Source organism: Pseudomonas sp. N40(2020), assembly GCF_014472415.1.
Lineage (GTDB): Bacteria > Pseudomonadota > Gammaproteobacteria > Pseudomonadales > Pseudomonadaceae > Aquipseudomonas.
Genome location: NZ_JACSZV010000001.1, coordinates 225,364 through 282,395, shown reverse-complemented (window position 1 = coordinate 282,395; position 57,032 = coordinate 225,364). Strand labels below are relative to the sequence as shown.

General features: G+C 59.0%; 54 protein-coding genes and 1 pseudogene (2 of these 55 only partly in view). 24 read left to right on the top strand and 31 right to left on the bottom strand.

All coding sequences use genetic code 11. The features are described 5' to 3' along the window. Both IAI51_RS01420 and IAI51_RS01415 read right to left on the bottom strand, forming a co-directional pair. Positions 1–684: the 5' portion of an FUSC family protein gene (locus tag IAI51_RS01420; RefSeq protein ID WP_187676852.1), read on the bottom strand. It extends 1,509 nt beyond the left edge of the window; only the first 684 of its 2,193 coding nucleotides appear in the window; it begins with the start codon at positions 682–684; its stop codon lies off the left edge, out of view. A gap of 84 nt (positions 685–768) precedes the next feature. Then, the gene (locus tag IAI51_RS01415) at positions 769–2,268 is read right to left on the bottom strand and encodes an efflux transporter outer membrane subunit (RefSeq protein ID WP_187676851.1); all 1,500 of its coding nucleotides are present in this window, start codon (positions 2,266–2,268) and stop codon (positions 769–771) included. A 193-nt stretch (positions 2,269–2,461) separates the two neighbouring features. Here IAI51_RS01415 and IAI51_RS01410 point away from each other — a divergent pair, with 193 nt between their 5' ends. Beyond that, positions 2,462–3,430, top strand: a complete 969-nt coding sequence (locus tag IAI51_RS01410) for a LysR family transcriptional regulator (RefSeq protein ID WP_103305180.1) — start codon at positions 2,462–2,464, stop codon at positions 3,428–3,430. Positions 3,431–3,526: 96 nt separating this feature from the next. On the opposite strand, the gene IAI51_RS01405 is transcribed toward IAI51_RS01410, so the two are convergent. Continuing rightward, on the bottom strand, positions 3,527–3,820 hold the full coding sequence (locus IAI51_RS01405; RefSeq protein ID WP_187676850.1) for a hypothetical protein: 294 nt from the start codon (positions 3,818–3,820) through the stop codon (positions 3,527–3,529). A gap of 16 nt (positions 3,821–3,836) precedes the next feature. Here IAI51_RS01405 and IAI51_RS01400 point away from each other — a divergent pair, with 16 nt between their 5' ends. The 3 genes from IAI51_RS01400 (at position 3,837) to IAI51_RS01390 (ending at position 6,511) form a co-directional block, all read left to right on the top strand. Continuing rightward, positions 3,837–4,211 (top strand): DUF6124 family protein, encoded by a 375-nt coding sequence (locus tag IAI51_RS01400; RefSeq protein WP_187676849.1) that lies wholly within the window; start codon positions 3,837–3,839, stop codon positions 4,209–4,211. Between the two features lie 667 nt (positions 4,212–4,878). Next, positions 4,879–5,853: a 2-hydroxyacid dehydrogenase gene (locus IAI51_RS01395; RefSeq protein ID WP_187676848.1), complete on the top strand. Its 975-nt coding sequence runs from the start codon at positions 4,879–4,881 to the stop codon at positions 5,851–5,853. A gap of 148 nt (positions 5,854–6,001) precedes the next feature. Further along, entirely contained in the window at positions 6,002–6,511 is a 510-nt protein-coding gene (locus tag IAI51_RS01390; protein ID WP_187676847.1) for a DUF2165 family protein, read from the top strand. Positions 6,512–6,530: 19 nt separating this feature from the next. Here the strand turns inward: IAI51_RS01390 and IAI51_RS01385 are convergent, their stop codons facing one another. After that, positions 6,531–7,433 carry a DMT family transporter gene (locus IAI51_RS01385; RefSeq protein ID WP_187676846.1) on the bottom strand — a complete coding sequence of 301 codons (903 nt, stop codon included), beginning with the start codon at positions 7,431–7,433 and terminating at the stop codon, positions 6,531–6,533. Positions 7,434–7,572: 139 nt separating this feature from the next. On the opposite strand from IAI51_RS01385, the gene IAI51_RS01380 reads away from it, so the two are divergent. After that, positions 7,573–8,448, top strand: coding sequence for an AraC family transcriptional regulator (locus IAI51_RS01380; protein WP_187676845.1), 876 nt, complete (start codon positions 7,573–7,575; stop codon positions 8,446–8,448). A 117-nt stretch (positions 8,449–8,565) separates the two neighbouring features. Here IAI51_RS01380 and IAI51_RS01375 read toward each other — a convergent pair whose 3' ends face one another. From IAI51_RS01375 to IAI51_RS01350, 6 genes are all read right to left on the bottom strand, one after another. Further along, complete coding sequence (locus IAI51_RS01375; RefSeq protein WP_187676844.1) at positions 8,566–10,995, bottom strand: TonB-dependent siderophore receptor; 2,430 nt, start codon at positions 10,993–10,995, stop codon at positions 8,566–8,568. 201 nt (positions 10,996–11,196) lie between these two features. Beyond that, positions 11,197–12,186, bottom strand: coding sequence for a FecR family protein (locus IAI51_RS01370; RefSeq protein WP_187676843.1), 990 nt, complete (start codon positions 12,184–12,186; stop codon positions 11,197–11,199). Next, the gene (locus IAI51_RS01365) at positions 12,183–12,749 is read right to left on the bottom strand and encodes an RNA polymerase sigma factor (RefSeq protein WP_187676842.1); all 567 of its coding nucleotides are present in this window, start codon (positions 12,747–12,749) and stop codon (positions 12,183–12,185) included. The genes IAI51_RS01370 and IAI51_RS01365 overlap by 4 nt, the downstream gene beginning before the upstream one ends. A 1-nt stretch (position 12,750) precedes the next feature. Further along, positions 12,751–13,077 (bottom strand): DUF3325 domain-containing protein, encoded by a 327-nt coding sequence (locus IAI51_RS01360; protein WP_187676841.1) that lies wholly within the window; start codon positions 13,075–13,077, stop codon positions 12,751–12,753. Then, complete coding sequence (locus tag IAI51_RS01355; RefSeq protein WP_187676840.1) at positions 13,077–14,663, bottom strand: PepSY-associated TM helix domain-containing protein; 1,587 nt, start codon at positions 14,661–14,663, stop codon at positions 13,077–13,079. Before IAI51_RS01355 ends, IAI51_RS01360 begins: the two co-directional genes overlap by 1 nt. Next, entirely contained in the window at positions 14,660–14,965 is a 306-nt protein-coding gene (locus tag IAI51_RS01350) for a DUF3649 domain-containing protein (protein WP_187676839.1), read from the bottom strand. Before IAI51_RS01350 ends, IAI51_RS01355 begins: the two co-directional genes overlap by 4 nt. A 177-nt stretch (positions 14,966–15,142) precedes the next feature. Here IAI51_RS01350 and IAI51_RS01345 point away from each other — a divergent pair, with 177 nt between their 5' ends. The 3 genes from IAI51_RS01345 to fecA all read left to right on the top strand — a co-directional run bounded on the left by IAI51_RS01345 (position 15,143) and on the right by fecA (position 18,984). Beyond that, a complete protein-coding gene (locus IAI51_RS01345; RefSeq protein ID WP_187676838.1) occupies positions 15,143–15,631 on the top strand; it encodes a sigma-70 family RNA polymerase sigma factor in 489 nt (162 codons plus the stop codon). Further along, the gene (locus IAI51_RS01340) at positions 15,628–16,560 is read left to right on the top strand and encodes a FecR domain-containing protein (RefSeq protein WP_187676837.1); all 933 of its coding nucleotides are present in this window, start codon (positions 15,628–15,630) and stop codon (positions 16,558–16,560) included. Before IAI51_RS01345 ends, IAI51_RS01340 begins: the two co-directional genes overlap by 4 nt. A gap of 90 nt (positions 16,561–16,650) precedes the next feature. Then, positions 16,651–18,984, top strand: a complete 2,334-nt coding sequence (gene fecA / locus IAI51_RS01335) for a TonB-dependent Fe(3+) dicitrate receptor FecA (RefSeq protein ID WP_187676836.1) — start codon at positions 16,651–16,653, stop codon at positions 18,982–18,984. 70 nt (positions 18,985–19,054) lie between these two features. On the opposite strand, the gene IAI51_RS01330 is transcribed toward fecA, so the two are convergent. After that, the gene (locus IAI51_RS01330; protein WP_034154535.1) at positions 19,055–19,459 is read right to left on the bottom strand and encodes an HPF/RaiA family ribosome-associated protein; all 405 of its coding nucleotides are present in this window, start codon (positions 19,457–19,459) and stop codon (positions 19,055–19,057) included. Between the two features lie 200 nt (positions 19,460–19,659). Continuing rightward, the gene (locus IAI51_RS01325) at positions 19,660–20,607 is read right to left on the bottom strand and encodes a LysR substrate-binding domain-containing protein (protein WP_187676835.1); all 948 of its coding nucleotides are present in this window, start codon (positions 20,605–20,607) and stop codon (positions 19,660–19,662) included. Positions 20,608–20,742: 135 nt separating this feature from the next. Between IAI51_RS01325 and IAI51_RS01320 the strand changes: the two genes are divergently transcribed. Together IAI51_RS01320 and IAI51_RS01315 are read left to right on the top strand one after the other, a co-directional pair. Next, positions 20,743–22,119: an L-serine ammonia-lyase gene (locus IAI51_RS01320; protein WP_187676834.1), complete on the top strand. Its 1,377-nt coding sequence runs from the start codon at positions 20,743–20,745 to the stop codon at positions 22,117–22,119. Positions 22,120–22,363: 244 nt separating this feature from the next. Continuing rightward, positions 22,364–22,681, top strand: coding sequence for a DUF3509 domain-containing protein (locus tag IAI51_RS01315; protein ID WP_187676833.1), 318 nt, complete (start codon positions 22,364–22,366; stop codon positions 22,679–22,681). Here IAI51_RS01315 and IAI51_RS01310 read toward each other — a convergent pair. After that, entirely contained in the window at positions 22,678–23,178 is a 501-nt protein-coding gene (locus IAI51_RS01310; RefSeq protein WP_187676832.1) for a phosphate-starvation-inducible protein PsiE, read from the bottom strand. The genes IAI51_RS01315 and IAI51_RS01310 overlap by 4 nt on opposite strands. 337 nt (positions 23,179–23,515) lie before the next feature. On the opposite strand from IAI51_RS01310, the pseudogene IAI51_RS01305 reads away from it, so the two are divergent. After that, positions 23,516–23,770: pseudogene (locus tag IAI51_RS01305) on the top strand (YebG family protein); the annotation flags it as partial. A 145-nt stretch (positions 23,771–23,915) separates the two neighbouring features. On the opposite strand, the gene IAI51_RS01300 reads toward IAI51_RS01305, so the two are convergent. Beyond that, positions 23,916–24,935 carry a Leu/Phe/Val dehydrogenase gene (locus tag IAI51_RS01300; protein ID WP_187676831.1) on the bottom strand — a complete coding sequence of 340 codons (1,020 nt, stop codon included), beginning with the start codon at positions 24,933–24,935 and terminating at the stop codon, positions 23,916–23,918. A 185-nt stretch (positions 24,936–25,120) separates the two neighbouring features. Between IAI51_RS01300 and IAI51_RS01295 the strand changes: the two genes are divergently transcribed. Beyond that, the gene (locus IAI51_RS01295) at positions 25,121–25,924 is read left to right on the top strand and encodes a transglutaminase family protein (RefSeq protein WP_187676830.1); all 804 of its coding nucleotides are present in this window, start codon (positions 25,121–25,123) and stop codon (positions 25,922–25,924) included. A 40-nt stretch (positions 25,925–25,964) separates the two neighbouring features. On the opposite strand, the gene IAI51_RS01290 is transcribed toward IAI51_RS01295, so the two are convergent. The 4 genes from IAI51_RS01290 to hmgA form a co-directional block, all read right to left on the bottom strand. Next, on the bottom strand, positions 25,965–27,320 hold the full coding sequence (locus tag IAI51_RS01290; RefSeq protein WP_187676829.1) for an MFS transporter: 1,356 nt from the start codon (positions 27,318–27,320) through the stop codon (positions 25,965–25,967). Between the two features lie 151 nt (positions 27,321–27,471). After that, a complete protein-coding gene (maiA, locus tag IAI51_RS01285; RefSeq protein ID WP_187676828.1) occupies positions 27,472–28,107 on the bottom strand; it encodes a maleylacetoacetate isomerase in 636 nt (211 codons plus the stop codon). Between the two features lie 12 nt (positions 28,108–28,119). Continuing rightward, entirely contained in the window at positions 28,120–29,424 is a 1,305-nt protein-coding gene (gene fahA / locus IAI51_RS01280) for a fumarylacetoacetase (protein WP_187676827.1), read from the bottom strand. Between the two features lie 3 nt (positions 29,425–29,427). Next, positions 29,428–30,732, bottom strand: a complete 1,305-nt coding sequence (gene hmgA / locus IAI51_RS01275; protein WP_187676826.1) for a homogentisate 1,2-dioxygenase — start codon at positions 30,730–30,732, stop codon at positions 29,428–29,430. A gap of 165 nt (positions 30,733–30,897) precedes the next feature. Here hmgA and IAI51_RS01270 point away from each other — a divergent pair, with 165 nt between their 5' ends. Then, entirely contained in the window at positions 30,898–31,686 is a 789-nt protein-coding gene (locus IAI51_RS01270) for an IclR family transcriptional regulator (protein ID WP_187676825.1), read from the top strand. 28 nt (positions 31,687–31,714) lie between these two features. On the opposite strand, the gene IAI51_RS01265 is transcribed toward IAI51_RS01270, so the two are convergent. From IAI51_RS01265 to IAI51_RS01225, 9 genes are all read right to left on the bottom strand, one after another. Then, on the bottom strand, positions 31,715–35,209 hold the full coding sequence (locus IAI51_RS01265) for a dermonecrotic toxin domain-containing protein (protein ID WP_187676824.1): 3,495 nt from the start codon (positions 35,207–35,209) through the stop codon (positions 31,715–31,717). Positions 35,210–35,497: 288 nt separating this feature from the next. Then, positions 35,498–38,053, bottom strand: a complete 2,556-nt coding sequence (locus IAI51_RS01260) for a LuxR C-terminal-related transcriptional regulator (RefSeq protein WP_187676823.1) — start codon at positions 38,051–38,053, stop codon at positions 35,498–35,500. A gap of 139 nt (positions 38,054–38,192) precedes the next feature. Next, positions 38,193–39,560: a DUF1329 domain-containing protein gene (locus tag IAI51_RS01255; protein ID WP_187676822.1), complete on the bottom strand. Its 1,368-nt coding sequence runs from the start codon at positions 39,558–39,560 to the stop codon at positions 38,193–38,195. Positions 39,561–39,583: 23 nt separating this feature from the next. Continuing rightward, complete coding sequence (locus IAI51_RS01250) at positions 39,584–41,377, bottom strand: DUF1302 domain-containing protein (protein ID WP_187676821.1); 1,794 nt, start codon at positions 41,375–41,377, stop codon at positions 39,584–39,586. Positions 41,378–41,900: 523 nt separating this feature from the next. Further along, positions 41,901–42,812: an SDR family oxidoreductase gene (locus IAI51_RS01245; RefSeq protein ID WP_187676820.1), complete on the bottom strand. Its 912-nt coding sequence runs from the start codon at positions 42,810–42,812 to the stop codon at positions 41,901–41,903. Positions 42,813–42,971: 159 nt separating this feature from the next. Next, on the bottom strand, positions 42,972–43,874 hold the full coding sequence (locus tag IAI51_RS01240; protein ID WP_187676819.1) for an alpha/beta fold hydrolase: 903 nt from the start codon (positions 43,872–43,874) through the stop codon (positions 42,972–42,974). Then, positions 43,874–44,656, bottom strand: a complete 783-nt coding sequence (locus IAI51_RS01235; protein WP_187676818.1) for a class II aldolase/adducin family protein — start codon at positions 44,654–44,656, stop codon at positions 43,874–43,876. Before IAI51_RS01235 ends, IAI51_RS01240 begins: the two co-directional genes overlap by 1 nt. A 131-nt stretch (positions 44,657–44,787) precedes the next feature. Continuing rightward, on the bottom strand, positions 44,788–45,474 hold the full coding sequence (locus IAI51_RS01230) for an LrgB family protein (protein ID WP_187676817.1): 687 nt from the start codon (positions 45,472–45,474) through the stop codon (positions 44,788–44,790). Next, positions 45,464–45,850 (bottom strand): CidA/LrgA family protein, encoded by a 387-nt coding sequence (locus IAI51_RS01225; RefSeq protein ID WP_187676816.1) that lies wholly within the window; start codon positions 45,848–45,850, stop codon positions 45,464–45,466. The genes IAI51_RS01230 and IAI51_RS01225 overlap by 11 nt, the downstream gene beginning before the upstream one ends. 98 nt (positions 45,851–45,948) lie before the next feature. On the opposite strand from IAI51_RS01225, the gene IAI51_RS01220 reads away from it, so the two are divergent. Then, positions 45,949–46,836, top strand: coding sequence for a LysR family transcriptional regulator (locus tag IAI51_RS01220; protein WP_187676815.1), 888 nt, complete (start codon positions 45,949–45,951; stop codon positions 46,834–46,836). Here IAI51_RS01220 and IAI51_RS01215 read toward each other — a convergent pair. Beyond that, the gene (locus IAI51_RS01215; RefSeq protein ID WP_187676814.1) at positions 46,826–47,281 is read right to left on the bottom strand and encodes a flavodoxin; all 456 of its coding nucleotides are present in this window, start codon (positions 47,279–47,281) and stop codon (positions 46,826–46,828) included. The genes IAI51_RS01220 and IAI51_RS01215 overlap by 11 nt on opposite strands. Positions 47,282–47,434: 153 nt before the next feature. On the opposite strand from IAI51_RS01215, the gene IAI51_RS01210 reads away from it, so the two are divergent. Further along, positions 47,435–47,911 carry a PAS domain-containing protein gene (locus IAI51_RS01210; RefSeq protein WP_187676813.1) on the top strand — a complete coding sequence of 159 codons (477 nt, stop codon included), beginning with the start codon at positions 47,435–47,437 and terminating at the stop codon, positions 47,909–47,911. A gap of 54 nt (positions 47,912–47,965) precedes the next feature. Further along, positions 47,966–48,571 carry a hypothetical protein gene (locus IAI51_RS01205; RefSeq protein ID WP_187676812.1) on the top strand — a complete coding sequence of 202 codons (606 nt, stop codon included), beginning with the start codon at positions 47,966–47,968 and terminating at the stop codon, positions 48,569–48,571. A 3-nt stretch (positions 48,572–48,574) separates the two neighbouring features. Here IAI51_RS01205 and IAI51_RS01200 read toward each other — a convergent pair whose 3' ends face one another. Then, complete coding sequence (locus tag IAI51_RS01200) at positions 48,575–49,534, bottom strand: MerR family transcriptional regulator (RefSeq protein WP_187676811.1); 960 nt, start codon at positions 49,532–49,534, stop codon at positions 48,575–48,577. 188 nt (positions 49,535–49,722) lie between these two features. Here IAI51_RS01200 and IAI51_RS01195 point away from each other — a divergent pair, with 188 nt between their 5' ends. The 6 genes from IAI51_RS01195 to IAI51_RS01170 all read left to right on the top strand — a co-directional run bounded on the left by IAI51_RS01195 (position 49,723) and on the right by IAI51_RS01170 (position 52,730). Beyond that, positions 49,723–50,298: an antibiotic biosynthesis monooxygenase gene (locus IAI51_RS01195; protein ID WP_187676810.1), complete on the top strand. Its 576-nt coding sequence runs from the start codon at positions 49,723–49,725 to the stop codon at positions 50,296–50,298. A gap of 71 nt (positions 50,299–50,369) precedes the next feature. Further along, on the top strand, positions 50,370–51,080 hold the full coding sequence (folM, locus tag IAI51_RS01190; RefSeq protein ID WP_187676809.1) for a dihydromonapterin reductase: 711 nt from the start codon (positions 50,370–50,372) through the stop codon (positions 51,078–51,080). A 21-nt stretch (positions 51,081–51,101) separates the two neighbouring features. Next, positions 51,102–51,662, top strand: a complete 561-nt coding sequence (gene folE, locus IAI51_RS01185) for a GTP cyclohydrolase I FolE (protein ID WP_187676808.1) — start codon at positions 51,102–51,104, stop codon at positions 51,660–51,662. Further along, positions 51,663–52,034, top strand: coding sequence for a dihydroneopterin triphosphate 2'-epimerase (folX, locus tag IAI51_RS01180; protein ID WP_053117178.1), 372 nt, complete (start codon positions 51,663–51,665; stop codon positions 52,032–52,034). A gap of 68 nt (positions 52,035–52,102) precedes the next feature. Next, entirely contained in the window at positions 52,103–52,399 is a 297-nt protein-coding gene (locus IAI51_RS01175; RefSeq protein WP_187676807.1) for a DUF1244 domain-containing protein, read from the top strand. Then, positions 52,392–52,730 (top strand): HopJ type III effector protein, encoded by a 339-nt coding sequence (locus IAI51_RS01170; protein WP_187676806.1) that lies wholly within the window; start codon positions 52,392–52,394, stop codon positions 52,728–52,730. Before IAI51_RS01175 ends, IAI51_RS01170 begins: the two co-directional genes overlap by 8 nt. Positions 52,731–52,832: 102 nt before the next feature. On the opposite strand, the gene trxB is transcribed toward IAI51_RS01170, so the two are convergent. After that, positions 52,833–53,795, bottom strand: a complete 963-nt coding sequence (gene trxB / locus IAI51_RS01165) for a thioredoxin-disulfide reductase (RefSeq protein WP_095190882.1) — start codon at positions 53,793–53,795, stop codon at positions 52,833–52,835. Positions 53,796–54,106: 311 nt separating this feature from the next. Between trxB and cysZ the strand changes: the two genes are divergently transcribed. Further along, positions 54,107–54,859, top strand: a complete 753-nt coding sequence (gene cysZ / locus IAI51_RS01160; protein WP_187676805.1) for a sulfate transporter CysZ — start codon at positions 54,107–54,109, stop codon at positions 54,857–54,859. A 40-nt stretch (positions 54,860–54,899) separates the two neighbouring features. Then, on the top strand, positions 54,900–56,099 hold the full coding sequence (locus IAI51_RS01155) for a glycosyltransferase family 4 protein (RefSeq protein ID WP_187676804.1): 1,200 nt from the start codon (positions 54,900–54,902) through the stop codon (positions 56,097–56,099). Positions 56,100–56,225: 126 nt separating this feature from the next. On the opposite strand, the gene IAI51_RS01150 is transcribed toward IAI51_RS01155, so the two are convergent. After that, positions 56,226–57,032 carry the 3' portion of an NADH:flavin oxidoreductase gene (locus IAI51_RS01150; RefSeq protein ID WP_187676803.1) on the bottom strand. It continues 297 nt past the right edge of the window, so only the last 807 of its 1,104 coding nucleotides appear in the window; its start codon lies beyond the right edge, outside the window; its stop codon occupies positions 56,226–56,228.

Below are 57,032 nucleotides of genomic sequence, written 5' to 3'. Positions count from 1 at the left end.
CCCCACAGCCTCGGCGATGAAACGCACGTTGCTCGCTTCAAAGGATTCGGTTTTGCTGCGTCCGCGCAAGTCATCGGTGACGAAAAGCGCGAACACGCCGAAGCGCTGGTACAAGGCGTTGCGCATCGCCGCGCTGGCGGTTTGCGGCAGGATCGCGGCGCTGACCACGGTGGCGCAGAGAATCCCCAGCGAGATCTCCAGCACCCGCCACACCGCTGCCATGAACGCACCGTCCGGGTGCGCCAGCGCCGGCAAACCAACCATCGCTGCGGTGTAGCCCGCGAGGACAAAACCATAAGCGCGGAAGTTACGGCAACGTGCGGCGCCAGCGGAGCAGATGCCGACCCAGATCGCCAGCGAGCCGAGGAACAGTTCAGTGTTTTGCGCGAACAGCGCAATCAGCGTGACCATCATCGCTGACCCGGCCAGGGTGCCGAGGAAGCGATAGAAACTCTTGGCGAACACCTGACCGCTTTGCGGCTGCATGACGATGAACACGGTGATCATCGCCGTGCGCGGTTGTGGCAATTCCAGACGCATCGCCAGCCACAACGTGAGGAACGCGGCGAGCAACACCTTGAAGATATAGACCCAGGTCACGCCATCGCTGCGCGCCCAGTCAAAGAAACCCCGGCGCCATTCCAGGGAGTAGAGCCAGCGTAGCGGTGCGGGCAAGGGAGTCATTAAATCTTGCTCAATGAATGAAGAAAAAATCTGTGAATCACACAATCCCCTCGCCACAGGAGTTCACCATCCTCGGGTTCAGGTTCACCGCAAAAGGGCCGGGGTTTTCGGGGCTTGGGTTTGCTCGGCCGTCGGCACATCGTTACCGGCGCCGAGGCCACCCCCCAACGCCGTCACCAACTGCGCATGTGCACTCAACCGCGCCGCCTGCACCTGCTGCTGCACTTGCTGCTGCTTGAACAACAGCGTCTGCGCATTGAGCACGTTGAGGTAATCGGTGAGGCCGCGTTGATAGGCGATCATCGCGATGTCGTAGGTCTTCTGCGCCGTGGCCACGGACTCGGCGGCGAAGCCTTGCTGCTTGTCCATCGACTCGCGGCGGATCAACTGGTCGGAGATGTTCTTCAGCGCATTGACCAGCGTCTGGTTGTAATGCGCCACGGCAATGTCATAACCGGCCGACGCTTCACCCAACTCGGCACGCAAGCGCCCGCCGTCGAAGATCGGCAACGAGATCGCCGGCCCGACGTTGTAGGTGAGTTTCTTGCCGGTCAAAAACTCCAGCGCGCCGCCGCCGGTGGCCATGTAGCCGAGGCTGCCGACCAGATCAACGTTGGGATAAAAACCGGCGTGCGCCACATCGATCCCGCGCGCCTGCGCCGCCACTTGCCAGCGGCTGGCGACGATGTCCGGACGCTGACCGAGCAGTTCGGCGGGCAGTGCCGACGGCAACTTCAGCGCCGCGCCAAGCGATAGCGTCGGACGCTGCAACTGCGCGCCTGCGCCCGGCCCTTTGCCTGCCAGTGCGGCGAGTTGATTGCGACTGAGGGCGATCTCTTCGTCCAGCGCATCGAGTTGCCGATGAGTTTCCGGCAACGGCGTTTCAGCCTGGCTGACTTCAAAGTGCGTGCCGATCCCGCCGTTCAGGCGTTTTTGCGCCAGGTCGAGAATCTGCTGTTGCTGTTTGAGCGTCGCGGCGACGATGTCGCGCTGGGCGTAATGCAGCGACAACTCGATGTAGGCGCGCACGATGTTGTTCTGCAATTCCAACTGCGCCAATCGCGCTTCGGCGGCGCTCATGTGCGCCAGATCCACCGCCCGTTCGCTGGCATTGCTTTCGCGGCCCCAGAGGTCGAGGGCGTAGCTGAAACCCAGCGCCGCGTTGTTGTCCCAGGTGGTGGTGTTGGCCAATTCGCCCGGGCCGTAAAACTGATCGGTCGGCCAGTTGTGGCGCTTGAGGGTCGACTCGCCATTGATCTGCAACGACTCGGCCGCTTCAGCGACACCGGCCAGGGCTTTGGCCTGACGCACTCGCGCGGCGGCCATGGCCATGCTCGGGCTGCCTTGTACGGCGAGGTCGATCCAGCGGTTCAGTTGCGGGTCGCCGTAGGCTTGCCACCATTGCGCGGTGGGCCAGTTGGCGTCACGGGCAGCGTGGGCGATGGCATCGTCGGTGGCCAAATCATTGGCCTCCAGCGCGTTGCCCTGCGGAGCAATACCTTCGGTTGAAATGCAGCCGCCAAGAGCCAGGGAAAAAGCCAGAACACTGAGCGGCAAAAGCGCTCTGTTGATGCGACGCGGCACAGCTGCGAATTCCTGAAAGAAGGGATATGGCGAGGAGTGGTGTGGATCGGCGCAATTCTAGGGGGGCGCCTGAACGGCGATAAGCTGGGAATCCTGTGAATCTTTGTTACCGTTAACGAGATAATCCCTTGGTCGGGGGTCTCAGCCCCTGAAACTTCGTGTCACAATTTGCCATCTCCCTTGAGAGCACCCCATGGACACTTTGCAAAACATGCGCGCCTTCAGTTGCGTGGCCGAAGCCGGCAGCTTCACCGCCGCCGCCGTGCAGCTCGACACCACCACCGCCAACGTCTCGCGCGCGGTCTCCAACCTGGAAGCCCACCTGCAAACCCGACTGCTTAACCGCACGACTCGACGCATTGCCCTGACCGAAGCCGGCAAGCGCTACCTGCTGCGCTGCGAGCAGATCCTCGCTTACGTCGAAGAAGCCGAAGCCGAGGCCAGCGAAGCCCACGCCCGCCCCGCCGGGCAGTTGAAAGTGCACACCATGACCGGCATCGGCCAGCACTTCGTCATCGACGCCATCGCCCGCTATCGCAAGACCCATCCGGACGTCACCTTCGACCTGACCATGGCCAACCGCGTGCCGGACCTGCTCGATGAAGGCTACGACGTCTCCATCGTGCTGGCCCGCGAACTGCCGGACTCCGGTTTCGTCTCGCAACGCCTGGGCATCACCTACAGCATCGTCTGCGCCTCACCGGCCTACGTGAAAGCCAACGGCTGCGCGCAAAAGCCCAGCGACCTGCTCAACCACGCCTGCCTGCGCCTGGTCAGCCCGGTGATCCCGCTGGAAAAATGGGCCTTCGACGGCCCTGAAGGCCAGGAAATGGTCACCATCAACAGCTCGCCGTTTTTGGTGAACTCCGCCGACGCCATGAAAACCGCGATCACCAGCGGCATGGGCGTTGGCGTGTTGCCGGTGTACGCGGCAATCGAAGGGCTGCGCAATGGCACGCTGGTACGGGTGATGCCCAACTACCGCTCGCAGGAACTGAACCTGTACGCGATCTACCCATCGCGGCAATACCTTGATGCAAAGATCAAGACGTGGGTCGAATACCTGCGCGGCTCACTGCCGGAAATCCTCGCGGCACACCAGGCAGAACTGGCCGCCTACGAACTCAGCGGCAGCCTCGCCGGAGCACGCGTCGCCAACTGATTTTCAACACACCGTGAAACCTGCAGGAGCTGCCGCAGGCTGCGATCTTTTGACCTTGATGTTTAAAAATCAAAAGATCGCAGCCTACGGCAGCTCCTACATTTCAGGCTTTTCGCGGAAGTTTCCGACGTGTTTTGCAGGTTGTCCGTCGGAAGTGCGGTGGATAGGCTTTGGGTGTCGCTGACGAATCAGCGACCGGGTCTGGAAAACCCGCAGGATCACAGCACATGACATAATGCCGCGCTTTTTCAGCGCCGGTTTTTGAGTTATGGCGGCTGTACGTGGGAGACCTTCGGGTCTGCCGGGTTTGATCCTTTGCCGGTTTTTCCAGTCCGCGTACAGCTGCCACCCTTTCGCCTGGAAAACGAAACATGGCAGCTCCATTTCCATCTAAAGGATCTTTGTCATGAAAAAGCCAACACCAAATCCGCCCGAAGCGGATAACACCTCACCCTACGAATCTTCCGGTTCAAAGAAATTCCACGAAGCCGCCGAGCGAGCGCTCGACCACTACCTCAAACCCAACGCCCTGACCCTGCGCTTCCACAAACCCAGCACCATGTTTCAGGTCGCGCCGGGCCAAGACAACGAAAGCCTCCTCGTCCACGCCTGCGAATCACTGGCGCAAGCCAGCCTCATGAGCAGCGATATCGCCGCCTACATCGACCTCCCGCAGCGGCGCACGATTCTGGCGATCCAGCAGATCATCATGCTCGCGGAACTGGCCGTGAATCGCGTACTGGATAACGTCGACATCCCCCAACCCGCGCCACGCAATTGAAGTTTGCTGGGACAGTCCGGGGATGCTGCTGAAACTCAAACAGCCTCTGGAACTGCCCTCACCCTAACCCTCTCCCAGAGGGAGAGGGGACTGACCGAGGTGTCTGGATGAGCTACGCCGACTTGGAATACCGAGTCGAATCAACATTCCGAAAAGCCCAAAAATCAGCTCCCTCTCCCTAGGGAGAGGGCTGGGGTGAGGGGCGAATCCAACACAAACCAAAAGCCAACCACCCGCTCCTTACCACTCAACAGGATGAGCGTTAGCTCGGCTGCAGCTCTTGATCTTGATCCACGGGCGACATCGGAAGGCTGAGCGGAGGGATTGATCCGGGGGTGGGAGCGCAGCGACCGTTTGGCGAAGCCAAACACAGCGAGAGGAGGTGCAGCGAAGCAAACCGTAGACGCTGCGCCCGGATCGATCCCGGAGCGAAGGAACCCCGAGCCCCAGCGAGCGGGCCGTACGTAGGAGCAAGCCTTTTTGGTTACTTTTTCGGCGTTTGGAAAAAGTGACCCGCCGTAAGGGCGGAACCCTAATCAGCAACACCCCAAGCAACGGATATACACCCAAAACCCCCAAGAACATGGTCGGCCCAGAGGCCGCCAAGACAACCCAAAACAGAAATGTTAGCTTGCTTGGCATCAAGCCCGAACAAGAGCCAAAAACGATGAAAAAAACTGTCCTGGCCTTCAGCCGCATCACCCCCCCAATGATCGAACGCCTGCAACAAGAGTTCGACGTCATCGTCCCCAACCCAAAAAACGGCGACATCAACGCCCAATTCAACGAAGCCCTGCCCCACGCCCACGGCCTGATCGGCGTCGGCCGCAAACTCGGCAAAGCCCAACTCGAAACCGCCGCCAAACTGGAAGTGGTCTCCAGCGTCTCCGTCGGCTACGACAACTACGACCTCGACTACTTCAACGAACGCGGGATCATGCTCACCAACACCCCGGACGTGCTCACCGAAAGCACCGCCGACCTCGCCTTCACCCTGATCATGAGCAGCGCCCGCCGCGTCGCCGAACTCGACGCCTGGACCAAGGCCGGCCAATGGCAAGCCAGCGTCGGCGCCCCACTGTTCGGCTGTGACGTGCACGGCAAAACCCTCGGTATCGTCGGCATGGGCAACATCGGTGCCGCCGTCGCCCGCCGTGGCCGGTTCGGCTTCAACATGCCGATCATCTACAGCGGCAACAGCCGCAAGACCGACCTTGAACAAGAACTCGGCGCGCAATTTCGCAGCCTCGACCAACTGCTCGCCGAAGCCGATTTCGTTTGCCTCGTGGTGCCCCTCAGCGACAAGACCCGCCACCTCATCAGCCATCGCGAACTGGCCCTGATGAAACCGAGCGCGATTCTGGTCAACATCTCCCGCGGCCCGGTGGTCGATGAACCCGCGCTGATCGAAGCACTGCAAAACAATCAGATTCGCGGTGCCGGCCTGGACGTCTACGAGAAAGAACCGCTGGCAGAATCGCCACTGTTCCAGCTGAAAAACGCTGTGACCTTGCCGCATATCGGTTCCGCCACCCATGAAACCCGCGAAGCCATGGCCAATCGCGCACTCGCCAACCTGCGCAGCGCGCTGCTCGGCGAACGCCCGCAGGACTTGGTCAACCCGCAAGTCTGGCGCGGATAAAAAAATACGGGCAAGTGCAACATCGCACTTGCCCGTTAGTTATCGCCATACACAACTTGAAATTGAACAACAAACCAAATTAAACAACAGCGTTATAAGCTCCTCCCGGCTGTCGAATGATCGGCAAGCGCTATGGAGAGCCCAAACCTTGAACGCCCTGACAACCGACAAACTTATTCGCTACAGCAAAGTTATATTGATGGCTTACATCAGCTTCTTTGGTCTGCTGGTGATGATCCACAACTTCACCGACTATGACTCAAACTACACTTACGTGGCCCATATCCTAAGCATGGACACCACCACTGCCAGTGAAACCATCAAGTACCGAGCCATCGAATCGCCGATGATTCATCACCGGATCTACTGGTTCATCATCACACTGGAAGTCACGTATACGGTGTTGTGCCTGATAGGCACCTATCAGCTCTATCGCAACATCAACGCCTCCGCCGAGGTATTTCACGAGGCGAAAAAGTTCTCGATCTTGGGCATACTGGCGGCGATATTCATTTATTACGTGTGCCTGCAAACCGTGGGTGTGGAATGGTTTGATATGGACACTTCTCAATCATGGAATGCCAAGGACTGGGCACGCCACATCGTTGATTTTATATTCCCGGTAATGATTTACATCACATTGAAAGTCGAGCGCTGAAGTTCAGCGCTCGTTTATTTCAAGCCAACTTCCCCTGCACCGGCGGCACCACCGCTTTCGGTTTACGAAACACCAGCACGTTACCCAGCATCACCAATACCAGACCGACCAGCGCCGGAGCTGTCCACTGGTAACCCTCGGCAAACGCCGAGACGTTCAGCGCCACCACTGGGAACAGCACCGTGCAGTAAGCCGCACGTTCCGGCCCCATGCGCCCGACCAGCGTCAGGTACGCGGTGAAACCGATCACCGAGCCCGGAATCACCAGATACAGCAGCGCACCGACGTAACGCGGCGACCAGTCCATGTCGAACGGAATGCCTTTGACCAGGCACCACACCGTCAGCATTGCCGCGCCATAAGCCATGCCCCAGGCATTGGTGGTCAGCGGCTTGAGACCGGCCTTCTGTTGCAGGCTCGAGAGCATATTGCCCGCCGAGAAGCACAACGTGCCGCACAGGGCCAGTCCCAGGCCAAGCAAGGTTTGCGGGCTGGCCTGATGACCGGCCAGCTCCGGCCAAAACAACATGCCCAGGCCGAACAAACCCAGCGCCCCGCCCATCAACACATTGCGGGCAATTCGCTGGCCGAAGAACACCCGCGCATTGAGCGCGTTCCACAAGGTTGCGGTGGAGAACACCACCGCCACCAGACCGCTGGGTATCCACTGACTGGCGGTGAGAAAGCACATGAAGTTGACGCAAAAAAGGCACAAGCCCTGAGCCACGCAGATCAAATGGCCGCGCCGGTTCATCGGTTGCAAGCGACGGCTGAGCAACAGCAAAACGAACAGCACCAGCGCCGCGAGGCCGAAGCGATAGACGATCGACACCGGAATCGCCACCACGCCCAGTTGCCATTTCAGGGCAATCCAGGTGGTGCCCCAGATCAGCACGGTCAACAGATACAACGACAGATTCATGGCGAACACTCCTTGATAGGCCTTGAGTGTCTGCTTCGGCAGGCGGCAAGCGCTTGCATAAACTTGCGCTTTTGTCGCCCGGCAGGCTGGCAGCGCCGGGGCTACGGAGTAGGATGCAAAGCGTTGAAGAGAACTGATCATGGCCGCCATCGATACGCTGCAAGTCTTTCAAGCACTTAACCGCTCGCCGAACGCACGCCTTGTGCACAGCGCCGAGCTCGGTGACGGCTTGTCTGCGGCTCTGTGGACCAATCATCACGATGCGCAGGAATATGAAGCGCCGAGCCATCACACCCTGTCCTGCTACATCGCTGGCGGGACCGGTACGTTTCGTCGCGGTCAGCCGGGCCACAAGGGCGGGCCGGACAAGCTGTGCATCCTGCCGGCGGATCACGAATCGGGTTGGGTGATCAATGGCGATATTCGCCTGGCGCATCTGTATTTCAGCGCCGAACAGTTTGCCCTCGGTTGCGTCACGCTGCTCGATCGCGAGCCGCGAGAGATGCAGTTGCGTGAGCAGACCTTTCTCGAAGACCCGCAACAGGCACAACGCTTTCGTCAGTTGCTGACGCTGAATTGGGACGAACCCGCCGAGCGTTTGCTGACCAGCAGCCTTGCCCATGAATTGATCAGCCATACCTTGCTCAGTCAGGTCGGTGCCCGGCAGGGTTTACGTTTGAAAGGCGGACTGGCGCCGCACCAGCGTCGGCAATTGGTGGAATTCATCGACGCACAGTTGGCCGAGCCGATCAGCCTCGGGCAATTGGCCGGGTTGTGTGCGTTGTCGGAATATCACTTTGCGCGGATGTTTCGCGTGAGCTTCGGCCTGCCGCCACATCAGTATGTGCTGGCACGACGCTTGAGCCGGGCGCGGGAGTTGTTGCGCGGGACGGCGTTGCCGCTGGGGGAGATTGCGCTGGCGTGCGGGTTTGCCAGTGCGAGTCATTTCACCAATCGGTTCAAGCAGGTTTTAGGCGGGACGCCCGGCGAGTATCGGCAGGCGTTCTTGCGTTAGGCCTGAAATCTTAAGTGCCTTTCAGGGCCTCTTCGCGAGCAGGCTCGCTCCCACATTTGGAATGCAATTCCCTGTGGGAGCGAGCCTGCTCGCGATGAACGATGACGCGGTTGCGGATCAGAACTCCAAAGTGCTGGACAACGAAACCTGCCGCGAATCCCCCATCGACACAAAGAACCGACTCGCCGCCGAGGTGTAATACGTGCGATCAAAAAGGTTCTTCACGTTGAGCTGAAACTTGACCTTCTGACCTTCGACTTTGGTGTCGTAAGTAGCGAAGGCATCCGCCACGGTGTAGCTCGGCAGGTCGAAATCATTCACCGCGTTACCTGCTCGCTCACCGACATAGCGTGCTCCGGCACCGATACGCAGTTGATCGCCGCCGATCACGCTGCCGAAGTCATACACCGCCGACAATGAGCCGCTGTTCTTCGCCACGTTTTGCAGGCGTTTGCCCTTGTAAGTTGGGTCTTCGGTGACTTCGGCATCGGTGTAGGCGTAGCTGCCGATCATGCTCCAGCGGTCGCTGAGTTGACCGGTCATGTCCACTTCCAGACCGCGCGAACGCACTTCACCGGCAGCGCTGTAAATCGTCGTCGGGCCTTCGGAGTTGGCCACAAGCACGTTGCGTTTCTTGATATCGAACAGCGCGATGTTGCCGGTGATGCGCCCCGGCATATCCAGCCGTGCGCCCAGCTCCCACGACTTGGCTTCTTCCGGCGCAATGCTGCCGTCGAGCACGGTGCTGCTGCCGCTCAGCGGGGCGATGGTCGAGTTGGGCTTGAACGATTCGGTGTAGCTGCCATAGAACGACAGCTCATCGGTGTAGCGATACACCAGGCCCGCGCGCGGCACCCATTTCTGGCCATTGCTGTCGGTGTTAGCCTTGAACGGCACGCCTTTGCCGGCGTACTGGTCGTACTCCTGAAAGCGTCCGCCGGCGACCAGAATCCACTGGTCGTTGAGGTGGATCGAGTCCTGCAAAAATATCGAATCGCTGCGCAGCAAATCGGTCTGGGCACTGTCTGCCGGGCTGACCGTGGTGCCCTCCACTTCGCGGCCGTACACCGGGTTGGTGTAGCTGAACATCGTCAGGCTTTTTTGGCGGATCAGGTCGGCGCGATAGATCTTGCGGTACTCGTCGTCGACGCCGAACACCAGGTCATGCTGCATGCCCAACACGTTGACTTTGCCTTCGAGGCTGGCGGTGGTGAAACGGTCGGTGCTGATCGCGCCGTGGGTGCCGTCCATGCTGCGGGTCAGCGTGCCTTTATTGGTGTCGATGGCCGTGATGCGTACCTGGCTGGCGTCGTAGGTTTCGCGGTTCCAGCTGTAGCCGAAGTGGGCTTTCCAGTCATCGTTGAGTTCGTGATCGGCCTCGAAGTGATACAGATCCGAACGCCCTTCCATGTCGTTGAACGGCTCGTCGAGACGTTCCTTGCGCGAGATGTTCAGCGGATGGTTGGTGCGCGGATCGATCACCGTGCCGCGATCGAACGGCGTGAGGAATTCGCGATGCTCGTAGCCGAATGACAGCTTGGTGCGTTCGCCGAACCAGGCCAGCGAAGGGGCGATCAGTGTTTCGCGATGAGTGCCGTAGTTGCGCCAGTAATCTTCGTCTTCGTGATCGAGCACCAGGCGATAAGCGAACCCGGATTCACCCAGCGCACCGGTGCTGTCGAAGGTGCCGCCACTGCCGTTTTTGCCTTCGCCGTAGGTCGAGCCACGCAGCGTCAGCGCGTTGTATTGCTCAAGTTCGGGCTTCTTGCTGACGAGGTTGACCACCCCGCCCGGGTCCTGAATTCCGTAGAGCAAAGACGCCGGGCCTTTGAGCACTTCGACGCGATCAACCGTGGCGTTCATGCCACGGCCCTGCACGATCGGCATGCCGTCGCGCATGATCGAGCCGTTGCGGTTATCGCCGAAGCCGCGGGTCATCACCGAATCCTGCGTGCTGCCCAAGGTGTTGCCCTGGGTGATGCCACTGACGTTGGCCAGCGCGTCATCAAGGTTGCGCGGCGCCTGATCGCGGATCACTTGTGCGGGAATGACGTTGACGGTCTGCGGGATTTCCTGAAGCGAGGCCGATGAGCGCATCACCGAGCTGGTTTGCGGCGGCTGGTAACTCATGGACTCGTCACGCATCGAGGTGATGGTGGTCGCGCCGAGATTAAGTGCGCCTTCAGTGGGTTGCGGCTCCAGCGCCAAGGTATGGCTATCGGTGCGGCGGAAGCTCAGGCCGGAACCTGTGAGCAGACGTTGCAGCGCTTGCTCGGCACTCATCTGACCGTTGACCGCCGGCGCGGTGAGACCGTACGGCGCTTCATCGGTGTAGACCACGCTTTGCCCGGTAACGCGGCTGAAGTCGCTCAGGGCCTGGGGCAGCGGTTTGGCGGCCAGGGAGAAACTGAACTGCTTTTGCGCCTGGCTGCTGACGGATTCAGCGGCGAGCGCCACGCTCATCGGCAGCAACGCCAATGCGGAAAAACTAAGCGCTTGAGCGCCCAACCACTGTTTGACCGAACCCGATTTTGCCCTGGACTTCATTGCTCAATGACCTGTGTAGAACCGCAACGGATGCGAATGACTCGCAGTTTCAGTCACTACACGGATGGGGCTCAGGTTTACCTCACCACAATTTTGAAAATATTTTCCAGGAGCAAAAGATCGCAGCCTTCGGCAGCTCCTACAGGGGTACACCCATCCCATGTAGGAGCTGCCGAAGGCTGCGATCTTTTGACTTTAATGTCAGCGCAAAATAATCAACTGCCCTAAAATCCGATGCTGCTCAAACCCCATCACCCCTTGCAGCGAACTCAACACCGCATGCGGGTCCTTGCTCGGAAAACTGCCGCTGACCTTGCGCGCCGCCAACTCATCGTTGAGCAACACAATCCGCCCGGGGTAATACCGGCGCAGATCCGCCACCACATCGCCCAGCGTCGACTTGTAATAAGTCAGCCAACCCTGCCGCCAGGCCAGTTGCGCTTCGCTGTCCACCGCGTGCAGTTTTTCCGCCGCGCCATCGCCGTAAGCCACTTGCTGGCCGGCCGTAAGAATCTGCTGCGCTGCACCGCGATCCTTCGTCACCCCAACCCGCCCGGACAACACCGTGACCTGCGCGCCATGGTCTTGCAGACGCACTTCAAATTGCGTCCCGAGCACCCGCACCTGGCCCTTTTTGGCCTCGACTACGAAAGGCTCGCCAGTGTGAGTGACACTGAAAAAACCGGCGCCGCGACGCAACTGCACATGACGCTCGCCATGGCTGAAATTCACCGCAATGGCGCTGTCGGCGTCCAGTGTCACCTGCGTTTTATCGACCAATGTCACGGTGCGGATCTCGCCAGGTGCCGACACATAATCTGCGCCCAGATCATTGATCCAGCGCTGCGGCTGCCAACCCGTGCCAAGACTGATCATCAACAGCAGACACGCGGCCATCGCCAGCGCGCCGGACCAGCGCAAGAGCTGTGGACGACGCGGACGATCCATCGCATTGAGATAACCCTGCAACGCCAAGGCCTCCTCATCGGCCAGGGTACGCGCCGGCCCTTCGCTCAACTCCCAGACCACTTGCGCCTGTGCGTAAGCCTCAGCGTGGGCCGGGTCGGCGCGCAGCCAGTGGCTGAAAGTGAGTTGATCGCCAGCACTCGGCCGGTCATGCAGCAGGCTCAGCCAGGCAAAAGCGGCCTGTTCCTGAGCGGGCGTCGGGTGGACGCGGTCGATGTGCTTCACGGTGCTTTCCATGGCGTGCGTGGCGCGGGTTCGCGCAGGCTGGCCTTGCAGGCCTCGAGGGCGCGCATCATATGTTTTTCCACGGCGCTTTGGGACAGGCCCATGGCTTTGGCGATTTCCGCGTACTTGCGGCCGTGGATGCGATTGAGCAAAAAGATCTGCCGGGTGCGCTCGGGCAAGGCACGCAAGGCCGCTTCGACATGGCGCAGATCATTGCCGGCTTCGAGCGCGGCTTGCGGCTCGCTGCAGTGGCTGTCCGGTGAGTCGGGTTGCCAGCCTTCGTTGACGCGCACCCGCGTGCCTTCGCTGCGCAGATGGTCGATGGCGATGTTGCCAGCGCAGCGCAACAGGTAGGTGCTGAGCTCCTCGACTTGCACCAAGGGCCGACGCCAGAAACGCAGAAACAGATCCTGCACCAGATCCGCCGCCGTCGCCCGGCAACCGACGCGCCGGTTCACCAGCGCTTCCATCTGCGAACGTTGGGACAGGAACACCTGCAGAAAATGCGCACGCGCCCCGCGCGGCTCGTCGTCGCGGGATTCCGGAGGCAGACCGATCAGCACTTCAGCACTGCGCCCATGCCGCGACCGGGCTGGCCAACAGACTGACCCCGGCCAGCGCCAATGCCAGACGCGGGCGATACGGCAGCAACAGCACTAGCGCCAATGCGCTGAGCATCAGCACGGCAAACCAGTCGACCAGCCCGAAACTCCAGCCATTGGCCGTCACGGCCGCCCAAATCGATAAGCCCAGCAGCAACCAACCCGCCAGCGTCAGGCCGTGACGGCGTCGCGGCGAAGGTTTGTGGCCAAGCAATTCATCGTGGTGCCGAGGCATCGACAGGCACAGCGCCGTGAACCCGGCGTAGCAAAGCAAAAGCGCCAGCAGCATCAGTTTGTCCCTTGCTCAAGCGTGATCGGCCGGTGCGTTTCGCGGGGCGTTTTTTTGACCCTGACCGTGGTGCCGGCACGCTGCACCTTCCACGCGGCCCAGGCCAGGAAAACACCGGTAGCCAGACACGTCAGATCGAAACCGGCGAGTACCCAATCACCCTGCGCCAGCGTTACGCCGAGATTCCACGGCGTGGTCAGTGCATTGATCAGTGGCACCGCGATAAATAGCGCGGCACCCAGCACAAGCTGCTCGATCCACGCCTTGCGCCCGGTACGCAATAACGCATGCACCACGCTCAAACCCCAGGCAATAAAGAACGCATTCACTTCCCAATCTGCGCGTCCAGCCAGATCCACTGGCAGCAGCCGATTGGCGAGGAAGAACACCGCCACCGCCGACACAAGCCCGGCCATGCTGGTGATGTTCAGCACTTCCACCAGCCGCAACTCGAACGGCATCACACCGCTCTTGGCGTGTTTGAGCTGACGCTTGCCGAGCCAGATCACCAGCCCGGTGCCGATCATGGCTGTGCCCGCCAAGCCACAAATGAAGTACAACCAACGCAACACCGGCCCGGCAAAATGGCCCATGTGCAGACCATAGAAAGCGCCGCCCACCGCCATCGCCGCCGGTTGATCCGGCGTGCTGCTGAGCATCTGCCCAGTGACACCGTTAAAAGTCACTGCGCTGCCAAAATCGTGAACCACACGATCGCCGGCGCGCGACAGCACCACCGAGGCATTTTCATCCCCGGGATTGCTCACCGAGAGCCGCGCGGTGTGGCCACCGACCCATTGCTCGCTGGCCTTGGCCAACAAGGGCGCCATGGGTGCCAGTGGAGCAGCAACATTCGCTCGCTCCGGCGTCTTCGAGGCCGGGAAAACCTCATCGTAAAACTTGCGCGTGTCGCCGCCGTAGGACGCCAGGATGCTAGCCGGCATGACCATCGACATGAAGATCACCAGGCTGCTGTAGGTGATCATCAAGTGAAACGGCAGCACCAAAACGCCCACGGCGTTATGCCCATCGAGCCACGAACGCTGACCTTTGCGCGGGCGGAAGGTGAAGAAGTCCTTGAAAATTTTCTTGTGGGTGATGATCCCGGTGATGAGCGCGACGAACATCACCATCGCGGCGATCGTCGCCAGCCAGCGGCCCCACGGATAAGGCATTTGCAGCTGGAAGTGGAACCGGTAGAAGAACTCGCCGCCCATGCTTTCGCGGCCCTGCACTTCGGTGCCGGTTTGAGCGTCGAGGGTTCTGGATTCGAAGCGGCCACGCTCGCCGGGTTTCGCCGGGGCTTGTTGCCAGCGAACGGTCAGGCCAGGGTCGCGGGCGTCGGGCAGGTCGATCAGCCACCGCGAGGCGCCGGCCGCGTGTTGTTGCAGATAATCCTGGGCCTGCGTCAGGCTCGCCTCGGCATTGATCGGCCGCGCGGGGATTTCCGGCTGCATCCAGTGACTGGTTTCATCCTTGAAATAGGCCAGGGTTCCCGTCAGGAAAATCGCGAACAACAACCAGCCGAACACCAGTCCGGCCCAGGTGTGCAACCAGGCCATCGCCTGACGGAAACCCTCTTTCATGCGTAACCCAATCCGCGCGCGGCGCCGGAGACGGTCGCCAGAATCACACTCGGCACCAGCAAACCGACCCACGCCGACCAGGCGGTGCGGCAGGCGAAACACCAAAGCACCGCGACCAGATAGACCAAAAAGGAAATAGTCATGCCGGTCACCACCGCTTCGGCACGGTTCAAGGGCAACCACATCGTCAGCGTGACACTGGCCAGCGCAGCAACCAGATAGCCGCCAAACACCGCCGCCAGCACCCGCGAGGTGACGGCAAGACGATAGGACAAGGGGAGCGTGGCGAGTTTGGCTTTCATGTTTCGACCCTGAAACGGAAAACGTCCGGCCGACAAGCCGAACCAACAGGCGAGCAATATTAATGATAAATATTCTCATACGCAAAAGCATCTGATTGCCGGCCAACCTCCGACGCCCCTACAATGCGAACAGTTCTTGTTCTCTAACGTACAAACAGTGCGCCCGGAGTAATACCGTTGCCGTCCGCCCATCCCGTCGAATCGCTCTATCAGGCCCACCACAGCTGGCTGACCGGCTGGTTGCGGCGCAAACTCGGCTGCCCGGACAGCGCGGCGGATCTGGCGCAAGACACGTTCATCAAAGTGCTGACCGCCCGCGAAGCACCGGTGATCATCGAGCCGCGCGCCTTTCTGACCACCCTTGCCAAGCGCGTGCTGTGCAATCACTACCGCCGGCAGGATCTGGAGCGCGCCTACCTCGACACCCTGGCGCAGATGCCGGAACTAGTGGCGCCGTCGGAAGAAGACAAAGCGATCATCCTGCAAACCCTGATGGAGCTGGATCAACTGCTCGACGGTTTGCCACCGCTGGTCAAACGCGCCTTTCTATTGGCGCAAGTCGATGGCCTGACCTATCCGCAGATCGCCGCTGAACTAGGCATTTCTGTGGCCACGGTCAAACGCCATCTGAACAAAGCGGCGATGCGCTGCTATTTCGCCCTGTGAACCGCGCCCCGGATTTCTCCGCACAAGTGGCCGAACAGGCCGTGAGCTGGCTGCTGGAAATGCAGCAGGGCGCGTTCAGCGCGCGCCAGCAACAGGCGTTGCAACAGTGGCTGGACGCGCACAGCGAACACCGCCGCGCCTGGGAGCACATCGCGCGAGTCAACCAGCGCTTGCGCGGGGTGTCCTCGCCGCTGGCGCACGCGGCGTTGAACGGGCCGAAGTCCGGCGGCCGCCGTCAGGCACTGAAACTGTTGCTGATTCTTGGCGCCGGCTCCGCCGTTACCTGGGGCATGCGCGAGCACAATCCGCTGCCGCCGCTGCTCGCCGATTACCGCAGCCCGGTGGGTCAGCGACGCAAAATTGCATTGGGTGCAGGCGACCAGTTGCACCTCAACACGGCCAGTTCAGTGGATGTAGATGGCGGGCAGCGGCTGATTCGTTTGCTGGAAGGCGAAATGCTCCTGAGCGCCTCGCAATCATTCGAGATACGCACCGCGCAGGGTGTTCTGAAAAGCCAGGGCGCGCGCCTCAACGTGCGTCAGTTTGCCGATCGCACGCACGTCGCGCTGTTCGAAGGTCGGGTCGAACTGACCAGCAACGCACGCGCGCCAATGCTGCTGCCTGGCGCCCGACAACTGAGTTTTAACGCGACCGCTGTCAGTGAACCCAAATCACTGGACGCCAACAGCGGCGCTTGGGTCGACGGCATGCTGGTCGCCGCGCATATGCGCCTCGGTGATTTCCTCGATGAGCTGGGACGCTACCGTCGCGGGCAGCTCAATTGCGACAGGAAGGTCGCCGATCTGCTGATCTCCGGGACTTATCCACTGGACGACAGCGAGCGGATTCTCGACCTGCTGGAAATCAGCTTGCCGGTGAACGTGAAGCGATTTACCCGCTACTGGATCAGTGTCGAAGCACGGGTTTGAAAATACTTAAAAACAAATGAGCCGTTTTTCAGATCTGGCGTGACAGAGAAGGAAAGCCCCCTTGATTCAACCTTCTCAGGATCATCCGACATGCACCCCATCCGCCTCACGCCGCTGGCCCGCAGTCTTCGCAACCTCGTCCTCGGCGCCAGCCTGAGTTTCAGCGCCCTGCCCGTCGCGCTGGCTGCCGACGCCAAGGCTTATCACATTGCGCCGTCGTCGCTGGAAAACGCCCTCAATCAATTTGGCCGCGAAGCCGGGTTGCTGATTTCTTTCGGCTCGCAAGTCACCAGTGGCGTGCAAAGCCGCGGCCTGGAAGGCAGTTACACGCCAGAGCAAGGTCTTGACGCATTGCTCGAAGGCACCGGCCTGCAAGCGCGCGCCGAGGGCGACAACGCTTTCAGCCTGCAACCGGCAGGTGACGCAGCGCTGGAGCTGGACACCTCCAAAGTGGTCGGCGACTGGCTCGGTGATGCGCAGCAAATCAACGTCTTCGAACATCCTGGCGCTCGCGACGTGATCCGCCGCGAAGATTTCGAACGCCAGGGCGCCACCCAGGCGCGCGATGTGCTCAACCGCATTCCCGGCGTCAACGCCCCGGAAAACAACGGCACCGGCAGCCATGATATGGCGCTGAACTTCGGCATTCGCGGTCTCAATCCACGTCTCGCCGCACGCTCGACGGTGTTGATGGATGGCATCCCGGTGCCCTTTGCGCCGTATGGTCAACCGCAACTGTCGTTCGCGCCGATCAGCATGGGCAACATGGATGCGGTGGACGTGGTGCGCGGCGGTGGCGCGGTGCGTTACGGCCCGCAGAACGTCGGTGGCGTGGTCAACTTCGTGACCCGGGCGATTCCCGACGAGCCGACGGTCAAGGGCGGCTTCCAGACGGAAACCAGTCCGTCGTCGAGCCACGACGGCTTCAAGACCAGCGCCAATCTGCTGGCCGGCGGTACCAACGAGAACGGTCTGGGCGGCGCTTTGTTGTACTCCGGCACTCGCGGCGGCGACTGGCGTGAGCACAGCGATACCGAGATCGACGACCTGATCCTCAAAGGCAAATATCAGCTCGACGAGGCCAACAGCTTCAACGCCATGGCCCAGTATTACGAAGGCAAGGCTGACATGCCCGGAGGCCTGAACGTCGCTGATTACGAAGCCGATCCGTATCAATCCACGCGCCCGAAAGACCAGTTCTGGGGCCGGCGCACGATGTTCAATTTCGGCTATCGCTATCAGGAAGATCGCCGCGAATTCACCGCCAACACCTTCTTCACCAAAACCTTGCGCAGCGGTTATCTGGATCAAGGCACCTTCCTCTCGCTGTCGCCACGCGAGTATTGGGTGCGCGGTTTTGAAACGCGTTTCGCCCAGGGCTTCGATCTCGGCCCGACCAGCCATGAAGTCGGCGTCGGCTATCGCTACATCAACGAGGCCGGCCACGAACTGCGCTACCGCACGCCGATTGCCAGCAATCAATACCCGACCACCAACAGCCGCAACGACCGCGATACGCGCGGCGGCACCGAAGCCAATGCGTTCTTCGTCGATGACCGTATCGACATCGGCAAGTGGACGATCACTCCGGGCGTGCGCTACGAAATGATCGAGTCGCAGCAGACCAACAACCTCACCAACGTCAAATACAAGGGCGACTACAACACCGCGCTGCCAGCACTGAACGTGCTTTATCACCTGACTGACAGCTGGAACCTGTACGCCAACACCGAAGGTTCGTTCGGCAGCGTGCAGTACAGCCAGATGCCCAACCGCGTGAGCAGCGGCGAAGTGAAACCGGAGAAGGCGCGCACCTGGGAACTCGGCACCCGTTACGACAACGGCGCGTTGCGCGCAGAGATTGGCGCGTTTCTGATCAACTTCGACAACCAATACGAAAGTAACCAGACCAATGATTCGGTGATCGCTCGCGGCGAAACCCGCCATCAAGGCATCGAGACCAGCGTCAACTATGCGCTGGACGACTTGAGCCCGGCGCTGGCCGGTTTCGATGTCTACGCCTCTTACGCCTACGTTGACGCGACCATCCGCGAAGACGGGCCGAACAAAGGCAATCGCGTGCCGTTCTCTTCGAAACACAAAGGCACGATTGGCGTCGGTTACACCGAGGGGCCGTGGAAGTTGAATCTGGACAGCAGCTTCCAGAGCGATCAGTTTGCCGACAACGCCAACACCTCGAAAGAAAGCGCCGACGGCAGCACCGGCAAGATCCCGGGCTACATGCTGTTCAGCAGTCGCGCGGGCTATGACTTCGGCCCGCAATTGTCGGATCTGAATGTGGCGGTGGGGGTGAAGAACATCTTCAACACGCAATACTTCACGCGTTCGTTCGATGACAACAACAAGGGTAAATACGTGGGGGAACCGCGGACGGTGTATGTGCAGACTTCTGTGGCGTTTTGACCACCACTGAAAACAAAACGGGCCTGCATCAGCAGGCCCGTTCTCATTGGGTGATTAAATAATCAGCGCATCAACTGTTGATCGCTGCCTGTTCATTCTCAAGAAATTCTTCCTCCAGCAGTGCGTCATTCGCCTTGCTAAATGGCACCACAGCGGCGCGTGGTTTGCCGCGCAATTTGCCAAACAGGTGCTCCAGCGCGTGTTCCAGTTTTTCGGCTGCACCATCGATCGCCTGTTCCAGCGAATCGGCTTTGTGGGTGACGGAAATCGGTTGATGGCCTTTTGGCCGCGCTTCCAGTTGGCAGCGCAAGTCATGGGGACCTGGTTTGTCACCGTTCTCGTCGCTCAGGTGGACTTCGACACGGGTCAGGTCTTCTTCATAACGTTCGAGCGTGCTCTCAATGGTTGTACGTACCCACTCCTCCAGTCGTTGACTACTTTGAATATGGTTATCGCTGTTGACTTGGATTTGCATAGTTCATCCCTTATTTCAGCTAGCTCGCAAGAGGCCTTGAACAGGATTTCGTGACCCCTTGATTACAACAATCGGCCCGACTGCCAAACATTTCAACCCCTGAAAAAAGAAAAATTTTCATTCGCAAAAAAAGCCGGACAACCGGGCAAAGCGCTGGTAAGGTCGGGAGTTGGGTCGCCTCGTCACTCTGCAAAATTCGCTCACAATTGCCCGTCGTTCAGCGGGTGCAAACTGCGAAAAATCCCCGCCTCCTCCACCAGCCAGTCATGCACCGCACGCACGCCCGGATGGCTCAACGCCCCTGGCGCATACAGCAATACATAACGTTTATGATTGGGCACCGACAGCCCGAACGGCACGATCAATGCGCCCCGCTCCAGCTCATCATTTAGCAGCGTGCGCCGGGCAATCGCCACGCCCATGCCGGCGATGGCCGCTTCGATGGTCAGGTGATTGCGATTGAACGTGTGCCCCCGCCGCACGTCGGCGCCTTCGAAGCCAATCGCGTTCAAATAGAATTCCCACTCTGCATATTCGTAACTGCCACGCCAGGCGGTGATGTCGTGCAACAACGGGAAATGCACCAGATCCGCCGGGCCATGCAGCGGTGGACGTCCACGGAGCAGGCTCGGCGCGCACACCGGAAAAATCTGCTCGTCGAGCAAGGCTGTGGATAACAGCCCCGGATAGCTGCCGTCGTTCAGGTCGATCGCCAGATCAAAGTCGCCCTCATGTAAAGGCACGCTGCTGTCCTCGGCCACCAGCCGCAACTGGATATCCGGAAAACGCTGTTGCAGGCGAGGTAGGCGTGGAGTCAGCCATTTGCTCAGGAATGACGGAATCGAACGCACCCGCAAAATCCCGCTGATCATCCCGGCATCGAGGCGGCGCAATTCGGCGTCGATGCTGCCGTAAGCTTCGTTGACCGTTATCGCCAGTCGCTGCCCTTGCGCGCTTAATTCCACGCCACGCGCACGGCGATGAAACAGACGGAAACCGAGGCGCTCTTCCAATTGGCGGATCTGCTGGCTGACCGCCCCCGGGGTGATGTGCAGTTCTTCTGCACAACGGGTGAACGACAAGTGCCGCGCGGCACAGGAAAACACCTGCAGCCAGACGTAGGTCTGGGCATGCAATTGACGACTCATTGTTTAGTCCTGCTAAAGGCTGTCTTAGGAAGTTTCGTTGGTCACGGCAGACCGAGGCAGGCAGTATCGCCGACATTGCGCTTGTCCGACAAAAAATGGCAGCGATTCCTACTCCATTGCTTGTAAGGGTTTAGCATGGCTATCAGTGTTTTCGATCTATTCAAAGTCGGCATCGGTCCGTCCAGTTCCCACACCGTCGGCCCGATGCGCGCCGCTGCAACCTTCGCTCAGGCGCTGACCGATCAACGCTTGTTGAACGACGTACGTCGTGTGGAAATCCGTTTGTACGGGTCGCTGTCGGCCACTGGCGTCGGCCATGCCACCGACCGCGCCACGGTCATGGGCCTGATGGGAGAATGGCCGGACAGCATTGATCCGTCGACCATCGAGCCACGTATCCAGCAACTGCGCGAAACCGGCCAACTGCCCCTCGCGGGTGGACGCTCGATTGCCTTCAACTGGCAACGCGATCTGCTGTTGCTGGACGAGAACCTGCCCTACCACCCCAACGCCATGTCTCTGACAGCCTTTGGCGAAACCGCCGAGCTGTTCACGCAGACGTACTACTCGGTGGGTGGCGGTTTCATTATCGAAGCGGCAGAAGCCGAGTCCGGTGTATCCCCGGCCGGTGACGTGGTGCTGCCTTACGACTTTTCCAGCGCCGCCGAACTCCTGTCGCTGTGCAAACAGCACAATTTGCGTGTTTCCGAATTGATGATGGCCAACGAACGCGCCTGGCGCTCCGACGCTGAGATCCGTCAAGGTCTGTTGCACATCTGGTCGGTGATGCGAGAGTGCGTCGAACAAGGCCTGCGCCACGAAGGCATTCTGCCCGGCGGTCTGAATGTCCCGCGCCGTGCAGCGAAATTGCATCGCAGTCTCTTGGAAATCGGCAAGCCGAATGTCATCAGCTCGACGCTGTCGGCAATGGAGTGGGTCAACCTCTTCGCCCTTGCCGTCAACGAAGAAAACGCCGCTGGCGGACGCATGGTGACCGCGCCGACCAACGGTGCCGCCGGGATCATTCCGGCGGTGTTGCACTACTACATGAAATTCAACCCGGATGCGTCTGACGATGACGTCGTCAATTTCTTCCTGGGCGCGGCCGCCGTCGGCATTTTATGCAAGAAAAATGCGTCCATCTCCGGCGCCGAAGTCGGCTGTCAGGGTGAGGTCGGTTCGGCCTGCGCCATGGCCGCTGCCGGCCTGGCCGACGTACTCGGAGCAACCCCGGAACAACTGGAAAACGCCGCTGAAATCGGCCTGGAACACAACCTCGGCCTGACCTGCGACCCGGTGGGCGGCCTGGTGCAAGTGCCGTGTATCGAGCGCAATGCCATTGCTGCGGTGAAAGCGATCAACGCCACGCAAATGGCTCTGCGCGGCGACGGCAACCACTTCATTTCTCTCGACCGGGTGATCCGCACCATGCGTGATACCGGCGCCGACATGCACGACAAATACAAAGAGACTTCAAGGGGCGGCTTGGCGGTGAACTGGGTGGAATGCTGACCGGCTAATTGCACTGTGAGCGGTCACGCGCCCTGAAACGGGCCACAAATAAACAAGGCGAGCCATGGGCTCGCCTTTTTTATGCCGTATCCATTGTCCGACAAGATTCCCGGCATAGCCCTTGCTACACCTGATCAACACGATAATGGCGATATGGCCACGGAATGGCCGGTGGTCTGGAGGGGCGAACCAACCAGATCACGGCCGGTCAACAACTGCACGTTCAATCAGGCGGTGACGCATCATGGACAACCCTTTTCAGATCATTACCGATGCCTTCGCGCCGGACTATCAGATCAACTTGAGCATTCAGGGCCTGGACGGCAGCATCATGCTGACTCTGTCCAACAGCGGCCGCATCGTGGCCAAACGGATGATCAGCGCTGAACAGCGCAACGACCCCACACGCCTGAAGCGTCTGGTGCAAAGCATTCAGTTCGGCATCGCCATCGAACAGGGCCACAGTGCCATGGCGATCCTCGAAGCCATGACCAGCGGCGACGGGCTGACCCCGCCACCGCCAAAAGTCATCGGCCAGCCCCGGCAAGCCGCCGGGCTTTAAAGCTCGCCCTTCTCGACTTCGGGATGCTCACCGGACCCCGTACCAATCTTGCGTTGCGGGTGTTCAATCTTCACCGAAGGGAATTGCGACGAGGCGTAACGCACCACCAGAATCGCGAACGCCAGCAGCAGAATCCCGCCGCACAGATAAATGATGCCCATGTCTGGCGGATTGTGGTGCGAGACGTTGGAGATCAGCAGCCGCGTCAGCGCAGTGATCGCCACGTAGATCAGGAAACGCACCGGCATATGGTTGGTCTTGAAGTAAATCCCGACCATCGCCCCCAATTCCAGATAAATAAACAGCAGCAGAATGTCATCGATCTTGATATGCCCGACTTCGAGCATCCCGAGAAACTCCATCACCGCCGCCCACGCGGTGACCGCACCGATGGCGAACAGCGCCAGGTAGTGGAAGGTCTCGACGAACAGATTGCCCAGAGACTCGGCCAGTTGATGCACGTTTTGCCGCAGTTTCTCGGCCCAGTTGATTTTCACGATGATGTTTCCTTAGCTCGATGCGAGCGGATGATGCGTGTTGGACGTGACGGTTTTTCTTCACGCGCCTGATTTCATGCAGAAACAGGGCCACGCATCATGGCGAGACGCCGCAAAACCCGCGCCGTGGCGTTTGGTCGCACTCTCGGCCTCGCACCCGCCCCTGTGAGAGCGAGCTTGCTCGCGAATGAAGGCGACACGGTCGATCTGACAAACTCCAAATCCGGTCTACATTGAAAAGCCACTACCCAAAGCGCAGGGATTCGCTTATCCTTTTCGCTGTATATAAATACAGTGGTCGCAAAGACAACTAATGTGAAGGCATGTGAGGTGGTGAATGGCCGTCGAAGTGGTATACCGCAGCAGCCGAGATCTGGAGCGCTTGTTCATGGATAAAGCCGAAGCTGACCGTCATGACAAAATGCTCGAACTGGCCGAATACTTGGCCGATGTGCTGCAAAAAGCTGTTCCGTCGCTGACTGAGCAGCAAGTGGAAGAAGCCGGGATTTACATGGCGAAGAACCGCGATGTGTTCGCCCGGGCGTTCAAGAGCCAGCCTGATGCATTGTCGGAGCTGATCAATGCGCCGGCTGAGCCGGTCGAAAAAGCCGAGGTCGAGGAATCTGCTGAAGCGCCGGTGAAACCAGCCAAAGCAGCGAAAGCGGCGAAGTAATTTATGCCCGAATTGAATAGGCCCTGAGTCGTACGACTCAGGGCCTTTTTCATGCCTTCGAAACCTACCGATACAAAACCCTTTCCGCCAACTCATCCGCCACCCGCGCTGGCGAGCGTTTTTCCGCCTGCGCATGAGCAAACACTTCGGTCAGCCGTGAACTGATTTTCGACAGGTGCGCGGTAATGGTGGTCAGTTCCTCGCCACGATGTTTCAGCGAGACATAAATCAGACCACCGGCATTGATCACATAGTCCGGCGCATAAAGAATTCCGCGCCGCTCCAATTGATCAGCCACATCCAGATGCGTCAGCTGATTGTTGGCCGACCCGGCCACCGCCGAGCAACGTAATTGTGCAACCGAGTGACTGCTCAGCACACCGCCCAGCCCGCACGGAGCGAGTATGTCGCAGGGCGTACTGAGCAACGCATCGTTGGCGATCGGGTGAGCGTTGAGCTGCTCCATCGCCAGTTGCACCTTGCCGTGGTCAATGTCGCTGACCAGCAGTTCGGCCCCGGCGGCGTGCAGTTGCTCGGCCAGCGCAAAACCGACATTGCCCAAACCCTGAATGGCGATACGCAAACCTTCGAGATTGTCGCTGCCCAACCGTGCCATGGCGGTTGCACGAATCCCGGCAAACACGCCCATCGCTGCGTGCGGCGCAGGATCGCCCGCCGACGTGGTGCTGGTGACATGCTGGGTCTGCTGGGCTATGCAATCCATGTCCGCAACCGAGGTGCCACTGTCGATAGCGGTGATGTAGCGGCCGTCGAGCTGATCGATGCAGCGACCAAAGGCTTCGAACAGTGCGCCACGGTTTTCCACGTGCACCGGTCTTACGATCACTGCAACGCCACCGCCCTGAGGCAATCCGGCCAGCGCGGCTTTGTAGCTCATGCCCTGGGCGAGACGAATAGCGTCTTCGACGGCCGACTCGTCATTGGGATAGGCAAGGTAACGGCACCCGCCCAGGGCCGGCCCCAGACGACTGTTATGAATGGCTATGACCGCCTTCAACCCGGAAACCGGGTCAACGCTCAGGTGCAGCGATTCCAGGCGAGTGCTTTGCATGAGCGCAAACATCGTTGGGCTCCCGAATCACTTCTTGTAGAACGCCAGTATAGGCTTGCGCCCGAAAATTGCTGGAGCGCACCGGAATAAGCATCGATGGCGATGATGGCTTTGCGGCATAACCCCGGGCCCGAGTTGCCAGACACTGGACGAATGGCACGGACGGGGCTAAAACGAGGCATTCCCCGGAGATTTCAATGAGTCCGCGCCAACGTTTTTTCGAGTGTCTGCACCGCTCCCCGCCCGCGCTGTTCGAAGCCGCGCTGTGGATGGCGGCCGAGCACGAAAAAGCTATCGATCCCCAAACGCTGCTGCAAGACTTCAAGGATCTGCAGCAGCGGGTCAGTTACGGCTTGCCGATGCTGCCGGTGAGTGAACTGGCGCAGCCGTTGTTGCGGCGCATGACTGATCTGGGCTTCGCCCAAGATGACTTCCTGCCGCTGCGCCCGCAGGCTGCAATGCTGCATAAAGTCTTGCAAACCCGCCGCGGACAACCGTTGGCACTGGCCTTGATTGCCCTGGAGTTGGCGCGCGCCCTGGAGATTCCACTGGTCGGGGTCAATTTCCCCGGGCACTTCCTGCTACGGGTGCCAGGCGCCGATCACTTGCTTGATCCGTGCGGTGGTCGACGCCTGTATCCCAATGACTGTCGCGAACTGTTGCAGCGCCAATATGGGGCGCACATGAAAATCAATTCTGAGCATCTACTGACCGCCACACCGGTGCAGATGCTCCAGCGCCTGTCGCGTAACCTTCGTCAGTTGCACTCGAGTCACGACGACTTTATTGCTGCGCTGATCGATGCCGAACGTGTGCTGGAACTGGGTGATGCCGGTGCCGCCGATTACCTCGCTCGGGCCAGTCTGTATCAAAAACTGGATTGCCCGAATGCCGAGCGTTTCGATCTGGAACATGCCTTGTTGCTCAGCGACGATCCAATCCAGCGTCTGCGCCTGACCGAACGGCTTGGGCATCTTCCCCCCAATTCTGTTGTTCATTAGACGCAAAAGATCGCTGCAGAAGGCTGCGATCTTTTGCTCTTCAGGATCTGACAGACTCCCCAACCCCTGAAGTTGCAGTTGCATCCGCAGGCGAACGCACCTGAATGATCAACAGTGCGGCAATGACGGCCGGAATCGCGCAGAAGAAGAAAATCTGCTCCACCGGAATATGCATCGCCAACAGCAAACTGCCGAACAGCGGCCCGAGAATCGAACCGAAACGCCCTACCCCCAGCGCCCAACCGGTGCCAGTGGCGCGTACATGCGCGGGATAGAAGTTACTGGCGAACGCATTCAGGGTCAGTTGCCCGCCGATGATGCAGAAGCCTGCGGCAAACACGCAGGCCACCAGATAACGCGGGTTGTCGTGATTGAGTCCCAGCAGGATTGTGCAAAACGCCGCGCACGCGAGCACGGCGGATAACAGACGCACCTTGCGTTTCAAGCGGTCGGCGAACCAGGCCATGCAGATCGCGCCCAGGGTCCCGGCGAACAGGAACATCGACGTCACCAGGTTGGCTTCGTTGAGTTTCAGGCCGCTTTCCAGCAACAGTGACGGCAGCCAACTGATCATGAAGTACAGCAAAATCAGGCTGACGAAAAACGTCGCCCAGATCAGCAACGTCGGCCGCGCGTAGCCGTTACGGAACAACTCGACCACGGTCAGTTTGCTGCCCTGCTCCTGCTCGTTCTGTTCAACGGAGGCGGCTGGCGGTTGCCAGTCGGGCAGCATCCGCGCGGTGACTTTGCGCAGCCGCGCATACGGCGGGGCATCGCGCAGCAGACGCGGCAAGGATTCCGGCAGCATCCACCAGAGGAACGGGAACAGCAGCAACGGCGTCACACCGCCGGCGAGAAACACCGCTTGCCAGCCGAATTGATCGATAAACCCCGCCGCAACAAAACCACCCGCCGCACCGCCGAACGAGAAGCCGCACGCGGCCAGCGTGACCATCAATGTGCGCAGGCGTGGTGGCGAATATTCCGACATCAATGCCATGGCGCTGGGCATTGCGCCGCCCATGCCGATCCCGCAGATGAAGCGCGCGATCATCAGCGAATTCAGAGAATCGGCGAACACCATCAGCACCGTCAGGCTGGCGTAAATCAGTACGCAGGCGAGCAGGATGCGGCGCACGCCGAAGCGGTCGGCCATTGGCGTGACGACGAGAGAGCCGATGGTGAGGCCCAGCAGGTTGGCGCTGAACACAGGGCCGAACGCAGATTTTTCCAGCCCCCAGTCCTGCGCCAGTGCCGGCACCACATAACCGAGCACTTGGGCGTCATAGCCGTCGGTGACTAGCAACAACGCGAGCAGGATCAAGAGCAACCACTGATAGCGGGACACAGGACGGGCGTCGAGTGCCGCCCGGAAGCTGGCAATCTGGTTGTGCATCGCAAGGTACCTGTTTTGTTTTTATGGTTTTTTTGCGTGGATCAACGCCGAACCTTGTGGGAGCGAGCCTGCTCGCGAATGCGGTGTGTCAGGTAAATGAATGGTGGCTGACACTCAGCATTCGCGAGCAGGCTCGCTCCCACAGGGGGTATTACGGTGTGTCTGGTTGATTGGCGGGATGGGCTTTGATAAACGCCGGATGCTCGGCAGCCAACGCCGCAACGCGACGAATACGCGGGTAAGCCTCCAGCGAAACATTGAACCGCTCTGCCGCATACAACTGCGGGATCAGGTAAACGTCCGCCACGCACGGCCACTCGCCGAAACAGAAGCCGCTGTCGCCGATCAGTTGCTCCACCGTCGCCAGGCCCTGGCTGATCCAGTGACTGATCCACTCCACCACCTGCGGTTCATCGTGCCCCAGCTGACGCAGCCGATTGAGCACGCTGACGTTGTGCAGCGGATGCACATCGCAACCGATCACCGCCGCCACGCCACGCACATGGGCGCGGGCAGCAAGGTCTTCGGGCAACAGCGGCATCTGTGGATAACGTTCTTCCAGATACTCGATGATCGCCGGCGACTGGATCAGCAACTCGCCATCATCGGTACGCAACGCCGGCACCCGCCCCTGCGGATTGATCGCCAGATACGCCGCTTGCCGATGCTCGCCACCGGACGGCGCGATCAGATTGACCGGCAACGCCTGATAGTCGAGGCCCTTGAGCGCCAGCGCGATCCGCACCCGATACGACGAGGTCGAACGGTAATAGGTATAGAGATCCATGAGCCGCTCCTGTCAGCGCGCCGCCAGCACTTTGCCGCGGCATTCGCCGAAGCCGATGGAGGCAAAACCGTCGCGGGCGCAGCGTGCGCGCAGGATGATTTCGTCACCGTCCTCAAGGAATTTACGCACCTCGCCGGACGCCAGTTCGATCGGCTTTTTGCCGCCCTCGGTGATTTCCAGCAGGCTGCCGAACTGACCGCTCTCTGGGCCGGACAAAGTGCCCGAACCGAATAGATCGCCGGCCTGCAACTGGCAGCCGTTGACGCTGTGGTGCGCGACCATTTGCGCCACGGTCCAGTACATGTAGCGGGTGTTGCTCAGGGTCAGGCGATGGGCTGGCAGATTCTGTTCGCGCATACGCTCGGTGAGCAGCAGCACTTCCAGTTCGATGTCGAAGGCGCCGCCATCCTGATCGCGCTTGTCGAACAGATACGGCAGCGGCTGCGGATCACCTTCAGGACGCGCCGGTTGTGCTGTGCGGAATGGCTGCAGCGCTTCGGCGGTGACCACCCACGGCGAGATGCTGGTGAGGAAACTCTTGGACAGGAAAGGCCCCAGCGGCTGGTATTCCCAGGCCTGGATATCGCGGGCCGACCAGTCATTGAGCAGGCAGAAACCGGCGATGTGTTCGGCGGCATCACCGATGGCAATAGACTCGCCCATCTCGTTGCCCTGCCCGATCCAGATCCCCAACTCCAGCTCGTAGTCCAGACGCGCGCAAGGGCCGAAGGTCGGCTCGCTCGCACCCGCCGGCAAGGTTTGGCCTTTCGGGCGACGCACGTCGGTGCCGGACGCGCGCACGGTGGAGGCGCGACCGTGATAACCGATCGGCACATGCTTGTAATTAGGCAGCAACGGGTTGTCGGGGCGGAACAGTTTGCCGACGTTCTGCGCATGCTCAATGCCGACGTAGAAGTCGGTGTAGTCGCTGATGCGCGCCGGCAAATGCAACTGGCAATCGGCGGCCAACGGCAGCAGTTTTGCGCCTTGAGCTTCGATGTTGCCGCGCAGGGTGCTGCCTTCGCTGAACAGTTCCAGCAGACGTTCGCGCAAGGCCACACGCGCCTCACGACCGAGCTCGAAGAACGCGTTCAGCTGACCGCCGTGCATGGCTTCCACCGCCGTGCGCGCGACGCCGTCGAACAGACCGGCCTCAAGTGCTACTTGCAGATCGAAGATGTGTTCGCCAATCGCCACGCCACTGCGCGGCTCGGAGCCCTCAACGCTGAACACGCCCAACGGCAGGTTCTGCAACGGAAAATCGGCGTGGCCGTTGGCCGAAGCGACCCAACTGCGGGTGATGGAATTCTGAGTCATGGGTTATCTCCGGGTCGGGTCGAACGTGGCGGGCAGCGTGGCCCAGCAGGCGTCGTAAGTAGATTGCAGTTGCGGGCAGTCGAGGGCAAAACGGCTTGGGCGCAGCACCTGACTGGTCTCGAACATGAAGGCCATGGTGTTGTCGATTTTCGCCGGTTTGAGATCGGCGTTGATCGCTTTGGTACAGGTCTCGCCATCCGGGCCGTGGGCGCTCATGCAGCTGTGCAACGAGGCGCCGCCGGGCACGAAACCTTCGGCCTTGGCGTCGTATTCGCCCTGGATCAGGCCCATGAATTCGTTCATCAGGTTGCGGTGGAACCACGGCGGACGGAAGGTGTTCTCGGCCACCATCCAGCGCGGCGGGAAGATCACAAAGTCGAGGTTGGCCAGACCGTGCACGCTGGTCGGCGAGGTCAACACGGTGAAGATCGACGGGTCCGGGTGATCGAAACTGACCGTGCCGATGGTGTTGAAGCGGCGCAGATCATATTTGTAGGGCACGTTGTTGCCGTGCCAAGCGACCACGTTCAGCGGCGAGTGATTGAGTTCGGTGGCCCACAATTGGCCGAGGAATTTCTGCACCAGCGTGGTGGGTTGTTGCAGGTTTTCGTAGGCGGCGACCGGTGTCAGGAAGTCGCGCGGATTGGCCAGACCGTTGCTGCCGATCGGCCCCAGATCCGGCAGGCGCAGCGGTGCGCCATGGTTCTCGGCGATGTAGCCGCGCGCCTGCGGATCGAGCAGTTCGACGCGGAATTTCAAACCGCGCGGCAGCACGACGATCTCCAGCGGCGCCACTTCCAGCACACCCAGTTCAGTAGCGATGCGCAGACGCCCGAGTTGCGGCACCAGCAGCAGTTCGCCGTCGGCGTTGAAAAACACACGCTCCATCGAGCGGTTGGCGGCGTAGTTGTAGATGCTGATCCCGGCGGGTTTTTCAGCACCGGCGTTGGCCGCCATGCTCACCAGGCCGTCGATGAAATCGGTCGGCTCGCTCGGGATGTCCAAAGGGTTCCAACGCAGGCGATTGGGGGTCACTTCACCCAACGGGCCGCCCGCCAGTTGCCGCTCCAGTTTGACGAACGCCGGGTGATTGGCCGACGGCTGAATCCGGTACATCCAGGTGCGCCGCGCTTCACTGCGGGTCATGGTGAACGCAGTGCCGGAGAACAATTCGGTATAGAGGCCGTACGGGGCTTTTTGCGGGGAATTCTGACCAACAGGCAGCGCGCCGGGCAACGCTTCAGAGCTGAATTCGTTGCCGAAACCGGACTGATAAGCCAGCGTCGACGCGGTTGAATCGAGGTTCATGGAGCCTCCTGAACAGGGAGTCGGCAGTGGCCCATCGCTCTGGCTCAGAGGTTTCGGCACGCCGGGGTTGTTATTATCGTAATTCGATTACGCATAACGTAATTTGCTCGCTATCCAGCGTCAAGCTATAAAGACGCCCATTCGTTTTCGGATCCCGGCAGCACCATGGAAAAAACCAGCGACAGCAACGGCAAACAGAAAGTCCGCTCCGCCGAAGTCGGCACCGACATCCTCAAGGCCCTGGCCCAGTTGTCGCCCGCCACTTCGCTGTCGCGTCTGGCCGAACATGTGCAGATGCCGGCGAGCAAAGTGCATCGTTATCTGCAAGCGTTGATCGCCTCGGGTTTTGCCGAACAAAACCCCGCCACCAACCATTACGGCCTCGGCCGTGAAGCGCTGCGCGTGGGCCTGGCCGCCCTCAACAGTATGGACGTGCTGAAAATCGCCGCCCTGCCGCTGGCCGAATTGCGCGATGAACTCAACGAAACCTGCTTCCTGGCGGTGTGGGGCAATCAGGGTGCGACCGTGGTGCACATCGAACCGGCCGTGCGTGCGGTGACGGTGGTGACGCAATTGGGCTCGGTGCTGCCGCTGCTCAGTTCCTCGACCGGACTGGTGTTCAGCGCCTATCTGCCACATCGGGAAACAGACGAATTGCGCGAGCAGGAAATCGCCGTCGCCGACCATCCGCTGGCCGATGAAACGGTTTACGCAACCTTGTGTGAACAGATCCGCGAACGCGGCCTGCATCATGTGCATGGTTTGTTGATGCCGGGCGTGGATGCCTTGTCGGCGCCGGTGTTCAACGCCGTTGGACAAGTCGCTGCGGTGCTGACCATCGTCGGCCCGACCTCGTTGTTCCACGCTGACGAAAACGGCCCGGCGGCGCAGCGGTTGTTGGCTGCGACGCGGGCCGTGAGTTGGCGGATGGGGTTCGAGACGCCAGCGTCCTGAAAGTCTAGCCGGCGCTTCGATTACTGGATCAACCGATCAGTCGGGTAGTGCTTTCCACTCTGTGAGGCGCAACGGCGACTGCGGTCACATAGCTGATGCCGACGGGGACACCGGTTACATCCGAGAGCAGGTCTGCATAATCCTTGATCTGAGACAGTAGTCCGTACGCGCTGACAGAGTTGCCGACGCCGGAGATCTTGCCGATATAAAACATGATGGCCGCCCTCCAGGCACTGGCAAAGTGAGCATTGGCTGCTTCCTTATCGCCGTCCAGTGAGGCCGAAATCCCCTCAACGATCGTATAGGCGATTCGCAGCACACTCACCACTGCCCCTACCGGAGGCACAAACAACGAGACAACATCCAAAGCGATACCAATCAATATCTTGGCATCGACCCAGACCGCCTCCCAGGTGCTGGTGGTTTGATAATCCACGTCAGCCATGAAGCGCCCGATCATGGCGGTGTACTCGTGTTTGAACTCGTTGCCAACCCCATACGCGTTGTACAGCACGGGCGGCCGTTCGCGTGTGCCCCCGCTTTTGTACTTATCTGTCAGTTGTTTGACAGCCTTTTGATCTTTAAGACTGACCATTCGTAAAACATGGCCTTTAAAGGCGGAATCTTCAAGCCGCGCCGACAACTGTTCGACAGGGAAGAAATCATTCCCGTCATGGGTACCCGGCGCATAGACAACAGACTGCAGCCGCCCGTTAAATTTGCGACTAAAGATGTAAGCGCCGTGAATTTTCCTGCCTTCCAAGGTGAAATGATAAACGCCCTCCTCCGGCACGGATTGAGCGCCTACTGTGTATAAATCAGTGCCGGGAGTATTTCTATCAAGACTATCGATAAGCGTTTTCAGCCAACTGAAATCCTCATTGGATATCGTGCGCCTGATTTTCTGGGCCAGGGCTGCTGTGAGCATTTCGTTCTGCTTCAGCTCTCGGTAAAAAACTTCCTTCAGAGCACGACGCGGGCTCCAGATAAATTGTTGATTGAGATACTCCTCGTAACGTTCACCGGGTTTCAGATCAATAAGATCATTGATGACCTGTTCATTTAATGCTCGTGGTACCGAACCGGTGAATTTGGCAGTTCGAAGGTAATCTCTTAACTCACCTATCGCTATGGAGACTCCTGGAACGACGGCACCCACAATTTTTTCAAAAATCGTAACGTCACTACGCCAGGTCTGCCACTGGATGAACAGATTGGTGAGCGTCATTTCTGGAACATTATGAATTTTGACCCTTACATTTTCCGGATCGAAGTTAGAAACGTTATTTCCCTTTCGATCCCAGTACTGGGCGAACGCCTTCATCACCAGATCACGAGCAAACTCCTTGAAAGGCACGATTTTCAGATCATCTTTTGCAATGCTCTGAATAGCCTTGAATTCTGTATGCAATCGAACGGATAACCCTTGCTCCTCCACCGAGGCTGTCCTGAACCACTGAGGTGTGTAGGCTTCAATTTGCTTCGCTTCCCAACTGAGGATATTTTTCACCGCATTTTCCAACGGGTAATCTTCAGTTGTGAACGGGAACTCAAAGCTCGATTGGCCAATCCATCGTAGAGTCCAACTATCCCCTGTGACTTCAGCCACCATTCTGTTTACATCGGACAGAACGGCCTGACCCTTCAAATACTCCCAACTTTTATCGTCCTGGACCCATGCTAATAATTCATTCCTTAACTGATTTATATTGGAAAACTCAAACCACTCCTGTCCGGATGGAAACCCTGGCGCATACAACACGATGAAGTTTTCTCGATCAAGCTTCTTTGCAAAATACCTCACGTCCTTGAACGCTTGATATTTCGCACCGAGCTTGATCTCCCCGGACATAAAAGACAGATCACCAAAGTTATAGCGGTTGACCATGTCATTGGCACGCGAGCTCACATGCTTTTGCAGAACCGCGCTAAATATCGACAGCGCCGTCCTCTTGCCTTGAACTTCTCGAAGAGCGTCGAAAACTTCACGTTTAGAGTAGACCGCTTGCCGCGCGTCGTTATACCGGTTACGCACATTCAGCGAAATGATCGAATTGATCAGATTGGAAGGCGTAAACTTTGGATTATACGGCTGATTTTCTACAGCAATCTCGTATTGACCTTCTCGATCATGCACGCCGTACATGAACGCCTGAGTAAGCGTCTTGCGCTCCTTTGTCTCAATCTGTTGGCCATTCGTTACTTTCAACACATGTCGGATATTGACGAAGATGCTATCGGGGTCAATCCGAACGTCCTTACCCGGCGAAATGAATTCTTCCACCTCATTTTTTGCAAAGTCCTTGAGCGATGCGAACCCCTTGGTTACTTCATGGTATTGAACCTCGCTTTCAAGCAGGCGCTGTTGCAATGCCTCATAAATTTCCTGATTCGTCGAACCGGCATTTTTTAACCAGACCGGCCACCGGTTTCTTTGCGCTTGGCGCAGAAGTACTGCCTGGCGAGCCTTCGCCAGGCGAGGAATGTCCGGTAGAGACTGTGCAGACGCCACCGACGCAACAACCGAAACAAAATCCGAATCCGGATCTGCGAACCGAGCCAGCTGTTTCACAACATCAGCGCAAGATTTCTCAATCCCGTTATCGCTGATGCGTGCAAACAGATCGGCCTCAACTTTCAAATAACGAAATTCAGGCGCGGTCGGGAAATTTTCCCGCTCATTGATCGCGAGCGTCTGCAAGAACACCTCACGACTGTCACCTGACATCAAGCGTTGTTCCAGCGTCTGATGCAACTGAGCAGAGGAAGAGAATTTTTCGACGCCATGGGTCGGGGAGTAGAGCACTATCGCCGTATCGGCCCGAGGAACAAGTTCATCCTTGACAGGCGCTTCGAGCGGGATGGCGAACATAGAACGTTGCTCGCGATAAGCGTCCCCTCGATGGCCGATAAAGACGCTATACCACTCCCCACGCGAACCCGGTTGAACCATGTAATGGATACGCTGAATCTCGGCCCGGCTGATACCGCCCTCATCAAAAAGCACTTCAAGTTCATTCAGAAAGAGATGGGTTTGAAGTCCGCTCAGGGTCATTTTCCTCGGAATGGAAAACCGCCCCTTACTTTCTTCTTTTCCCGCCCAGTACTCTTGCAGCGCCGCAACATAGTAGTCTGGCAATGTTCGAAACAGATGTACCAGTAACTCCTCCACAGAGGCCAGAGAGACCGCAGGGTATAGATTTCGAGTATCGGTTGAAAGTGGGCGATCATAAATCGCGTAATACTGCGCATCGTACGTCGGTGCCCTGCCACGCTGTAGGCAGTCATACAAAACGTGAAATAAACCTCCTACCGGCTCCATTTGCTTCGGTTTGACATTGCCACGAACATTGATGTGAACAAGACGTTCATCGATCCCTGGCGCGAACTCTCCAAGTGCACGTTTCAAACAGGCACGTAAAATAAAATCAAATGCAGGTACGCCCTTCAAGTGATCCGACAGTGCGGTCAGTGCCTCACCCAATCTGCCGAACCCAGATTCCTCAAGACTACGAACTTCCATTTCGAAACACCTTATCAGTTTGACACTTACAAATATCCGAATGACATTTGCTTCGCTAATTCAAACTAAACCGGGCACTTCTCGAAAAGATACTCAGAATACTTTTCCAATCTTGTATACGACCAAAACCAAACACTCAGAATAAATAATACAAATTAATTATTTTTTCATACCGACACCACCAGCAACTATAACCCGCCTGCCACCAGACCTTGACGCTTACATTCAGTCTTCTTTATTACAAAGAGCGAACCCACTCCTTTCTAAAAATTACATGTAACAAAAACACTACAACACCATACCCATTGACTTGGCACACGCCACCGCCTGAGTTCGTCGTGCGACACCTAACTTTCCATGTATGCGTCTGGCGTGAGTCTTTACCGTATGTAGAGAAATAAACAACTGATCCGCAATTTGTTGATTTGAATATCCCTTGGCGATCAGACCTAAAACTTCCAACTCGCGGAGACTGAGCAGACCGCTATCAATCAGTTTCCTGGCACTGGGCGAATCTACGACCTTGTTATTCAGTTCTTTCAACAAATCAGGTTGACGCAGTTTCAGTTCACGTAACGCCTGATGCAAACCATGGTGACTGGCCATTTCCAGCCCCTTCTGTAAGTAACGCCGCGCCGAAGGCTGATCGCCTAGAATAAAGGCAGCCTCGGCCAACACCAGATGAAGGTCGGTTTCCAGCCAAAGCATTTTGCGTTGATGTGCCGCCTCCAACAAAAGCTGGAGACGACCGATCGGATTGAGCGCCGTGCGCAGCCCAACTTGTGCAAGGATCAGCAAATACTCAACCCGCGGAATCAGCTCAAGTGTCGCCGGCGGTGCCTGCAAGGCATCCGATCCTTGATAGTGTCGCAGCAGACGTGTCATGGCCTCGCATGCCAGCTCGGGACGTCCTTGCTGCAACCAGAACAGGCTGCTGACCTGTAACAGCACACCGCGATAAACCGTTTCCGGAATCTGCCTTTGCTGCATCAAACGCTCCGCATCACGCAGCCATACGAACGCCTTTTGATAATCTGCCTCGTTGGCAGCCAGTTGCGCCAGTCCCAGATAACCATACAAAACCCGCTTGTCTTGATTGCGCTTGCAATCGTCCAGCCCCGACTGAAAAAACGCAGCCGCCGAGGCATCCAGCCCCTGACTCAGCGCAAGGCGCCCGCGACGCAAGGCAATCCGTCCCAGCAAAGGGCTCAGCCGGTTCGGCTGCCGGGTGAGCAAATCATGCACGCCGGCCAGCAGACTCTCAGCCCGAGGTGCCGCGCCGCGCTGCTCGAGCAATTGTCCGTGATCGAGTTCAAGTAGTGCTTCGAAAACCAGCGAGCCTTGCGCCCGCGCCAGACATAGCGCCTGGCGATTCAGCGCGTGGGCCAGATCCAGCTCCCCGCGCAACAGAGCCTGCTGGGTCAACCCTGACAGACACATCACCCGAGCGATCCAGTGCTCGAGATCAAGTACCTCCAGCGCTTGCGAAAAGTGTTCATGAGCGGCCTCCATCCGCCCTTCCAAATGCAATAACCAGCCTTGCGACGTTTGCCAACGCGCAATCAACTGCCGCTCAAGCGCTGGCGAAGGCTGCGGCATGAACCGCCCCAGGTGCCCGATGCATTTCGCTGCCTGTTCGAAACGACCGGCAAAGAGCAACGCAGCGGTAATCAGCCCGACCAGTTGCGGAGTGCTCAGGGTCAACTCCACACCTTGTTGCTCGTGCAATTGCACCAATAACACGACCGTTTGCTCTTCAAACAACTGCTCGAAGCTGAAGTGCTGCAGCAGGCTGACTGCGGCTTCATATTCCTCTGCCAATAACGCCTGTTCAAATGCCGAGCGCCAATCCCGTGCGGCACTGAACCACTGACAGGCCCGTCGATGCCATGTACGGCGCGACGGCCAATGTTCCTCGCGCACGACGCGAGACAGCGGCGGAAAAATGTGCGACCAGTCCGCAGAATCATTCCAGGGCTCAATAAAGCAGCCAAGCATTTGCAATGTGCGCAGGTGTACAGCCCCCTCCCCGGCGCCGAACAAGTGCTCGCACAGTTGAGCATTGAAGCGCGGCATTTGTGCGAGCACGCGCCAGACTTCGGTCTGTTCCGGCGTGAGGCCACTAAAGAGTTCATGTCGCAGGTAGTCGAGCAGCGTATCGACGCGTTGCTGTGGTTCAGTTGACTGCGACCAATCGCATTTGCGCAACAGCGCCATGCGGACCCCGGCGCACCAGCCTGCAGTTCGCTGGTAGATTCGCGCGGACAGGTCGCTTGCCTGCTCGGCGGGCAAGTGCTTCAGCGCATGGGCAATTTCTGCTTGCGTGAGCGCAAGCGTCGGGCTTTCGCACTCGTACAGTTCATCATCGAGCAGCAGGCGTGGCCAGTTGCATTGCGGGCGTCTACGCGTGCCGATCCACCAGACACACGCGGGACTGCTGACCGTCAATAACCGATCAAGCAACGCGTCCAGCGCTGGATCCGGCAGGCGGCAGTAGTCATCGATAAACAGCCAGGTCGGCCTCGACCAGCGACTCAGCGCAGCGACCAGAGCGGACTCCGTTGTTTCGGCCAGCCCCAGCGCCTGCGCCAGTCGCAGACAAAATTCACTGGTACTCAATGCCGCGCCTGCCAACGGCAACCAGCCGACCTCGCAGCGTGGCGGCGCCTGTAGCAGGCACTCGGCAAGCAGCGCACTCTTGCCACTGCCCGCAGGAGCGCAGATCAGCCTGACCCGTGCCATCGACTCAAGCAACGGCTCGCTCAATCGCGAGCGTGCCTGATGATGGGCGGACAGTCTGGGCAGAAATCCGGGGCGATCCAGACACGGCGTCATGGCGGTCATCGGTTGAACCTTTTTATAGTTGTTGGCTCACCCTAGCCCTCTCCAAACCGCTTGTTGATAAGTATTCAGCACGCTGATTGGCGGCCATAAAAAAGGCGACCCTGCGGTCGCCTTTTGTTCAGTCGATGTATCCGAAACGTTACCGCACCCCCTCGGCACGCAGGGCCGATGGCGTGTAGTCGGCAGCCTTGGCTTCGAAGCCGAATTCGAAGCTGTGCTTCTCTTCGTTCTTCATCCCCAGGGCAATGTATCGGCCGGCGATGATGTCGTAGAGCGCTTCGAGGGTGTAGGCCTGAGCCTGGTGATCGTAGTAGTACTGAGCGTGACCTTCGGCGACGCGCCACAGTTGCCCGCGACCGTCGTAGTGGTCGGCGAGCGCCACTTGCCAGCTGTCCTCGTCGATGTACATGTGGCGCTTGGCGTAGATGTGTCGCTCGCTCGGCTTGACCGTGCCGATCACTTCCCAGACCCGGTGCAATTCATAGCGGGTCAGATCCTGATTGATGTGCCCGGCCTTGACGATGTCGTCATATTTCAACTTCGGCGAATCGAGTTTGTAGCTGTTGTAGGGAATGTACATTTCCTTCTTGCCGACCAGTTTCCAGTCGTAGCGATCCGGTGCTCCGGAGAACATGTCGAAGTTGTCCGACGTACGCAGGCCATCAGCGGCGGTGCCCGGGCCGTCATATGCGACTTGCGGAGCGCGGCGTACACGGCGCTGACCGGCGTTGTAGATCCACGCCAGACGCGGTTCTTTCACTTGATCGAGGGTTTCGTGCACCAACAGCACGTTGCCGGCCAGCCGTGCCGGCGCGGTGACCGACTGCTTGAAGAAGGTCAGCACGTTGGCGGCTTTTTCCGGATCGATATCCTTCATCAGTTGCGGCACGGCGATCTCTTCTTCGAAGCGGATCGGCGTGTAGCTGCCGTTGGTTTGCGGCGTGACCTGGGTGATGATTCGGCGCAGATTGCCGCCGTGGTATCGGGTGATGTGGTTCCACAACACCTCGACGCCATTCTTCGGAATCGGGAAAGCGTAATAGCGATTACCGGTGAAATTGGCGAGGCCGTTGCCGTCGTTGATGCTGGTAACGTTGAGTGCGCTGCGCTTGGCCGACTCGTAGATTTCCGGCGGCACGGCGACGGTGCGGTGGGTCGGATAGACCGGGATCTTGTAGGTTTGCGGGTAGCGTTTGAACATGGCTACCTGGCCGTCGGAAAGCTTGCTCTTGTACTGGTCGACGTTGGCTGCGGTAATGGTGAACAACGGTTTTTCACTGGCGAACGGGTCCGCGAGAAAACCTTTGCTGTCCACCGCCCCGGCGTTTTTCGGGATGCCACCGGTCCACGCCGGGATCGAACCGTCAGCGTTGCCGGCCTTCTCGGCGCCGAGCGGGGTCAGGCTGGTGCCGAGTTTGTTTGCCTCATCCGGCGACACTGCCGCCATCACGTTGGCCGCCAACAGACTCAGGGCCAGCACACCGCATTGCAGAATCATTTTGCGCATTGCTTTCATCCTTCTCGGGCAGATCAGAAGTTCACGCCGAAGCTCAGGGCCACGAAGTCACGGTCTTCGAGGACGTTGTAATCGCCGCCGAAAAAGTCGGTGTAACTGAGGCTCGCGGTGTAGGTGTTGCGGTAATCGGCATCGACGCCGACGCTGATCGCTTTCGCACCTTCGTTGAACAGGCCGTTGGGGCCGTAACCGGCGACGTCATGCGACCACGACAGGTTGGGTTTGAGGTTGATCCCGCCAATCACGTTGGCGTAATCGAGGATCGCCCGGGCGCGGTAGCCCCACGAAGTCGAGGTGACGAAGCCGTCGGTATCGCCACCGAAACCGTACTGGCCGTACACCGAGTCCCGGCCGTAACGCAGCTTGCTGCGAGACTCCAGACCACCGACCCGCACCACCGCTGCCTCACCGACCAGAGTCAGGCGTTGAGCCCCCCACACCTGATCGAAAAAGTGCGTGAGAGTGCTCTGGATCTGTGTAACCTCTTTACGGCGATAACCCTTGTTGTCGGCACCGGGGGAAGTCGAAAGGGGCGAGGCGGCGCCGCCGGCAATCGGGTTGAGGAGCGCCAGCGTCAGATCGTTGGTGCTGACCTGCACCGGGGCGTTTGGCCGGTAGCTGATCTCGCCGGTCCATGCCGTTCCGGTGGGCAATGTGGTGGAGAAGCTCGCACCGTACAGACGAATGTCTTCCGGATATTCGAGGTAGTACTGACCGCGCCCGAGCATCACGCTCTGCGCCAGTCCGGAACCGCTGCCGGGCGCAAGACCGTTGGCAATGCCGACCATGCCCGGCAACGCCGCCAGGGTCGAAAGCCCTGCGGTGGTGGTGCCCACTGTTGGCGTGCGGCTGTGGTAGTTCATGAAGTACAGGCCGTACTCGGTGTCGTCACCCAGCCAGCGCAACGCGGTGCCCCACTGCCCGGAATCCCGCGCATCACGGTCGCCGCCACGGGGGATCACCACGCCTTCGCGGGTGACTTGAATGCCCTGACCAAATGCCGTGGTCAACGGCACCAACGGCGCAATCGCCGGATTGCCGACGGTGTAGCCGCTGTTGCAACCGTCCGCCGCTACATCGACGCCGAAGAACGTGCCGCAGTTGTCGAGAACCGTCTGGTCCCATTCCAGTTGATAGAAGCCTTCGACGGTCAACTGATCAGTCAGGCCTTGCGAGCCGAACAGCATGTTCACCGGAATCAGGCCTTCCTTGATCTCCGCGCCGGGACGCCGGAACGCCGAGACGTCGATCGGGTTGATGCTGTTGATCGAGTTGCCGATGAAAGTACTTTCGCCCCAACTGACCACTTGTTTGCCGGCGCGTACGGTGCCCGGCAGATCGCCGATGGAATAGTTGTGATAGACGAACGCATCGAGAATCTGCGCGCCGGACGACTTGGCGCCTTCCTTGCGGCCCTTGTCGCTGATCTGTTTGAACTCGCGGTCTTCGTCCTTGAGTTCGAAGTCGTACCAGTACTTGCCACGCACGAACACACCGGTGTCGCCGTACTTCAGTTCTAGGTCGTGAATGCCTTTGACGATTTTCGAAAAGGTCTCGCCCTTCTTGAAGTTCAAGCGCCCGTCATCACCGGTCGAGGATTGCCCGGTACCACCGTTGACCGTGCCGACCAGCGACTTGTCGGCATCGCGCATGCCCCAACTCGCCCCCACCGACAGCGACGAATCGAACGTGCCCTCGATTTCCCCGATGTTGAACGAAACCGCCTGCGCCTGGGCACAGCAACCCAGAGCCACCGCGGCTGCCAGCGCCTGCGGTGTGAAGATGGCGCGCATTGTTGTTTTTGTCATGCGTCTTCCCCGGTGAGTGAAAGAAGGCCCCACCCTACTGCCGGGCGACCGGGTCGATAAGCGCACCAAGGAGGTATTTGCGTTGTCGCTCGAAAGGATGAATGGCTTTGCGGGGCGGGGCTTTGCGCGGGTCATGAGTCGGCTGGATAGTTGATCATCAGCGCAACGCATGGTGCGAGGCACTGTTGCATGCCCCGTAACAGTGCATGTCCGGAATCGCTATTTTTCCTACAGGTTTGAATCCGTATTCTGAGCGGGCTTTCACGGGATACGCCGCAAAGCCCCCAGCCTTGGCTACTGAGTAAATCAGGCCATTGCTGACAGATTTCAGATCAATCGAAGGTGTTCGGTTGATCACCCCGGTGTTCACTGACGTTGATTTGTAGCTCCTTGATCCAACGTCTTACCTTGCCCGCTGCGTTTGCAGCGGCCTTTTTTATGGGTGATGGATTTTGCCGGGAAGGGAGATTTTAGCGGGGAGATGGCAGGGCTCGACTGAGCCCTGTCGGTTGCTGCGCAGAAATCAGAGCGAATACTTCTGCAAATTCGCCATCATTTCCTTCAGCGCTTCAATGTTGTCCTGCGGATGCGCCGCGCCTTCGAAATCACAAATCTGTTGCCAATGCGCCGCCACATCTTCCGGCGAAAATCCAATCCGTGGATCAAACCCGGCGCCGAGGCTGCGCTCCCAGCGCACTTTGCCCATCCAGCCGCCGCCGACTTCGAACAGGCCCGAGGTTTCCTGGCAGTTTTCGCTAGCCAGGTACAACACCAGCGGGCTGACCAGTTCCGGCTTCAGTTGCTCGAACACTTGCGGCGGGATCAGGCCTTCGGTCATACGCGTGCCGCCGGTTGGCGCGATGGCGTTGACCAGGATGTTGTTCTTGCGGCCTTCGATGGCCAGCGTACGGGTCAAACCGTAGAGGCCAAGTTTGGCCATGCCGTAGTTGGACTGGCCGAAGTTGCCGTAGATGCCGGAGGTCGACGCGGTGAAGATCACACGACCGTAGTTTTGCTCGCGAAGGTGCGGCCATGCGGCGCGAGTGACTTTGTAGGCACCTTCGACGTGGACGCGGTAAACCAGATCCCAGTCCGCGTCGTCCATCTTGTGGAAGGTCTTGTCGCGCAGGATCCCGGCGTTGTTGACGACTACGTCGACACGGCCGAAGACGTCGAGAGCGTTCTGTACGAGTTTGTCGCCGTCGGTGACCGAGTCGTGGTTGGCTTCGGCGATGCCGCCGGCTTCGCGAATTTCCGCGACCACCCGGTCGGCCGCAGAAGCGTTGGCGCCTTCGCCCTGAGTGGAGCCGCCGAGGTCATTGACCAGCACTTTGGCGCCCTGTCTGGCGAACAACAATGCGTGTGCGCGTCCGAGGCCACCACCGGCTCCGGTGACGATTACGACTTTATCTTCGAAACGCACAGACTCATTCATCACGGCAACTCCAGCAGGCCCAGGGACAGTTCTCCGAGTGTCAGGCACGGAGCTTTCGGTCACAACAAACACGGCTGGGGCTGAATGGTGCGCGATAAGGCTGGGGGATGATGCGGAGCCAGATCAATAGATCGCCGCCGGCTGCGATCTATTGATCTTTCAGGAGCACGCCACTTTGCGCGGTGGCAGCACGAAGCGTTCGCGAAACGCCAGGTAATGCTTGAGCACCTGCGCCGGCGCTTCGGTCTGCGGATAGTGGCCGATGCCTGGCAACAGCACGGTGTCTGCATCGGCAATCAGTTCGCGGTAACGCTCGACCATGTGAACGCCAGAGATCGGATCGACTTCACCATCGATTACCCGCAACGGCACTTCACCGCGCTGCATCGCCGCCACCCAGCGGTCACGTTGCACGCGGCGCTCAGGAATGTAGCCGATCAGTTTGTGCATGATCCGCGGGCCGTGATTGCTGTCGATCAGGCTCCAAAAATCATCCAGTTCGCTTTCGCTTGGGCCGGTCTGCGGGCCGAAGATCTGGCGGAAGCTTTTCACCAGCGCGTCGCGGGTAAACGCGCGGCCGATCATCCAGCCCAATGGGCTGAGCAGCAGTTTTTGCATTAATACGGGGCGATGGGTCTCCGGGAACAACCCACCGTTGAGAAACACGCAACTGGCAACCTCGATCTGCTCTTCGTAATGCCGCGCGAGCAGTTCCTGCGCGACGCTATCGCCATAGTCGTGAGCGAGGATGTGCACCGGTTGCTCGACCTGCAAATGTGCAAGCAACGCCTGTTGCAGATCGGCCTGCTCAAGAAGGCTGTAGCTGTGATTGACCGGTTTGGCCGAATCGCCGAAACCGAGCATGTCGCAAGCGATCACCCGATAACGCTGGGCCAGTGGCTGCCACAGGTAATGCCAGTCCCAACTGGCGGTCGGGAAGCCGTGGATCAGCAGCAGCGGCTCGCCCTGCCCCGTCGTCCAGTAACGGATCGGCTGGCCACGAAAGACAAACGTCTGGCTGCGTTTGCGCCAGACACACAGAGGAATCTCGGCAAGAGGCATTAGAGTTTATATCCGGGGTCTTGTTTATCGAGTTTGCGCAGCAGCGCCGGCCAGGCCAGCGCGCCACCCATGCCTTGAGCACTTTTGGTGACGCCGGCGATCATCGCCTTGGCGCCCGCCAGAATCTGCGGTTCGATGGCGATGAGTTCAGCGCCGCCGGTCTGCGCCATCACCTGGATGTCGCAGGCGCGCTGGAAGGTGAACATCATCAGAAAGGTATCGGCGATGGTGCCGCCACAAGTCAGCAGACCGTGGTTGTGCAGCATCAGGAAATTGTTCTCGCCCAGGTCGGATTGCAAGCGCGCCTTCTCTTCGTGGTTCAGCGCAACACCTTCATAGCCGTGATAGGCCAGGCTCGACAGCACGAACAATGATTGCTGGCTAATCGGCAACACGCCCTGCTTCTGCGCCGACACCGCCACACCCGAGGCCGTGTGTGTATGCAGCACGCAAACCACATCGTGCCGTACTTCGTGTACGGCGCTGTGAATGGTGTAACCCGCCGGGTTTATTTCGTAAGGGCTGTCCATGAGTTTGTTGCCGGCCTGATCGACTTTCACCAGGCTCGACGCAGTGATTTCGTGGAACATCAGGCCGAACGGATTGATCAGGAAATCTTCGGTGCCCGGCACCTTGGCGGAAATATGGGTGAAGATCAGATCGTCCCACCCATGCAATGCGACCAGACGATAACAGGCGGCGAGATCGACTCGGGTCTGCCATTCCGCGGCGCTGACCTGGTCTTTGACATTAAGGGACGATTGGACGGGGGCTACGCTCACTGTATGCACCTCTGCGTTCTTCTTGTTTTGCACGTCTGTGCAGTCTAGTCAGGCGCAGTCGATCGCGTAGTTGCATTGCCAGCCAGCTTGATGACTGAGCGGGTCAGCAACGCAAACACCTTGGATCCAGGTCAAAGCAACGACGCCAACAACGGCGCGGCGAACAGGTTGAGCAACCCGGTCAACACCATCACCAGCCCCGCCACAGAGCCTTCTTCACCGCCGACTTCGTGAGCGCGACTGACCCCGGCACCGTGCGCGCCGACACCGAACAGCGCGCCACGCGCCAAGGCGCTGCGCAATGGCAACCACTTCAAAAGCACGCCACCCAGCATCGCACCGAATACGCCAGTGAACATCACGAACACTGCGGTCAATTCCGGCACGCCACCCAAGTCCTGCGCCAGCGGCATGGCGAACGGCGTGGTGATCGAACGCGGCACCAGTGACATCGTTACCGAACTGTCCAGCGCCAACGCCTTGGCCAGGCCGAACGAGGTGCCGATCGATGCCGCACTGCCGGCGACCATGCCCAGCAGCAACGCTGGCCAGTGCCGCATCAGCAGGCGCCGCTGCTGCCAGATCGGCACGGCGAAGGCGACGGTGACCGGGCCAAGCACCAGCATCAGCCAATGGGTGTTGCTCGAATATTCGGCGTAAGCAGTGTGCAGCGGCACGGCGAGCGCCAGCAGCAGCACCGGTACCAGAATCAGCGGTGACAACAGGTATCGCCCGGTGCGGCGATAAATCCAGCGGCTGAACAGGTACGCCAACAGGGTGAAGGCGAGCCAGAACATCGGCATCAGTTCAAGCTTCATGGGAACGCCTCATGCGCACAGCCAACTCTACGGTGAACGCTGTCACCAGCATGACCATCAACGTGCTGGCGCCGATCACTAACAGAATCCGCCAGCCGTCATTGCGCAACAGCGCGCCGTAATCCAGCAGGCTCATAAGCGCCGGAATGAAAAACAGCAACATCTCGGCCATCAGTAAGCCTGCGCCCAGTTGCAGCGCTGCGGGATTGATCCAGCCAAAGGCGAACGTCAGCAGCAACAGCGCCATGCCGATCACGCCACCGGGAATCGGCAGGGCCAGCCAAGCGGCGAGTTGGCAGCCGAGCAGGTAGAGAGCGAGCAACACGGCCAGCTCAGCGAATAAACGGGAAAGATACTTAAGGGTGGCGGCGTTCATAGGGTTTTGCTCCTGACTGGAGCTTATTTTACGAAGCGACTCCTCATCCCCGAAGCGAATTGTTAGACTCAAAGCCATTCCAAAATGGAATCAGGCGAATGGAATTCAAACAACTACGCAGTTTTGTCGAAGTCATGCATCAGGGCGGGTTTACTCAAGCCGCGAAAACCATGCACATCAGTCAATCGGCGGTGAGTAAACAAGTCGCGCAACTGGAACAGAGCCTCGGCACGCCGTTGCTCGAACGGCTGGGTTCACAGTTGCGCCTGACCGCCGCCGGCAGCGTGGTACTGCAACGGGCCGAAGGCATGCTGCGCTTGCGCAATGAGTTGCTCGTTGAACTGGACGACCTCAGCCACCTGGCCCGTGGCGAATTACGCCTCGGTTTGCCACTGCTGGGCAGTGATGCACTGTTTGCCGGGCTGTTTGCCGAATACCGCCGACGCTATCCGAACATCAGCATTCAGTTGCTTGAGGGGGGTAGTCGCAACATTGAGCAAGCGGTGTTGAGCGGTGAACTGGAGTTGGGCGGCAGCCTGTTGCCGAAAGATCCACAGTTCGACTTTCAGCCGTTCTGCGACGAGAAACTCGACGTCCTGTTACCGATGGATCACCCATTGGCGACACGGGGTGAGATTGGTCTGGAGGAGTTGGCCGACACGCCGTTTCTGCTGTATCAGCGCAGCTTTGTGCTCAACGACCGCTTGCTGCAGGCCTGTCAGCAACTGGGTTTCACACCCAAAGAAGGTGGACGCAGTGGTCAGGCGGATTTTCTCGCGGCACTGGTGGCTGCCGGGCAAGGCGTGGTGCTGTTGCCCAGCGTGGTCGCGCGCGGCCTGGTGCGACCCGGCGTGGTGCGCCTGACCTTGCGAGCGCCGGACTATTTGCGCTGGGACATCGCGTTCATCTGGCGTCAGGGCGCTTATCTGTCGAACGCCGCACAAGCCTGGCTTTCCCTGTTGCGCGAGCGGCCGATCAGCCCTTGAGTGTATCGATCAGCTGCGCCAACCAAGGCTCGGCGTCAGTTTCCGGGGTGACGCTTTCGCTGGCGTCGATGCGCAGCATGTCCTGCGCTTCACGCAGGCCAAGCTCGGCGAACAGTTCACGCATTTGCTCACCGCCACCGCAAAAGGTATCGCCGTAGCTGGCATCGCCCAAGGCAATCACTGCGCCCGGCAAACCGCGCCAGGCGGCCGGCAATTGATCACGAATGGTCGAATACAGCGGTTGCAGATTGTCCGGCAATTCGCCCATGCCGGTGGTAGAAGTCACCGCGAGAAACGCTTCAGGCGCGAAAGACTGGATATCGGCCAGGCTGGCGCGCGGGTTGTAGAAGGTTTCAAAGCCGGCGGCTTTCAGCAGGTTCTGGGCGTGGCGGGCGACTTCTTCGGCGGTGCCGTAGACCGAACCGGAGAGGATGGCGACTTTCATCAATCTGATCCTGAAACTGAAAAAATGAGCGGCGATATTAACAGCCTGAGCCAAGAAGTTGCGATTGGCTCTCAATGCGCATTGCTGACCTGTAGACAGCTTCCACTGATCTTTTAAAATGCCTGCCACTGACAACTCTGAAAGGATTCAAAGATGATCAACGCCAGTCTGCTGCAATTGGTAATCAACGCATCAAACGACGGAATTGTGGTCGCGGAGAAGGAAGGTGAACAGGACAACATCCTGATTTACGTCAATCCGGCCTTCGAACGCATGACCGGTTACACCAGCGAGGAAATTCTCTATCAGGACTGCCGCTTTCTGCAGGCCGGAGACCGGGATCAAGAAAGTCTGGAGCTGATTCGCGAAACACTGCGCCGCAATGGTTCATGCCGGGAAATCCTGCGCAACTATCGCAAGGACGGCACGCCGTTCTGGAATGAACTGTCGGTGTCAACGGTGAAAAACGCCGATGACGGGCAGACGTACTTTATCGGGGTACAAAAGGACGTGACCGTTCAGGTCAAGGCACAGCAAAGAGTGGCACAATTGGAGGCGCAGGTCGCGGCCCTGCAAAGTGAACTGGCTGCATTGAAAGCGACGAACGGCGCAAACAAAACAGCGAACTGATGGTCAGTAACTACAATCACCAATGACTTTGTAACTATTACTTTCGAGCGCACCATGCAACGCGACGCCCTCCTGACCCAGGATGAGCTGGATTTCATCCAGACCATGCAGCACAACCCGCAATTGAACGTGCGGGATGCGACGTCGAGTCTATTGGTTAATGGTGGTTCGCAGATCCGTGATTTGCTCACGCGCCTGGCCGCTCATGAGCAAGTCACCATTCAGGCCAATTTCGAAAATCAACAGATGACTTTTCCACTGCACTTGGTGGAAGACGAGTTTCATGCGTTACATCTGCGCCTCGGCGTGCCGAGCATTTACGAAGATGGCCCGATGGTGCGCCCATGGCGGCTGACGCTCGAAGAGCCGGTGGCGCTGGAAAACGCCAAAGGCCAACCGGGCACGATGTGGGTTCACGAGGTTTCGCACAAAGGCGTACTGCTGGAAATGCGCAACAAGACCAAACCCCCCAAGCATTTCGCGTTGTGGTTCAGCCCTTCCGGCTATGAGCGGATTTCACTGCGCGGCCAATTCGAACGGGAAACCGAAAGCGGTTTCTACGCCTACGAACTGAGCCAAAGCGATGCGGATGAAACCGAACGCCTGCGCCAGTTCATTCTGCAACAACACCGCCTGACCCATCCCGCCCTGCACACCTGAGCCTCAGGTATCGAGCTTGCCTGCCAGTATCTGCATCAGACGCTGACGCATCGTTGCCCCTTCGTTGCCAACACATCCAATCGAAGTTCCGCTGAGGCTTTCCTGTGCCAGATCGGATGCATCCCCCGCCAGCAGCAACTGACAATCAAGACTCAAGGCCAACCGATTCAAACGCCGCGGCAATTCCGCAGCCGGTGCGTGATTGGAAAACAGCACCAGAGCCTGTGGCTTGATCTTCTCGCAAACCAGCGTCAACTCGTCGAACGGCTGGCCGGTGGTGAGCACCCGCACGCCCGAATCGCTGCTACTGAGAAACAGCGCAGCCACCAGCAATTCAAGTTCGCGGCACTGACCGGCCAGGGCACTGACAATGATCTTGCGCGGCTGTGAGCCGCGCAGAACGATGATTCGCTGCAGCACCCGCGCGCGCAGGTATCCATCGAGAAACAGCCACTCACTGGTTTGCCCAAAGGCTTCCTGACGCTGCAGCAATTGCCGCCAGAGCGGCATCAAGATGTCTTGAAACACCACCGGCAAAGCGTACGAAGAAAAGATCTGACCATAAACCCGATCCAGTTCGAAATCGTCGAAAGCACTGACCGCACGTTGCAACTGGTGCTGCCATTGCTGGTAGTCGGCCTGCACCAAATCATCGGGGATGATGTGTGCGAGCACCTTCAGCGGTTCGGTTTTAGCGAGGATCTTGCCAATCTTGCTGACCGCCACACCTCGGTCGATCCACTCGACGATGCTGCGAACGCGCTCGATATCTGACATCGAATACAAGCGATGCCCACTTTCGGTGCGCGTGGGTTGAATCAAACCGTAGCGCCGCTCCCAAGCGCGCAGGGTGACCGGGTTGACACCGGTCAACCGTGAAACTTCCCGAATGGGGAAAAGATCTTCGCGCTCGAGCGCAACAGATGCCTGCGAGGCAGGGCTGACGTCCGTCATGACAGGCATAGTACGTTCAACGTCCTTGTGGGCTTTGGATCCTATTCTAACCCCGCGATGATCTGCGACGAAAGCCACTGGTTTAATCAGGAAAATAAGGAATAATCCTTGCTAGTTGAAAAACGCAGGCCACTACCCCGGCCTGCGTCAGGCGAAACTCCTACCCGGAGCGACGCACCGAGATACGGAGATACATAATGTCTACTTCACCCGTTACGCTAATGGTCGCGCGCCGCGTCGCCGATGGCCGCTATCAGGATCTGATCATCTGGCTGCGCGAAGGCGAACAATTGGCCACCGACTTTCCCGGCTATCTGGGCTCCGGCGTGCTCGCCCCGCCGCCCGGCGATAACGAATTCCAGATCATTTTCCGCTTTGTCGATGAGCAGACTTTGCATGCGTGGGAGCATTCGGCTTCGCGTACAGCGTGGCTGGACCGTGGCAGCGATCTGTTTGCACACCCGAAAGAACACCGCGTCAGCGGCATCGAGGGCTGGTTCGGAACGGGCGCAATCGGTGCACGTCCGCCGCGCTGGAAACAGGCCGTTGCGATCTGGCTGGCATTCTTTCCGGTATCACTGCTGTTCAACTTTGTCCTCGGCCCGCTCCTCGCTGACATGAGTCTGTTGCCACGGGTGTTGATCAGCACGGCCTGCCTGACGCCACTGATGGTTTACTTCTTTATTCCCTTGTCGACACGGTTGTTGGGGAACTGGTTGAACGGTGCGCCAACGCGACCCTTGCCTGTTACGCCGTCAACACAAAATCGTTAAGGCAAGCCGCCGTAGTTCCAAGGCACGCGTCGCTGGTATAGTTTTCGCTCCAACCGCGATGCGAGCCACTCATGACCACAAATTGCGCCCCGATCCTGATCACCGGTGCCGGCCAGCGCGTCGGTCTGCATTGCGCGCAACGTTTGCTGGAAGACGGCCACCCGGTGATCTTCACCTACCGCAGTGAACGTCCCGGCGTGCAAATGCTGCGGGATCTGGGTGCCGTTGGTGTATTTGCGGACTTTTCCAGCGAAACGACCATCCTGGCATTTATCGCTGAATTGAAAGCCCTCACCGACAGCCTGCGGGCGATCGTGCACAACGGCTCCGAATGGCTGGCGGAAACTCCGGACAGTGAAGCCGAAGCGTTCAGCCGCATGTTCAACATTCACATGCTCGCTCCCTACCTGATCAACCTGCACTGCGCCGGTTTGCTCCAGCAATCGACGCCCGCCGACATCATCCACATCAGCGACGATGTCACCCGCAAGGGCAGCAGCAAGCACATCGGTTACTGCGCGAGCAAAGCCGGGCTCGACAGCCTGACCCTGTCCTTCGCCGCCCGCTACGCGCCAGCAATCAAGGTCAACGGCATCGCGCCGGCCCTGCTATTGTTCAATCCCGACGACGACGCGGCGTACCGCGCCAAGGCCCTGGCCAAATCCGCGCTGGGCATCGAACCCGGCAGCGAAGTGATCTACCAAAGCCTGCGCTATCTGCTCGATAACTCGTATGTCACCGGCACGACCCTGACCGTCAACGGCGGGCGGCACGTCAAATAAGCCCGCCCGCGAGGATGTTCCATGACCCGCTCCCTGCCCGAGAATTACCGCGAAATCCTCATCGGCCTCGGTGAAGACCCCGACCGCGAAGGATTACTCGACACTCCGGTACGTGCGGCCAAGGCCATGCAATACCTGTGTCACGGTTATGAGCAGAGCGTCGACGCGATCGTCAATGGCGCACTGTTTGCTTCGGACAGCGATGAGATGATCATCGTCGCTGACATCGAGTTGTACTCGTTGTGCGAACATCACCTGCTGCCCTTCATCGGCAAGGCCCATGTGGCGTATATTCCGACCGGCAAAGTGTTGGGGTTGTCGAAGATAGCGCGACTGGTGGACATGTTCGCCCGACGCTTGCAGATTCAGGAAAATCTCACCCGGCAAATCGCCGATGCGGTGCAACAGGTCACTGATGCCGCCGGCGTTGCCGTGGTCATTGAGGCCAGACACATGTGCATGATGATGCGCGGTGTCGAGAAACAGAATTCGACCATGAACACCTCGGTCATGCTTGGCGCTTTTCGCGACTCGAGCAACACCCGCCAGGAGTTCCTGCAATTGATTGGACGGAGCAAATAAATGCCACAACTTCAACCGGGAATGGCGCGCATCCGGGTCAAGGATCTGCGCTTGCGCACCTTTATCGGGATCAACGAGGACGAGATCCTCAACAAGCAGGATGTGCTGATCAACGTCACCATTCTGTACGCCGCGCAGGAAGCGGTGCGTGATAACGACATCGACCATGCACTCAATTACCGCACCATCACCAAGGCGATCATCGCCCATGTCGAGGGCAACCGCTTTGCGCTGCTTGAACGACTGACTCAGGAATTGCTCGACCTGGTGATGAGCAACGGTTCAGTGCTGTACGCCGAAGTCGAAGTCGACAAGCCGCACGCGCTGCGTTTTGCCGAATCGGTGTCGATCACCCTCGCCGCCAGCCGCTGAGCGAGTCTGGCGCATTGGTCGCCAGACTTTTATCATCCGCGCCACGTATTGACTGCACAGAGCCCATCATGACCGAGCAACAACGCCTCGAACTCGAAGCCGCCGCCTTCCGCCGGCTGGTTGCGCACCTGGACAGCCGCAAGGACGTGCAGAACATCGACCTGATGAACCTTGCCGGGTTCTGCCGCAACTGCCTGTCGAAGTGGTACAAGGCCGAAGCCGACGAGCGCCAGATCGAAGTCAGCCTCGACGACGCCCGCGAAGTGGTTTACGGCATGCCGTACGCCGAGTGGAAAGCCCAGTTTCAGCAAGAAGCCAACGCCGAACAACAAGCAGCGTTCGCCAAAGGAAAACCCAATGAATGATCTGAACACCCTGCGCGCCAGCCTCAAAAGCGGCGAACACGTTTTCGCCGACACCCTGGCCTTCATCGCCGCCGGTTACGACTACCAGCCTCAGGCATTCAACAACGGTGGCGTGGAGAACGCCGCCGGGCAGAACGAAGGTTCGTGCAAGACCTTGGGTCTGGCGCTGCTGGAAGGCTTGAGCAATGAGGAAGCGCTGCTGGCGTTTGGCGAACATTACCGTTCGGTGGTGGCCACGCCTGAGGGCAGTGATCACGGCAATATTCGTGCGTTGATCGCTAGTGGTCTGGCCGGTGTGAAGTTCACCGCGCCGCCCCTGACCCGCCGCTAATCTCAGCCCCATTACATTCCCTGTGGGAGCGAGCTTGCTCGCTCCCACATTTGAATGAACATAAAAAAACCGGCCGAAGCCGGTTTTTTTATGCCTGCGATCTTAGAACGAAGCGTTCTGCAGACCGTCCAGGTAACGCTCGGTGTCCAGTGCCGCCATGCAGCCAGCGCCGGCCGAGGTGATGGCCTGACGGTAAACGTGGTCAGCCACGTCACCGGCGGCGAAGATGCCTTCAACGCTGGTCGCAGTGGCGTTGCCGTCACGACCGCCCTGCACCACCAGATAACCGTCCTTCAAAGTCAACTGGCCTTCGAACAGCGAAGTGTTCGGGGTGTGGCCGATGGCGATGAACACGCCGTCGACTTTGATTTCGTCGAAGCTGCCGTCGTTGTTCTTCAGACGCGCACCGGTCACGCCCATGTTGTCGCCCAGGACTTCGTCCAGATTGGCGTTCAACTTGAGGATGATCTTGCCTTCAGCCACACGGGCATTGAGCTTGTCGATCAGGATCTTCTCGGCGCGGAAGGTTTCGCGACGGTGGATCAGGGTCACGGTGCTGGCGATGTTGGCCAGGTACAGCGCTTCTTCAACAGCAGTGTTGCCGCCACCGACCACTGCAACAGGCTTGTTGCGATAGAAGAAACCGTCGCAGGTCGCGCAGGCCGAAACGCCTTTGCCCATGAACGCTTCTTCCGACGGCAGGCCCAGGTAACGAGCGCTGGCGCCGGTGGCGATGATCAGGGCGTCGCAAGTGTAGGTCGCGCTATCGCCAGTCAGGCTGTACGGCTTGGAAGCGAAGTCCACGGCGTTGATGTGATCAAACACGATCTCGGTTTCAAAACGCTCGGCGTGCTCGCGCATCCGCTCCATCAGTACCGGACCGGTCAGACCGTGAACATCGCCCGGCCAGTTGTCGACTTCGGTGGTGGTGGTCAGTTGACCGCCAGCCTGCATGCCGGTGATCAGCAGTGGTTTGAGGTTGGCACGGGCGGCATAGACCGCAGCGCTGTAACCGGCAGGGCCGGAACCGAGAATAATCACTCGCGAATGACGGACTTCAGACATGACCTGCTCCTGTTGACCGGGCCGAAAAACTGGCGCGGAACGCCGGACTGCCGGCGGGAATAAAAAAGGACCGTGGATAACCTTGGGGAAGGTATGAGCTCGACAGTCCTGTAAAAAGTTGGGTGCAGCGTATCGAGGGGGGCAAGATTAAGGAAATACGGTTTAACAATCCAGCTCATAGGTGGTCTCTATGCCGACACACTGACGAGATGGACGTCTTTGTTACAGTGGATGTCGATCACTCTGCCGCGCTTTCGCAGCCATTGCAAAGTCGGTAAGGTCGGCGCGTTTTCCCTTGCTCGGAGCACCTTATGCCCGCCCCTGTTCTGTCCGGCCCGCAATACCTGCGCGAAGGCCTCAAACTGGTCCTTAGCCCCAGCCTGCGATTGTTTGTGCTGCTGCCGCTGGCCATCAACCTGGTGCTGTTCGTCGGATTGATCTATCTGGCCGGCCACCAGTTCAGCCTGTGGGTCGATACGCTGATGCCGTCGCTGCCCGAATGGCTGAGCTTTCTCAGCTACATCCTGTGGCCGCTGTTTGTCGTGCTCGTCGCACTGATGGTGTTTTTCAGCTTCACCATGCTCGCCAACATCATTGCAGCGCCCTTCAACGGCTTCCTCGCGGAAAAGGTCGAAGTGGTGGTACGCGGCACCGATGACTTCCCCGCCTTCAGCTGGGGCGAACTGATCGCGATGGTCCCGCGTACCCTCGCTCGGGAAATGCGCAAGCTTGGCTACTTCCTGCCGCGTGCGATCGGATTGTTCATTCTCTCGTTCATCCCGGTAGTGAACATCATCGCCGCGCCCCTGTGGCTATTGTTTGGCGTGTGGATGATGGCGATCCAGTACATCGACTACCCGGCAGACAACCACAAACTCGGCTGGAACGAAATGCTCGCCTGGCTGCGGCAGAAGCGCTGGCAGAGCATGAGCTTTGGCGGGATCGTCTACCTGGTACTGCTGATTCCGGTGGTCAACATCCTGATGATGCCTGCAGCTGTGGCCGGGGCGACTTTGTTCTGGGTACGTGAGCGTGGTGCCGAGAATCTGGTGACTCAGCGCTAGACCCGTCACAAATCCATCATCAGAATGTCACAAGCACGACATGGCCTCAGCCGACACTGAGGTCATGACGACAGCTCTGCATATCACTCTGATCACTGAAACCTTCCCACCGGAAATCAACGGCGTGGCCAACACCCTTGGCCGCTTGTGCGACGGATTGCGCGCGCGTGGGCACCAGGTCGAATTGGTGCGCCCACGTCAGGTCGACGATCCACAGCGCAATGAAGACGACGCCCTGCTGCTGTGCCGGGGTTGGCCGTTACCGGGCTATCCAGGGCTGCAATGGGGTCAATCGTCGATGCACAAATTGCTGCGACGCTGGAAGCGCCAGCGCCCGGATGTGCTGTATATCGCGACTGAAGGGCCGCTCGGTTTGTCGGCGTTGCGGGCAGCGCGGCGACTGGGAATCTCGGTGGTCAGCGGTTTTCATACGAATTTCCAGCAATACACCAGTCAGTACGGCCTCGGGTTGCTGACCCGGATGCTGACGCACTATCTGCGCTGGTTTCACAACCGTTCGGCACTGACGCTGGTGCCGAGCGTGAGCCAGCGCCTGGAGCTGGAGCGTCGGCATTTCGAGCGTCTGGCGCTACTGTCCCGAGGTGTGGACAGCCAGTTGTTTCATCCGGCCAAGCGTTTGAACGCTCTGCGTGAGCAATGGGGATTGGGCGAGCGAGACATTGCGGTGATTCATGTAGGACGGCTCGCGCCGGAGAAAAACCTTGGCTTGCTCAAACGCAGCTTCGAAAAACTGCGGAGCACTTATCCACAGCGCAATCTGAAGCTGATCGTGGTCGGCGACGGGCCGCAACGAATGGCATTGGAAAAGGATCTGCCCGACGCGATCTTCTGCGGCTCACAGCGCGGTGAAGCGTTGGCGGCGCACTATGCGTCGGGCGATGTGTTTCTGTTTCCGAGCCTGACCGAAACTTTTGGCAACGTCGTGCTGGAAGCACTGGCCTCAGGACTTGGGGTGGTCGCTTACGATCAGGCAGCAGCGGCGCAGCATATTCGCCATGGCTACAACGGCGTGCTGGCAATGCCCGGCGATGAAGAAGCGTTTTGCGATGCAGCGGCGTGGTTGCTTGAGGAAGAAGAAACGTTACGTTGCGTGCGCCTGAATGCCCGGCAGCATGCGAGTCGCCAAGGGTGGGCGGCGATCATTGAGCAGTTTGAAAGTCACTTGCGGGGGGCGTGTGTGGGGGAGCAGGTGGTGCCGAATGCTCAGACATTGCCCTGAATCTTTACTGACAGTGAAGGCGTCATCGCAAGCAGGCTCACTCCTACATTGATCGCATTTCATAAGGAAGAACACGGTCAATGGCAGGAGTGAGCCTGCTCGCGATAGCGTCAGTGAGAGCGCCCGTTAAACCAGCGTCATCAACGCCTCACGGCTGAACGGCAGAATGTCCTGCTCACGCCCTTCGCGTACTTTCAGCGCCCAGTCCGGATCGACCAGCAGCGCACGGCCCACCGCCACCAGATCAAACTCCTCTTTGTTCAGACGCTCCAGCAGGTTCTCCAGACTGGCTGGTTGAGCAACCTTGTCGGTGTTAACCATGAACTGCAGGAACTCACCATCCAGGCCGACGCTGCCGACAGTGATGGTCGGTTTGCCAGTCAGTTTGCGCGTCCATCCGGCCAGGTTCAGCTCGGAGCCGTCGAATTCCGGTTCCCAGAAGCGGCGAGTCGAGCAGTGGAAAATATCCACACCTGCGTCGGACAACGGTTTGAGGAACTCGCCCAACGCTTCCGGTGTTTGCACCAGACGCGCGGTGTAGTCCTGCTGCTTCCACTGCGAGAAACGGAAGATGATCGGGAAACCTTCTCCGACCGCCGCACGCACCGCTTGAATCAGTTCGATGGCGAAACGCGAACGGTTGGCCAGGCTGCCACCGTATTCGTCGGTGCGCTGGTTGCTGCCTTCCCAGAAGAACTGGTCGACCAGATAACCATGGGCGCCGTGGATTTCGACGCCGTCCATGCCAATGCTTTGCGCATCCTTGGCCGCTTGGGCGAAGGCGGCGATGACGTCCTGGATATCCTGTTTGGTCATCCCGTGCACGACGACCTGACCATCCTTGAGTTTTTCCGTCGGGCCATAACCCGGCACGCTGGCGTCCGGCTCGGTGCCGATGCGACGAACACTGCCGACGTGCCACAGTTGCGGAAC

Bases quoted from the DNA above. Each gene is read 5' to 3' on its own strand.
- IAI51_RS01270 (WP_187676825.1), top strand. From the start codon at position 30,898: ATGGAAAAAACCAGCGACAGCAACGGCAAACAGAAAGTCCGCTCCGCC.
- IAI51_RS01395 (WP_187676848.1), top strand. From the start codon at position 4,879: ATGAAAAAAACTGTCCTGGCCTTCAGCCGCATCACCCCCCCAATGATC.
- IAI51_RS01320 (WP_187676834.1), top strand. From the start codon at position 20,743: ATGGCTATCAGTGTTTTCGATCTATTCAAAGTCGGCATCGGTCCGTCC.
- folM (WP_187676809.1), top strand. From the start codon at position 50,370: ATGACCACAAATTGCGCCCCGATCCTGATCACCGGTGCCGGCCAGCGC.
- IAI51_RS01380 (WP_187676845.1), top strand. From the start codon at position 7,573: ATGGCCGCCATCGATACGCTGCAAGTCTTTCAAGCACTTAACCGCTCG.
- IAI51_RS01205 (WP_187676812.1), top strand. From the start codon at position 47,966: ATGCAACGCGACGCCCTCCTGACCCAGGATGAGCTGGATTTCATCCAG.
- fahA (WP_187676827.1), bottom strand. From the start codon at position 29,424: ATGACTCAGAATTCCATCACCCGCAGTTGGGTCGCTTCGGCCAACGGC.
- IAI51_RS01290 (WP_187676829.1), bottom strand. From the start codon at position 27,320: ATGCACAACCAGATTGCCAGCTTCCGGGCGGCACTCGACGCCCGTCCT.
- IAI51_RS01175 (WP_187676807.1), top strand. From the start codon at position 52,103: ATGACCGAGCAACAACGCCTCGAACTCGAAGCCGCCGCCTTCCGCCGG.
- IAI51_RS01350 (WP_187676839.1), bottom strand. From the start codon at position 14,965: ATGAAAGCCAAACTCGCCACGCTCCCCTTGTCCTATCGTCTTGCCGTC.
- IAI51_RS01155 (WP_187676804.1), top strand. From the start codon at position 54,900: ATGGCCTCAGCCGACACTGAGGTCATGACGACAGCTCTGCATATCACT.
- IAI51_RS01405 (WP_187676850.1), bottom strand. From the start codon at position 3,820: ATGGAAATGGAGCTGCCATGTTTCGTTTTCCAGGCGAAAGGGTGGCAG.
- IAI51_RS01220 (WP_187676815.1), top strand. From the start codon at position 45,949: ATGGAATTCAAACAACTACGCAGTTTTGTCGAAGTCATGCATCAGGGC.
- IAI51_RS01375 (WP_187676844.1), bottom strand. From the start codon at position 10,995: ATGAAGTCCAGGGCAAAATCGGGTTCGGTCAAACAGTGGTTGGGCGCT.
- IAI51_RS01200 (WP_187676811.1), bottom strand. From the start codon at position 49,534: ATGCCTGTCATGACGGACGTCAGCCCTGCCTCGCAGGCATCTGTTGCG.
- IAI51_RS01215 (WP_187676814.1), bottom strand. From the start codon at position 47,281: ATGAAAGTCGCCATCCTCTCCGGTTCGGTCTACGGCACCGCCGAAGAA.
- IAI51_RS01170 (WP_187676806.1), top strand. From the start codon at position 52,392: ATGAATGATCTGAACACCCTGCGCGCCAGCCTCAAAAGCGGCGAACAC.
- IAI51_RS01255 (WP_187676822.1), bottom strand. From the start codon at position 39,560: ATGCGCAAAATGATTCTGCAATGCGGTGTGCTGGCCCTGAGTCTGTTG.
- IAI51_RS01300 (WP_187676831.1), bottom strand. From the start codon at position 24,935: ATGTTTGCGCTCATGCAAAGCACTCGCCTGGAATCGCTGCACCTGAGC.
- IAI51_RS01230 (WP_187676817.1), bottom strand. From the start codon at position 45,474: ATGAAGCTTGAACTGATGCCGATGTTCTGGCTCGCCTTCACCCTGTTG.
- IAI51_RS01330 (WP_034154535.1), bottom strand. From the start codon at position 19,459: ATGCAAATCCAAGTCAACAGCGATAACCATATTCAAAGTAGTCAACGA.
- IAI51_RS01265 (WP_187676824.1), bottom strand. From the start codon at position 35,209: ATGGAAGTTCGTAGTCTTGAGGAATCTGGGTTCGGCAGATTGGGTGAG.
- IAI51_RS01295 (WP_187676830.1), top strand. From the start codon at position 25,121: ATGAGTCCGCGCCAACGTTTTTTCGAGTGTCTGCACCGCTCCCCGCCC.
- IAI51_RS01385 (WP_187676846.1), bottom strand. From the start codon at position 7,433: ATGAATCTGTCGTTGTATCTGTTGACCGTGCTGATCTGGGGCACCACC.
- IAI51_RS01195 (WP_187676810.1), top strand. From the start codon at position 49,723: ATGTCTACTTCACCCGTTACGCTAATGGTCGCGCGCCGCGTCGCCGAT.
- folX (WP_053117178.1), top strand. From the start codon at position 51,663: ATGCCACAACTTCAACCGGGAATGGCGCGCATCCGGGTCAAGGATCTG.
- fecA (WP_187676836.1), top strand. From the start codon at position 16,651: ATGCACCCCATCCGCCTCACGCCGCTGGCCCGCAGTCTTCGCAACCTC.
- maiA (WP_187676828.1), bottom strand. From the start codon at position 28,107: ATGGATCTCTATACCTATTACCGTTCGACCTCGTCGTATCGGGTGCGG.
- IAI51_RS01360 (WP_187676841.1), bottom strand. From the start codon at position 13,077: ATGCTGCTGGCGCTTTTGCTTTGCTACGCCGGGTTCACGGCGCTGTGC.
- cysZ (WP_187676805.1), top strand. From the start codon at position 54,107: ATGCCCGCCCCTGTTCTGTCCGGCCCGCAATACCTGCGCGAAGGCCTC.
- IAI51_RS01210 (WP_187676813.1), top strand. From the start codon at position 47,435: ATGATCAACGCCAGTCTGCTGCAATTGGTAATCAACGCATCAAACGAC.
- IAI51_RS01245 (WP_187676820.1), bottom strand. From the start codon at position 42,812: ATGAATGAGTCTGTGCGTTTCGAAGATAAAGTCGTAATCGTCACCGGA.
- IAI51_RS01225 (WP_187676816.1), bottom strand. From the start codon at position 45,850: ATGAACGCCGCCACCCTTAAGTATCTTTCCCGTTTATTCGCTGAGCTG.
- IAI51_RS01250 (WP_187676821.1), bottom strand. From the start codon at position 41,377: ATGACAAAAACAACAATGCGCGCCATCTTCACACCGCAGGCGCTGGCA.
- folE (WP_187676808.1), top strand. From the start codon at position 51,102: ATGACCCGCTCCCTGCCCGAGAATTACCGCGAAATCCTCATCGGCCTC.
- IAI51_RS01400 (WP_187676849.1), top strand. From the start codon at position 3,837: ATGAAAAAGCCAACACCAAATCCGCCCGAAGCGGATAACACCTCACCC.
- IAI51_RS01355 (WP_187676840.1), bottom strand. From the start codon at position 14,663: ATGAAAGAGGGTTTCCGTCAGGCGATGGCCTGGTTGCACACCTGGGCC.
- IAI51_RS01410 (WP_103305180.1), top strand. From the start codon at position 2,462: ATGGACACTTTGCAAAACATGCGCGCCTTCAGTTGCGTGGCCGAAGCC.
- hmgA (WP_187676826.1), bottom strand. From the start codon at position 30,732: ATGAACCTCGATTCAACCGCGTCGACGCTGGCTTATCAGTCCGGTTTC.
- IAI51_RS01240 (WP_187676819.1), bottom strand. From the start codon at position 43,874: ATGCCTCTTGCCGAGATTCCTCTGTGTGTCTGGCGCAAACGCAGCCAG.
- IAI51_RS01315 (WP_187676833.1), top strand. From the start codon at position 22,364: ATGGACAACCCTTTTCAGATCATTACCGATGCCTTCGCGCCGGACTAT.
- IAI51_RS01260 (WP_187676823.1), bottom strand. From the start codon at position 38,053: ATGACCGCCATGACGCCGTGTCTGGATCGCCCCGGATTTCTGCCCAGA.
- trxB (WP_095190882.1), bottom strand. From the start codon at position 53,795: ATGTCTGAAGTCCGTCATTCGCGAGTGATTATTCTCGGTTCCGGCCCT.
- IAI51_RS01325 (WP_187676835.1), bottom strand. From the start codon at position 20,607: ATGAGTCGTCAATTGCATGCCCAGACCTACGTCTGGCTGCAGGTGTTT.